55 protein-coding genes and 2 pseudogenes (2 of these 57 cut by a window edge) are annotated in these 55,287 nt (G+C 61.9%); 24 read left to right on the top strand and 33 right to left on the bottom strand.

Annotated elements, in window-relative coordinates:
- Positions 1-299, top strand: partial view of a M23 family metallopeptidase gene (locus ACO77H_RS27350; RefSeq protein ID WP_432754786.1) — the 3' portion only. Its footprint begins 382 nt before the window's first position; 299 of the gene's 681 nt are visible here — the last part of the coding sequence; its start codon lies off the left edge, out of view; the stop codon is at positions 297-299.
- 6 nt (positions 300-305) lie between these two features.
- Here the strand turns inward: ACO77H_RS27350 and ACO77H_RS27345 are convergent.
- The 4 genes and pseudogenes from ACO77H_RS27345 to phoB form a co-directional block, all read right to left on the bottom strand.
- Positions 306-392: pseudogene (locus ACO77H_RS27345) on the bottom strand (outer membrane lipoprotein carrier protein LolA); the annotation flags it as partial.
- A 24-nt stretch (positions 393-416) separates the two neighbouring features.
- Positions 417-1,757: a hemolysin family protein gene (locus ACO77H_RS27340; RefSeq protein ID WP_029289929.1), complete on the bottom strand. Its 1,341-nt coding sequence runs from the start codon at positions 1,755-1,757 to the stop codon at positions 417-419.
- A gap of 259 nt (positions 1,758-2,016) precedes the next feature.
- Positions 2,017-3,303 (bottom strand): phosphate regulon sensor histidine kinase PhoR, encoded by a 1,287-nt coding sequence (gene phoR / locus ACO77H_RS27335; protein WP_178121202.1) that lies wholly within the window; start codon positions 3,301-3,303, stop codon positions 2,017-2,019.
- A gap of 81 nt (positions 3,304-3,384) precedes the next feature.
- On the bottom strand, positions 3,385-4,074 hold the full coding sequence (phoB, locus tag ACO77H_RS27330) for a phosphate regulon transcriptional regulator PhoB (protein ID WP_003176964.1): 690 nt from the start codon (positions 4,072-4,074) through the stop codon (positions 3,385-3,387).
- A gap of 152 nt (positions 4,075-4,226) precedes the next feature.
- Here phoB and ACO77H_RS27325 point away from each other — a divergent pair, with 152 nt between their 5' ends.
- Positions 4,227-4,607, top strand: coding sequence for a COG4315 family predicted lipoprotein (locus ACO77H_RS27325; protein WP_169955427.1), 381 nt, complete (start codon positions 4,227-4,229; stop codon positions 4,605-4,607).
- A 102-nt stretch (positions 4,608-4,709) separates the two neighbouring features.
- On the opposite strand, the gene ubiA is transcribed toward ACO77H_RS27325, so the two are convergent.
- Positions 4,710-5,600, bottom strand: a complete 891-nt coding sequence (ubiA, locus tag ACO77H_RS27320) for a 4-hydroxybenzoate octaprenyltransferase (protein ID WP_169955426.1) — start codon at positions 5,598-5,600, stop codon at positions 4,710-4,712.
- Entirely contained in the window at positions 5,600-6,163 is a 564-nt protein-coding gene (locus tag ACO77H_RS27315) for a chorismate lyase (RefSeq protein WP_169955425.1), read from the bottom strand. The genes ubiA and ACO77H_RS27315 overlap by 1 nt, the downstream gene beginning before the upstream one ends.
- Before the next feature lie 196 nt (positions 6,164-6,359).
- On the opposite strand from ACO77H_RS27315, the gene ACO77H_RS27310 reads away from it, so the two are divergent.
- The 4 genes from ACO77H_RS27310 to ACO77H_RS27295 all read left to right on the top strand — a co-directional run bounded on the left by ACO77H_RS27310 (position 6,360) and on the right by ACO77H_RS27295 (position 8,844).
- Positions 6,360-6,527, top strand: a complete 168-nt coding sequence (locus ACO77H_RS27310) for a rubredoxin (RefSeq protein ID WP_003213373.1) — start codon at positions 6,360-6,362, stop codon at positions 6,525-6,527.
- A 38-nt stretch (positions 6,528-6,565) separates the two neighbouring features.
- The gene (locus tag ACO77H_RS27305; protein WP_169955424.1) at positions 6,566-7,714 is read left to right on the top strand and encodes an NAD(P)/FAD-dependent oxidoreductase; all 1,149 of its coding nucleotides are present in this window, start codon (positions 6,566-6,568) and stop codon (positions 7,712-7,714) included.
- A gap of 190 nt (positions 7,715-7,904) precedes the next feature.
- Entirely contained in the window at positions 7,905-8,180 is a 276-nt protein-coding gene (locus ACO77H_RS27300; protein ID WP_003213368.1) for an HU family DNA-binding protein, read from the top strand.
- Between the two features lie 286 nt (positions 8,181-8,466).
- On the top strand, positions 8,467-8,844 hold the full coding sequence (locus ACO77H_RS27295) for a hypothetical protein (protein WP_029289848.1): 378 nt from the start codon (positions 8,467-8,469) through the stop codon (positions 8,842-8,844).
- A gap of 122 nt (positions 8,845-8,966) precedes the next feature.
- Here ACO77H_RS27295 and ACO77H_RS27290 read toward each other — a convergent pair whose 3' ends face one another.
- From ACO77H_RS27290 to exbB, 6 genes are all read right to left on the bottom strand, one after another.
- Positions 8,967-10,367, bottom strand: coding sequence for an aminoacyl-tRNA deacylase and HDOD domain-containing protein (locus ACO77H_RS27290; protein WP_170057527.1), 1,401 nt, complete (start codon positions 10,365-10,367; stop codon positions 8,967-8,969).
- Positions 10,368-10,469: 102 nt separating this feature from the next.
- Positions 10,470-12,545 (bottom strand): ATP-dependent DNA helicase RecG, encoded by a 2,076-nt coding sequence (gene recG, locus ACO77H_RS27285; protein WP_057961010.1) that lies wholly within the window; start codon positions 12,543-12,545, stop codon positions 10,470-10,472.
- 7 nt (positions 12,546-12,552) lie between these two features.
- The gene (locus ACO77H_RS27280; protein ID WP_169955422.1) at positions 12,553-13,473 is read right to left on the bottom strand and encodes a hydrogen peroxide-inducible genes activator; all 921 of its coding nucleotides are present in this window, start codon (positions 13,471-13,473) and stop codon (positions 12,553-12,555) included.
- 236 nt (positions 13,474-13,709) lie between these two features.
- Positions 13,710-14,456, bottom strand: a complete 747-nt coding sequence (locus ACO77H_RS27275) for a TonB family protein (protein WP_169955421.1) — start codon at positions 14,454-14,456, stop codon at positions 13,710-13,712.
- Complete coding sequence (gene exbD / locus ACO77H_RS27270) at positions 14,453-14,878, bottom strand: TonB system transport protein ExbD (protein WP_029289838.1); 426 nt, start codon at positions 14,876-14,878, stop codon at positions 14,453-14,455. Before exbD ends, ACO77H_RS27275 begins: the two co-directional genes overlap by 4 nt.
- A 6-nt stretch (positions 14,879-14,884) precedes the next feature.
- Positions 14,885-15,898 carry a tonB-system energizer ExbB gene (gene exbB / locus ACO77H_RS27265; protein WP_169955420.1) on the bottom strand — a complete coding sequence of 338 codons (1,014 nt, stop codon included), beginning with the start codon at positions 15,896-15,898 and terminating at the stop codon, positions 14,885-14,887.
- A gap of 190 nt (positions 15,899-16,088) precedes the next feature.
- Between exbB and ACO77H_RS27260 the strand changes: the two genes are divergently transcribed.
- Complete coding sequence (locus tag ACO77H_RS27260; RefSeq protein WP_170042063.1) at positions 16,089-16,940, top strand: NAD-dependent epimerase/dehydratase family protein; 852 nt, start codon at positions 16,089-16,091, stop codon at positions 16,938-16,940.
- A gap of 101 nt (positions 16,941-17,041) precedes the next feature.
- On the opposite strand, the gene ACO77H_RS27255 is transcribed toward ACO77H_RS27260, so the two are convergent.
- From ACO77H_RS27255 to ACO77H_RS27225, 7 genes are all read right to left on the bottom strand, one after another.
- Positions 17,042-17,776, bottom strand: a complete 735-nt coding sequence (locus tag ACO77H_RS27255; protein ID WP_170042064.1) for a hypothetical protein — start codon at positions 17,774-17,776, stop codon at positions 17,042-17,044.
- Between the two features lie 66 nt (positions 17,777-17,842).
- A complete protein-coding gene (locus ACO77H_RS27250) occupies positions 17,843-18,586 on the bottom strand; it encodes a hypothetical protein (RefSeq protein ID WP_169955417.1) in 744 nt (247 codons plus the stop codon).
- Positions 18,587-18,641: 55 nt separating this feature from the next.
- On the bottom strand, positions 18,642-19,022 hold the full coding sequence (locus tag ACO77H_RS27245; protein ID WP_025130815.1) for a RidA family protein: 381 nt from the start codon (positions 19,020-19,022) through the stop codon (positions 18,642-18,644).
- Between the two features lie 37 nt (positions 19,023-19,059).
- The gene (gene spoT / locus ACO77H_RS27240) at positions 19,060-21,165 is read right to left on the bottom strand and encodes a bifunctional GTP diphosphokinase/guanosine-3',5'-bis pyrophosphate 3'-pyrophosphohydrolase (protein WP_032856810.1); all 2,106 of its coding nucleotides are present in this window, start codon (positions 21,163-21,165) and stop codon (positions 19,060-19,062) included.
- A 60-nt stretch (positions 21,166-21,225) separates the two neighbouring features.
- On the bottom strand, positions 21,226-21,489 hold the full coding sequence (gene rpoZ, locus ACO77H_RS27235) for a DNA-directed RNA polymerase subunit omega (protein WP_169955416.1): 264 nt from the start codon (positions 21,487-21,489) through the stop codon (positions 21,226-21,228).
- A gap of 167 nt (positions 21,490-21,656) precedes the next feature.
- Positions 21,657-22,277, bottom strand: coding sequence for a guanylate kinase (gmk, locus tag ACO77H_RS27230; RefSeq protein WP_169955415.1), 621 nt, complete (start codon positions 22,275-22,277; stop codon positions 21,657-21,659).
- A 10-nt stretch (positions 22,278-22,287) separates the two neighbouring features.
- Positions 22,288-23,151: a YicC/YloC family endoribonuclease gene (locus tag ACO77H_RS27225; RefSeq protein WP_169955414.1), complete on the bottom strand. Its 864-nt coding sequence runs from the start codon at positions 23,149-23,151 to the stop codon at positions 22,288-22,290.
- Positions 23,152-23,384: 233 nt separating this feature from the next.
- On the opposite strand from ACO77H_RS27225, the gene rph reads away from it, so the two are divergent.
- Positions 23,385-24,107 carry a ribonuclease PH gene (gene rph, locus ACO77H_RS27220; protein ID WP_057961002.1) on the top strand — a complete coding sequence of 241 codons (723 nt, stop codon included), beginning with the start codon at positions 23,385-23,387 and terminating at the stop codon, positions 24,105-24,107.
- Between the two features lie 23 nt (positions 24,108-24,130).
- Entirely contained in the window at positions 24,131-24,499 is a 369-nt protein-coding gene (locus ACO77H_RS27215) for a DUF4870 domain-containing protein (protein ID WP_169955413.1), read from the top strand.
- Positions 24,500-24,557: 58 nt separating this feature from the next.
- Here the strand turns inward: ACO77H_RS27215 and ACO77H_RS27210 are convergent, their stop codons facing one another.
- Entirely contained in the window at positions 24,558-25,337 is a 780-nt protein-coding gene (locus tag ACO77H_RS27210; RefSeq protein WP_029289816.1) for an exodeoxyribonuclease III, read from the bottom strand.
- An 82-nt stretch (positions 25,338-25,419) separates the two neighbouring features.
- Here ACO77H_RS27210 and pyrE point away from each other — a divergent pair, with 82 nt between their 5' ends.
- Entirely contained in the window at positions 25,420-26,064 is a 645-nt protein-coding gene (pyrE, locus tag ACO77H_RS27205) for an orotate phosphoribosyltransferase (protein ID WP_169955412.1), read from the top strand.
- A 196-nt stretch (positions 26,065-26,260) separates the two neighbouring features.
- Here the strand turns inward: pyrE and argB are convergent, their stop codons facing one another.
- From argB to coaBC, 4 genes and pseudogenes are all read right to left on the bottom strand, one after another.
- Entirely contained in the window at positions 26,261-27,166 is a 906-nt protein-coding gene (gene argB / locus ACO77H_RS27200; protein WP_076963434.1) for an acetylglutamate kinase, read from the bottom strand.
- Between the two features lie 21 nt (positions 27,167-27,187).
- Positions 27,188-28,594: pseudogene (locus ACO77H_RS27195) on the bottom strand (phosphomannomutase/phosphoglucomutase); the annotation flags it as partial.
- 148 nt (positions 28,595-28,742) lie between these two features.
- Positions 28,743-29,198 (bottom strand): dUTP diphosphatase, encoded by a 456-nt coding sequence (gene dut / locus ACO77H_RS27190; protein WP_432754785.1) that lies wholly within the window; start codon positions 29,196-29,198, stop codon positions 28,743-28,745.
- A gap of 5 nt (positions 29,199-29,203) precedes the next feature.
- Positions 29,204-30,412: a bifunctional phosphopantothenoylcysteine decarboxylase/phosphopantothenate--cysteine ligase CoaBC gene (gene coaBC / locus ACO77H_RS27185; RefSeq protein ID WP_029289805.1), complete on the bottom strand. Its 1,209-nt coding sequence runs from the start codon at positions 30,410-30,412 to the stop codon at positions 29,204-29,206.
- Positions 30,413-30,544: 132 nt separating this feature from the next.
- Here coaBC and radC point away from each other — a divergent pair, with 132 nt between their 5' ends.
- On the top strand, positions 30,545-31,219 hold the full coding sequence (radC, locus tag ACO77H_RS27180) for a RadC family protein (protein ID WP_169955409.1): 675 nt from the start codon (positions 30,545-30,547) through the stop codon (positions 31,217-31,219).
- 47 nt (positions 31,220-31,266) lie between these two features.
- On the opposite strand, the gene ACO77H_RS27175 is transcribed toward radC, so the two are convergent.
- Complete coding sequence (locus ACO77H_RS27175; RefSeq protein ID WP_432754784.1) at positions 31,267-32,859, bottom strand: ABC transporter substrate-binding protein; 1,593 nt, start codon at positions 32,857-32,859, stop codon at positions 31,267-31,269.
- A gap of 458 nt (positions 32,860-33,317) precedes the next feature.
- Here ACO77H_RS27175 and rpmB point away from each other — a divergent pair, with 458 nt between their 5' ends.
- Together rpmB and rpmG are read left to right on the top strand one after the other, a co-directional pair.
- The gene (gene rpmB / locus ACO77H_RS27170) at positions 33,318-33,551 is read left to right on the top strand and encodes a 50S ribosomal protein L28 (RefSeq protein ID WP_007920377.1); all 234 of its coding nucleotides are present in this window, start codon (positions 33,318-33,320) and stop codon (positions 33,549-33,551) included.
- 11 nt (positions 33,552-33,562) lie between these two features.
- Positions 33,563-33,718, top strand: a complete 156-nt coding sequence (gene rpmG, locus ACO77H_RS27165) for a 50S ribosomal protein L33 (protein WP_003176906.1) — start codon at positions 33,563-33,565, stop codon at positions 33,716-33,718.
- 80 nt (positions 33,719-33,798) lie between these two features.
- Here rpmG and ACO77H_RS27160 read toward each other — a convergent pair whose 3' ends face one another.
- Entirely contained in the window at positions 33,799-34,161 is a 363-nt protein-coding gene (locus tag ACO77H_RS27160; protein WP_169955407.1) for a cupin domain-containing protein, read from the bottom strand.
- A gap of 227 nt (positions 34,162-34,388) precedes the next feature.
- Between ACO77H_RS27160 and ACO77H_RS27155 the strand changes: the two genes are divergently transcribed.
- Both ACO77H_RS27155 and ACO77H_RS27150 read left to right on the top strand, forming a co-directional pair.
- Entirely contained in the window at positions 34,389-35,882 is a 1,494-nt protein-coding gene (locus ACO77H_RS27155) for an aldehyde dehydrogenase (protein ID WP_057440504.1), read from the top strand.
- A gap of 166 nt (positions 35,883-36,048) precedes the next feature.
- On the top strand, positions 36,049-37,191 hold the full coding sequence (locus tag ACO77H_RS27150) for an MFS transporter (protein WP_169955406.1): 1,143 nt from the start codon (positions 36,049-36,051) through the stop codon (positions 37,189-37,191).
- An 82-nt stretch (positions 37,192-37,273) separates the two neighbouring features.
- Here ACO77H_RS27150 and ACO77H_RS27145 read toward each other — a convergent pair whose 3' ends face one another.
- Together ACO77H_RS27145 and ACO77H_RS27140 are read right to left on the bottom strand one after the other, a co-directional pair.
- On the bottom strand, positions 37,274-38,839 hold the full coding sequence (locus ACO77H_RS27145) for a phospholipase D family protein (RefSeq protein ID WP_432754783.1): 1,566 nt from the start codon (positions 38,837-38,839) through the stop codon (positions 37,274-37,276).
- Between the two features lie 62 nt (positions 38,840-38,901).
- Positions 38,902-40,335, bottom strand: coding sequence for a PLP-dependent aminotransferase family protein (locus tag ACO77H_RS27140; protein ID WP_169955404.1), 1,434 nt, complete (start codon positions 40,333-40,335; stop codon positions 38,902-38,904).
- A 165-nt stretch (positions 40,336-40,500) separates the two neighbouring features.
- On the opposite strand from ACO77H_RS27140, the gene ACO77H_RS27135 reads away from it, so the two are divergent.
- A complete protein-coding gene (locus ACO77H_RS27135) occupies positions 40,501-40,734 on the top strand; it encodes a DUF1127 domain-containing protein (protein WP_432754782.1) in 234 nt (77 codons plus the stop codon).
- Position 40,735: 1 nt separating this feature from the next.
- Here ACO77H_RS27135 and ACO77H_RS27130 read toward each other — a convergent pair whose 3' ends face one another.
- Positions 40,736-42,028, bottom strand: coding sequence for an NAD(P)/FAD-dependent oxidoreductase (locus ACO77H_RS27130; protein WP_170057535.1), 1,293 nt, complete (start codon positions 42,026-42,028; stop codon positions 40,736-40,738).
- Between the two features lie 115 nt (positions 42,029-42,143).
- On the opposite strand from ACO77H_RS27130, the gene ACO77H_RS27125 reads away from it, so the two are divergent.
- Entirely contained in the window at positions 42,144-42,497 is a 354-nt protein-coding gene (locus ACO77H_RS27125; protein WP_169955401.1) for a YkgJ family cysteine cluster protein, read from the top strand.
- Positions 42,498-42,602: 105 nt separating this feature from the next.
- On the opposite strand, the gene ACO77H_RS27120 is transcribed toward ACO77H_RS27125, so the two are convergent.
- The gene (locus tag ACO77H_RS27120) at positions 42,603-43,091 is read right to left on the bottom strand and encodes an Lrp/AsnC ligand binding domain-containing protein (protein WP_003206849.1); all 489 of its coding nucleotides are present in this window, start codon (positions 43,089-43,091) and stop codon (positions 42,603-42,605) included.
- A 156-nt stretch (positions 43,092-43,247) separates the two neighbouring features.
- Here ACO77H_RS27120 and dadA point away from each other — a divergent pair, with 156 nt between their 5' ends.
- The 6 genes from dadA to ACO77H_RS27090 all read left to right on the top strand — a co-directional run bounded on the left by dadA (position 43,248) and on the right by ACO77H_RS27090 (position 49,341).
- Positions 43,248-44,549, top strand: a complete 1,302-nt coding sequence (gene dadA, locus ACO77H_RS27115; protein ID WP_029289774.1) for a D-amino acid dehydrogenase — start codon at positions 43,248-43,250, stop codon at positions 44,547-44,549.
- On the top strand, positions 44,521-44,874 hold the full coding sequence (locus ACO77H_RS27110) for a RidA family protein (RefSeq protein ID WP_032856829.1): 354 nt from the start codon (positions 44,521-44,523) through the stop codon (positions 44,872-44,874). The genes dadA and ACO77H_RS27110 overlap by 29 nt, the downstream gene beginning before the upstream one ends.
- A gap of 77 nt (positions 44,875-44,951) precedes the next feature.
- Positions 44,952-46,025, top strand: coding sequence for an alanine racemase (gene alr, locus ACO77H_RS27105; RefSeq protein WP_169955400.1), 1,074 nt, complete (start codon positions 44,952-44,954; stop codon positions 46,023-46,025).
- A gap of 116 nt (positions 46,026-46,141) precedes the next feature.
- Positions 46,142-46,690, top strand: coding sequence for a cupin domain-containing protein (locus ACO77H_RS27100; RefSeq protein WP_029289768.1), 549 nt, complete (start codon positions 46,142-46,144; stop codon positions 46,688-46,690).
- 181 nt (positions 46,691-46,871) lie between these two features.
- Complete coding sequence (locus tag ACO77H_RS27095) at positions 46,872-47,285, top strand: c-type cytochrome (RefSeq protein ID WP_169955452.1); 414 nt, start codon at positions 46,872-46,874, stop codon at positions 47,283-47,285.
- A 133-nt stretch (positions 47,286-47,418) separates the two neighbouring features.
- Entirely contained in the window at positions 47,419-49,341 is a 1,923-nt protein-coding gene (locus ACO77H_RS27090) for an acetyl-CoA hydrolase/transferase family protein (RefSeq protein ID WP_169955399.1), read from the top strand.
- A gap of 131 nt (positions 49,342-49,472) precedes the next feature.
- On the opposite strand, the gene ACO77H_RS27085 is transcribed toward ACO77H_RS27090, so the two are convergent.
- Positions 49,473-50,045, bottom strand: coding sequence for a xanthine phosphoribosyltransferase (locus ACO77H_RS27085; RefSeq protein ID WP_029289761.1), 573 nt, complete (start codon positions 50,043-50,045; stop codon positions 49,473-49,475).
- Positions 50,046-50,102: 57 nt separating this feature from the next.
- Entirely contained in the window at positions 50,103-52,112 is a 2,010-nt protein-coding gene (rep, locus tag ACO77H_RS27080; RefSeq protein ID WP_169955398.1) for a DNA helicase Rep, read from the bottom strand.
- Positions 52,113-52,380: 268 nt separating this feature from the next.
- Here rep and ACO77H_RS27075 point away from each other — a divergent pair, with 268 nt between their 5' ends.
- The gene (locus ACO77H_RS27075; RefSeq protein ID WP_170042074.1) at positions 52,381-54,054 is read left to right on the top strand and encodes a putative bifunctional diguanylate cyclase/phosphodiesterase; all 1,674 of its coding nucleotides are present in this window, start codon (positions 52,381-52,383) and stop codon (positions 54,052-54,054) included.
- Between the two features lie 129 nt (positions 54,055-54,183).
- Here the strand turns inward: ACO77H_RS27075 and ACO77H_RS27070 are convergent, their stop codons facing one another.
- Positions 54,184-55,287, bottom strand: partial view of a NorM family multidrug efflux MATE transporter gene (locus ACO77H_RS27070; protein WP_172313745.1) — the 3' portion only. It continues 264 nt past the right edge of the window; 1,104 of the gene's 1,368 nt are visible here — the last part of the coding sequence; its start codon lies beyond the right edge, outside the window; it ends in the stop codon at positions 54,184-54,186.

Here is a 55,287-nt window from a genome sequence, read left to right as displayed (position 1 = left end):
CCGAGAACAACCAATCCGGGCGCGGCAGTGACCCGTCGGGCAACTTCGTGCGGGTGTTGCATGATGACGGCACCCAGGGTGTGTATCTGCACCTCAAACGAGGGTCGGTCAGCGTCAGGGATGGGCAGCACGTGGGGGTGGGTAGCCCGCTGGGGCAGTCGGGCAATACCGGCAACAGCAGCGGGCCACACCTGCATTTTGTGGTGCAGCGCGATACGGGGGCGGGGTGGGTGTCGATTCCATATGAGTTCACGCAGCCGGTACAGGCCTTGCCCAACTTTGCGTCGGGCACGCGGTAAGGCTTTTGTAGGAGCGAGCTTGCTCGCGAAAAACCTGAGGGCGCTGCCGGGTGTCAGGATCCCAGCGTTATCGTTAACGTCCTTCGCGAGCAAGCTCGCTCCTACAGGGGGTGTGCCCTAGTCGAGCATCAGGACCTTGGCCAGCACGATTTTCGGGCCTTTCATCTTCTTGATGATGATCCGCAGGCCTTCCACTTCCAGCACTTCTTCCTCTTCCGGCACCCGGTTGAGGGTGTCGTAGATCAAGCCAGCGAGGGTTTCGGCCTCGATGTGGTCCAGGTCGATGCCCAGCAGGCGCTCGATCTTGAACAGCGGCGTGTCACCACGCACCAGCAGTTTGCCCGGCTGGTAGGCGAGGATGCCGCGCTCGGCCTTGCGGTGTTCGTCCTGGATATCGCCCACCAGCACTTCCAGCACGTCTTCCATGGTCAGGTAGCCGATGATGTTGCCGTCGGCTTCCTCTACCAGGGCAAAGTGCGCGCCGCCCTTGCGGAACTGTTCGAGCAATTGCGACAGCGGCATGTGCCGCGACACGCGCTCCAGCGGGCGGGTCAGCTCGGCCAGGTTGAACGACTCGGGAATATGATCCAGGGCCGCCAGTTCCAGCAGCAGATCCTTGATGTGCAGCAGGCCGACAAACTCACCACGCACCGGGTCGTACACCGGGTAGCGACTGAATTTGTGGCGGCGGAACAGCGCGAGGATTTCCTTGAGCGGCGCGTTGAAGTCCAGGGTCACCAGGTCTTCCCGCGAGTTGGCCCAGTCCACTACTTCCAGCTCGCCCATTTCCACGGCCGAGGCCAGCACGCGCATGCCTTGGTCGCTTGGGTCCTGGCCACGGCTGGAGTGCAGGATCAGCTTGAGTTCTTCGCGGCTGTAATGGTGCTCGTGATGGGGGCCGGGCTCGCCCTGGCCGGCGATGCGCAGGATCGCGTTGGCGCTGGCGTTGAGCAGGTAGATTGCCGGGTACATCGCCCAGTAGAACAGGTACAACGGCACCGCCGTCCACAGCGACAGCAGCTCGGGCTTGCGAATGGCCCAGGACTTGGGCGCCAGTTCACCGACCACGATGTGCAGGTAGGAAATCACGAAGAAGGCGGCAAAGAACGACACGCCCTTGATGACTTCAGGCGACTCGACGCCCATGGCCCCCAGCAACGGCTCCAGGATGTGCGCAAAAGCCGGCTCACCGACCCAGCCCAAGCCCAGGGAGGCGAGGGTGATACCCAACTGACAGGCCGACAGATACGCGTCGAGCTGGCTGTGTACGGTGCGCAGGATCTGCCCGCGCCAGCCGTTGGTGTGGGCGATGGCCTCGACCCGGGTGGAGCGCAGTTTGACCATGGCAAATTCCGCCGCAACGAAGAAACCGTTGAGCAGTACCAGGATCAGTGCAAAAAGAATCATGCCGAAATCGGCGAAGAGTGTCGCGAGGGTGATACCAGGGGAAGGGTCCATGATGGGGTTTTGCGGGTTCCGTGTATTCAAAAAGGGGTGATGGCTGTGCCTCAAGGGCGGGCACAAGTCAGGCAATGTAGCGGCTGAAGGGGCGCTTGCCTAGTGGCGGCTGCCGGGCGGATCCGTGAATGCCTGCTGCATTGGGCTCATGTGGGAGCTGGCTTGCCTGCGATGCAGGCGCCTAGGTCTTACAGATGCACCGAGGTGATGCTATCGCAGGCAAGCCAGCTCCCACAGGAGGGTGGGGGTTATTTTCAGATTAATCCTTCGTCGCGATTGCTTGCGAACGACTGACCTGCGTCGGCGCAAAGTGGCAGGTAAAGGTGCTGCCATGGCCCAGGACGCTGCTGATTTCCAGGCGGGCCCGATGGCGCAACAGCACGTGCTTGACGATCGCCAAGCCCAGCCCCGTACCGCCGGTGTTGGAGTTGCGGCTGGAGTCGACGCGGTAGAAACGCTCGGTCAGGCGTGGCAGGTGTTTACTGTCGATACCAATCCCCGAATCCTGCACGCTCAGGTGCGCCCCCTGCTGATCGGCCCACCAGCGGATGCGGATCGTGCCTTTGTCCTGGGTGTACTTCACAGCGTTGAACACCAGGTTGGAAAAAGCACTGCGCAATTCGCCCTCGCTGCCCTTGAGCAGCACCGACGGGTCGGCTTCCAGGGTAATGATCTGGCCGCGCTCGCCGGACAGGGCCTGGGCATCGTTTTTGATGGTCTGCAGCAGGCTCTGTACGGCCACGGGGTGGTTGTCCGAGGGGTAGTCGGTGGCTTCCAGCTTGGCCAGCAGCAGCAGGTCGTTGAGCAGGGTCTGCATGCGTGAGCCCTGTTGCTGCATCTGCTGCAAGGCACGGTTCCAGCGCGGGTTGACGCCTTCGACGTTGTCCAGCAGCGTCTCCAGGTAGCCACAGATCACCGTCAGCGGCGTACGCAATTCGTGGGAGACGTTGGCGACGAAATCCTTGCGCATCTGTTCCAACTGATGGATGCGGGTGACGTCGCGCACCAGCATCAAGTGTTCATTGTTGCCATAGCGCGTGAGGTACAGCTGGATGCGCACCCGGTCGTTGGTGGGCGACGGGATTTCCAGGGCTTCTTCGTAGTTATCCTGCTCGAAGTATTCCTTGAAGCGCGGATGGCGTACCAGGTTGGTCACCGGCTGGCCGCTGTCCTGGGGCGTCTTGAGGCCCAGCAGGGTCTCGGCGGCGCGGTTCCACCATTCCAGGTTGCCGTCGCTGTCGAGCATGATCACCGCGTCCTTGAGCGCGGCCGTCGACTCCTGGACCCGGTCGATCACCGCTTGCAGGCGGCCCCGCACCCGCTGGTCGCGGCGTTGCAGGTGATAGATGCTGTCGAACACCTCGCCCCACAGGCCGTAGCCGTCGGGTGGTGCTTCATCGGGTTTGTGCTGGCGCAGCCACTCGTGCAGGCGCAGCAATTGCTTGAGGGTCCAGCCCAGGTAGAGGCCCAGGCCGATGGCCAGGCTCCAGCCGTAGTAGCCGCTGATCAGGCCGACCAACAGGCAGCCGGTGACCAGCAGGAGCATGTGGCGGATCAGGGTGCCATGCCAGTTTTGGTTCACTTGAACATGCGTCCTTGTCGGCTGTTAAGTCTGGGAAGGGCTGGCTCAGCCTTTGGTGGAAAACCGATAGCCGGTACCGCGCACGGTTTGTACCAGATTCTCGTAGGCATCGCCCAAGGCTTTGCGCAGGCGGCGGATGTGCACGTCCACGGTGCGCTCCTCGACATACACATTGCCGCCCCACACCTGGTCCAGCAATTGCCCACGGGTATAGGCGCGTTCCTGGTGGGTCATGAAGAACTGCAACAGGCGGTATTCGGTGGGGCCCATTTCGGCAGGCTTGCCGTCGATGGTCACGCGGTGGCTGATCGGGTCCAGCAGCAGGCCGCCGACTTCAATCGGCGCCTCGCCATCGGTCGGGCCGGCGCGGCGCAGCACGGCCTTCAGACGTGCAACGAGTTCCCGTGGGGAAAACGGCTTGGTGATGTAGTCATCGGCGCCGACTTCCAGGCCCTGGATCTTGTTGTCCTCTTCGCCCTTGGCGGTGAGCATGATGATCGGGATATCCCCGGTCAGCTCATCGCGCTTGAGGCGCCGGGCCAGCTCGATGCCAGAGGTGCCGGGCAGCATCCAGTCCAGCAGGATCAGGTCCGGCTTGCGGTCGACGATAATGGCGTGGGCCTGCTGGGAGTTCTCTGCCTCCAGGCAGTCATAGCCGGCCATTTCCAACGCAACGGCGATCATTTCGCGAATGGGCGCTTCGTCGTCAACGATCAGAATGCTCCTGCCAACCATGCTAAGTCCTCTTGTCATTTAACTGTCTTGCGCCGCATTAGATAACGGAATTATTGCAGTCGTGTGACAGTATTTTACTGGCCTGCGCAATCGGCCTAGTCCTGAACTACGCTTTGAGTCCGAATCCTGACAACCGCGAAAGGAAGGTTCTGATGACTCAAGGTATTTTTTCTTGGAAAGCCCTGCTGGTCACGGCGGCGTTGACGCTGCCGACACTGGCTGTCGCGGCGGACCCGGCCATGACAAAAGACGGGATGTTGGTGGACCACAAGGGCATGGCGCTCTATACCTTTGCCAAGGATGCCGACGGCAAGTCCAATTGCAACGACAAGTGCGCCACCAACTGGCCGCCGTTGAAGGCCGAGTCCACCGATAAACCGATGGGCAAGTGGACCGTCATCACCCGTGACGACAACACCAGCCAATGGGCCTATGACGGCAAGCCGCTGTATACCTTCATCGCCGACAAGAAGGCCGGCGATGCGACCGGCGACGGCAAAATGGACGGCGCCTGGAAGGTCGCCAAGCCCTAATCTCCCCTGTAGGAGCCGGCTTGCCGGCGATGGCGGCCCTGAAATCACCGCAGGGCTGCTGGCCTCATCGCCGGCAAGCCGGCTCCTACAAGCTACAGGGCATTATCGGAAGGCGTAGTCGGCCACAATCCCGAGAAAAATCGCCAACCCTGCCCAATGGTTGTGCAAAAACGCCTTGAAGCACTTCAACCGGTCCCGATCCCGGGTGTACCAGAACTCCCAGGCAAAACACCCCGCCGCCGCCACCAGCCCCAGGTGGAACCAGCCGCCCAGTTCGAAGCGTGAGCCCGCCAGTAGCAGGCAAAGCAGCGCCAGCCCCTGCAAGGTAAGGATGATGATCCGGTCGGCATCGCCAAACAGGATCGCGGTGGATTTGACGCCGATTTTCAGATCGTCATCGCGGTCGGTCATGGCGTAGTAGGTGTCGTAGGCCACGGTCCACAGCAGGTTGGCGATATACAGCAGCCACGCAATGGCCGGCAGGCTGCCGGTCTCGGCGGTAAACGCCATGGGCATGCCCCAGGAAAACGCCGCGCCGAGCACCACTTGCGGGTAATAGGTGTAGCGCTTCATGAAGGGGTAGCTGACGGCCAGGGCCAGGCCGCCCAGGGACAGCCAGATGGTGGCGGCATTGGTCAGCAGCACCAGCAAAAAGCTGATGGCCATCAGCACCGCAAAGAACACCAGGGCCTCTTTGGAGCTGATCTTGCCGCTGGCCAACGGGCGTTGCGCGGTGCGCTTCACATGGCCGTCGACCTTGCGGTCAGCCCAGTCATTGATCACGCAGCCCGCCGCCCGGGTCAGGGTCACGCCCAACACAAAAATCACGATATTGCTCAACGATGGCGAGCCCTTGCCGGCAATCCACAGTGCCCACAGGGTGGGCCACAGTAGCAGATAGATGCCGATGGGCTTGTCCATCCGCGTCAGTTGCACAAAGTCCCAGGCCCGTGGGTTCAAGCGGTTCAGGGATTGGAGCAGGCGCTGGTACATCAGCAATCCTCCGCAGATTGCTGCACGGCTTGCCACAGGCTCGGCAGGAACACTTCCGCCACCAACACGCTCAACGCGCCGCGATCAAAGCGCGAGCGCCGCGCCCACAAGCCATTGGCCTGATCGGCCTGCGGCAGCCAGGCGCGTGGGTAGTGGCAGACCTCGATGGCCTGGCGGGTGAAGGCCTGGTCACAAAACAGCAACTCGCCCAGGGAGCGACTGCCCAACTCATCCATATGCAAGCCATCGCCCTGCAAGGCACTGCGCGCCGCCACGCTGCGGGCGAACACCCAGGCCTGGCCGTGACCGCGCAAATACACCTCGCGTACCCAGCCAATACTGGCCGCTGGCAGGTCGAGGGCGGCGCATTCGTCGTCTCGCAGGGGCTGCCAGCCTTCGTACAGCGGCGTAACACTGAAACCATCGTTGGACAGGTGCGTCAGGCGGCGGGTCAGCGAGCCTTCATCGAACAGCCAGTCAAGGGCAGGGGGGGCGGGCAGAGGGCGCAGAAGGCTCTGGTTCAGCCATTGGCAGGCATCGGGAACGGCAATCGAATGCGGCACGGGGAGTCATTATTGGCAGTTAATGAGGCGCCGAGCTTACCATGGCAGCCTGGATTGTTGCCGGCGTGTGCCGGGACATTGGGTCGAACATGCTTGCATCTGGGCGCCCCGATCAGTACAAAACGCCCTGAGCCGCACGGCAATGCTGGATCTATCGACCGTCGGCCAGTAAGCCTGGACCCTGAGGAAGCAAGTAATGAAGAAGTGGCAATGTGTAGTCTGTGGCCTGATCTATGACGAGAAGGACGGTTGGCCGGATGACGGGATCGCCCCAGGTACCCTGTGGCAGGACGTCCCGGAAGACTGGCTGTGCCCGGACTGCGGCGTCGGCAAAATGGATTTTGAAATGATCGAAATCGGTTGATTCGCTGAATTTAAGAAACGCACTACAAGGAGAATGGAATGAGCGCACCTGTCGTGATCATCGGTACAGGCTTGGCCGGTTACAACCTGGCTCGGGAGTTTCGCAAGCTCGACAGCGAAACCCCGCTGTTGCTGATCACCGCGGATGATGGGCGTTCCTACTCCAAGCCCATGCTCTCCACCGGTTTTGGCAAAAACAAGGATGCCGATGGCCTGAGCATGGCGACCCCTGGCGCCATGGCCGAGCAACTCAAGGCCGAGGTGCGCACCCATACCCGAATCAGTGGGATCGACCCTGGGCATAAGCGCCTGTGGATCGGCGAGGAGGCGGTGGCCTACCGCGACCTGATCCTGGCCTGGGGCGCCCAGACTGTGCAGGTGCCCGTCGAGGGCGATGCCGCTGAATTGATTTTCCCGATCAACGACCTGGAAGACTACGCGCGCTTTCGCCACGCCGCTGTCGGCAAGCGCCGGGTGTTGCTATTGGGTGCGGGCCTGATCGGCTGTGAATTTGCCAACGACCTGATCCTGGGTGGCTACACCATCGACCTGGTGGCACCGTGCGAGCAAGTCATGCCGACCCTGCTGCACCCGGCGGCGGCTGCAGCGGTGCAGGCCGGGTTGGAAGGCCTGGGCGCACGCTTCCACCTGGGCCCGGTGCTTAACCGCCTGCAACGCACGGCTGACGGCCTGGAGGCCCACCTGTCCGATGGCACGGTGATTGATTGCGACCTTGTGGTTTCCGCCATCGGCCTGCGCCCCCGGGTGGACCTGGCGGCTGCGGCCGGCCTGCAAATCAGCCGTGGGATCATGGTCGACCGCCACCTCAAGACCTCCCACGCCAATATCTACGCCCTGGGCGACTGCGCCGAGGTCGATGGCCTGAATCTGTTGTACGTCATGCCCCTGATGAGCTGCGCCCGCGCCCTGGCCCAGACCCTGGCGGGCAACGCCACGGCGGTCAACTACGGGCCGATGCCGGTCACGGTGAAAACCCCGGCGTGCCCACTGGTGGTCTCACCACCGCCACGGGGCACTGAAGGCGTGTGGAGTGTCGAAGGGCAGGGCGGCGACATCAAGGCCTTGTGCCGCGATGCCAGCGGTCGCCTGCTGGGCTATGCGCTTACCGGTACGGCAGTCATGGAAAAACTGGCCCTGAATAAGGAACTTCCGCCTCTGCTGGCGTAAATGCTGGTCGTTCTGTCGGAATAAGCACCTTTTTCCCCCTAGAAAGGTCGCCGCGAGACTGGCGCAGGCACCAATGGCATGCCATCCTCACTCCCGTCTGCCGCAGAGTAGAGCCTGCGGCGCCTTGGCGCTGCTCCAGCAGAGAGCAGCACGGACATAACAACAAAAAACCGTCAAAGAGGCTTCACCTATGCGTAAACCAGAACTCGCAGCCGCCATTGCAGAAAAAGCAGACCTGACCAAAGAACAGGCCAACCGCGTCCTCAACGCCGTTCTTGAAGAAATCACTGGCGCCTTGCACCGCAAGGACAGCGTCACCCTGGTTGGTTTCGGCACCTTCCTGCAGCGCCACCGTGGCGCCCGCACCGGCAAAAACCCGCAAACCGGCGAGCCGGTGAAAATCAAGGCGAGCAACACCGTAGCGTTCAAACCGGGCAAGTCGCTTAAAGACAGCGTCAACCCGTAAGCGCGGCACCGCCTCGAAGGGAGGTGTGGAGGTATGAAAAATGGGCACGCCGACTGGGTCGGGTGCCCATTTTTGTTGGGGCGCGTTCTTGGGCCACGACGGTTGTGTGGGTGACGCTTGGAGTGACCGACTGGGCACCGATGCCTTGCCCTGAGGTTTAAGCCAAGTTGTTGCTATAAGCGGTAAACGCCAGCCGATCTCCGGCTAACGCGGGAGATCGGTGGCGTTCCGCGCGCAAATCGTTAAACTGCTGCGGCCACCCAATAATTACACTGAGGCCGTGTGCATGAAATTTCGTTTTCTCCTGTGGGTGCTGGGCCTGATGATGGCCAAAGCCAGCCGCAACAACCCCGCGTTCCAGCAGCAGTTGGGTGACAAAGACCTGGCATTCCAGCTGCAGACCCTCGACGGCAAGGTCGCCCGCCACTTCATCGTCAAAGACCAGCGCATCACCAGTCGCTCGGGTGTACACCCGGAGCCTGCGTTCGCCATCGCCTTCAAAGACGCCGCCTATGGCTTCGCCACGATGCAGGCGAAGAACAAGCAACTGGCGTTCATGACGGGGATTCAGGACAAGTCGATCCAGATCAAGGGCAACCCGGCCCTGGTGATGTGGTTCCAGGGCTTGACCAAGTATTTGAAGCCGAAGAAAAAGAAGGCCTGAAAGACCGAGTTGCATTCATCGCAGGCAAGCCAGCTCCCACATTTTGAGTGCATTCCAACGTTGGAACTCGGTCAAATGTGGGAGCTGGCTTGCCTGCGATAGCGGTACAACAGGCACCAGCTTTACCCCTGGCTGAACTGCGACGCCAGTTCGCGCAACAACACCTCAGCATCGAGCACCTTGCTCACCACGTCCTCGGCCTTGTCGCGGCTCAGACCCAGGCGCTCCAGCAGCTCGTCCGGAATCTCGGCCTCAGGCCCGGAGCCAATCCCCCGCCCGCGCAGCAAACGCACCGCCAGGCATACCAGGTTCGGGTATTCGGCGTATTGGCCGTCGTAGCTCGGGTCGTGCTGGAAGCGCAGGGCCGTGGACAGCTCTTGCGGCATATCCCAGTAACGCATCAGCCAGGCGCCGATCTGTTCGCGGCTGATGCCCAGCAAGTGCTGCTCGATATAGCTGTGGCACAGGTGCGGGTTGACCTCCAGGTGCCGGCAGATCAGCGAGAAGTGCGGTGGGAAGACGTGGGCCAGTAACAGGTAACCAAAGTTGTGCAGCAGGCCCGCCAGGTAGGTCAGGCCGGCTTCCGGACGCTGGGCGCGGGGCATGGCGCGGGTCAGGCCTTCGATCACCGCAGCGGTGTAGATCGACTGGTGCCAGTAGGGCGTGGCCTGTTGCGGATGGTCCTTGGGCAGGCTCAGGGTCTTGCCCAGCGCCAGGCCCAGGGCCAGGTTGATCACCAGGTCGAAGCCCAGCACGCGCACAATCGCATCCTCTACCGAGCGGATCTTGCCCGGCGAGGCGTAGTACGGCGATGCCGCCCAGCTCACCACTTGCGCGGCCAGGGCCGGGTCGGTCTCGACCACGCCGGTGATGTCGTCGATGGTCGCGTTCGGGTCAACCCGCAGCTTGATGATCTTCTGCGCGGTGTCGGCCAGCGGCGGAATCTCGATGGTGGCTTCCAGCCTTTGCTGGATGCGGCGGGCGGTAAACGCCTGCATGGCCTGGGAGATTTCGTCGCGGTCATCGTTAGGGCGATCGAAGTTGGGCCGGATGCTGCTCAAGGGCTCGCCGAAGTTGGCGGCGCTGGCTTTGCTCAGCATGCGCTTGAAGTCATCGCTGGCGATTTCCAGCAGCACCGTGGCTTCGCCCGAGTGCACCAGCAGGGTCGGCTCGCGCAGCAGGCGTTCTTCATACAGGCATGGCGAGCTGGTCAACGGCGGCAGGCCGGGCAGCAGGCTCAGGCTGTGTTTGCCGAGCATGCGCTCCAGGCGCTCCGGTGCGACGGCGGTGAGGTTGCGCCCGGTCAGCTCGGTAAGGCGATTGAGATCCAGCAACTGGCTCTGGGGGAACAGCACCATCAGGGCGCCCACCGCGTCATCGAGCAGTACCGCTTGAACCTTTCGGGCCGGGTTAAGGCCTGGGTGTTCGGTGACTTCCGTGTAGCTGATGGCGAGTTTCGCGAGCAGGTCCCGAATGACCGATGGGGCAGTCGGCGGGGCTGTGGCGTGGGCAACTTCTGACATGGCCGGATCCAATTTCCTACATTTGCTTGGAGTATAACCAGCTTGGTTCGGCGGGGGGGTGTCTAACTGCGGTTTGTGATGGTGTCGGCTATCGGCGGTCTGTCAGACCTGGCCGTATTGCTGGCCGTGGCGCAGCCAGCGATCCAGCAGCGGGCTGACGTGGTGCGGCCAGCGTTCCAGCAGGGCCTGGGCGGCGTCGCGCACGGCGGGCAGCAGGTCGGCGTCGCGCATCAGGTCGGCCACTTTAAATTGCAGCAGGCCGGTCTGGCGGGTGCCGAGCATTTCGCCGGGGCCGCGCAGTTCCAGGTCTTTTTCGGCGATCACGAAGCCGTCGTTGGTCTCGCGCATGATCCCCAGGCGCTGGCGGCCAATCTGCGACAGCGGCGGATGGTAGAGCAGCACACAGTGGCTGGCGGCACTGCCCCGGCCGACACGACCGCGCAGCTGGTGCAGTTGCGCCAGGCCCAGGCGCTCGGGGTTTTCGATGATCATCAGGCTGGCGTTGGGCACATCCACGCCGACTTCGATGACTGTGGTGGCGACCAGCAATTGCAGGTTGCCGGCCTTGAACTCGGCCATCACTGCGGCTTTTTCCGCAGGCTTCATGCGCCCGTGGATCAGCCCGACCTTGAGCTCGCCCAGGGCGCTGGTGAGGTCTTCGTAGGTGGTTTCGGCCGCCTGGCAGGTCAGTTCTTCGGACTCTTCGATCAGCGTGCATACCCAATACGCCTGGCGCCCCTCGGCGCAGGCGCCGCGCACGCGCTCGATGACTTCGACGCGGCGGGTGTCGGTGACCAATACGGTGTTGACCGGGGTGCGGCCGGGCGGCAGCTCGTCGAGGATCGAGGTGTCGAGGTCGGCGTAGGCACTCATGGCCAACGTGCGTGGGATCGGGGTGGCCGTCATGATCAACTGGTGCGGGTTCATCCGCCCGCCCACGCCCTTTTCGCGCAGGGCCAGGCGTTGCTGCACGCCAAAGCGGTGCTGTTCGTCGATGATCACCAGGGCCAGGTTCTTGAATTTCACTTCGTCCTGGAACAGCGCGTGGGTACCCACCACCATCGGTGCGCCGGCGGCGATCTGTTCCAGGGCGGCCGTGCGGTTCTTGCCCTTGAGCTTGCCCGCCAACCACGCCACTTCCAGGCCCAGGGGTTCGAGCCAGCGCTTGAAGGTGATGAAGTGCTGCTCGGCGAGGATCTCGGTCGGTGCCATCAACGCCACCTGGTAGCCGGCCTCCAGGGCCTGCAGCGCGGCCAGGGCCGCGACCACGGTCTTGCCAGCACCGACATCGCCCTGGATCAGGCGCAGCATTGGTTCTTTCTGACTCAGGTCGTAGGCAATTTCGTTGCCTACCCGCTGCTGCGCGCCGGTCGGCGCAAAGCCGAGGTTGGCCAGGTATTGCGCGGGCAGGCGCGTGGCTTTGGGCATCGCTGGCGCACGCAGGGAGCGCATGCTTTCGCGCAGGCGCTGCTGGGACAGTTGGTGGGTCAGCAACTCTTCAAAGGCCAGGCGATGCTGGGCCCAGTGATGACCCAGGGCCAGCTCATCGACATCGGCATCGGCCGGTGGATGGTGCAGATAGCGAATCGCATCCGCCAGGGGCGCCAACTGGTAGTCACGGGCCAGCTCCTGCGGGAGCCAATCGGGCAGGCTTTGCGGGCCGAGCAGGGTCAGGGTCTGCATGCACAGCTGGCGCAGGCGCTGTTGCGTCAGGCCCTCGGTGAGCGGGTAGATGGGAGTGAGGGTGGTGTCTACCGGCGGCGGTTCGTCGCCGGTAATGGCGCGGTATTCCGGATGGTAGATTTCCAGGCCCGAGGCGCCCGGGCGCGCTTCACCGTAGCAACGCACGCGAGTGCCGCGCTTGAGGCCTTCCTTTTGCGCGTTGCTGAAATGGTAGAAGCGCAGGCTCAGGCCACCGGTGCCGTCCTGCAGGCGCACCACCAGGCTGCGGCGCTTGCCCATCACTACATCGGCACCGCTGACGGTGCCTTCGACCACCGCGTCCTGCCCGGGGCGCAGATGGCCGATGGGCACTACGCGGGTGCGGTCCTGATAGCGCAGGGGCAGGTGAAAGAGCACGTCCTGGAGGTTTTCCAGGCCGACCTTGGCCAGCTTCTCGGCCATGGCTTCACCGACACCCTTGAGTGCCGTCACCGACACCTGCGACAACTCAGTCATACAAGGCTTAGCTCGCAGCGGGCGGCTTGGCCACCGAGCACAGGCGGATCGAGTCGGCGAGGATATCAATCGCTTTCGGGCGCGGGAAACTGGCACGCCAGGCAATCGCCACGGTGCGGAACGGCACGGGCGGGGTGAGCGGACGCACTTCGATCACGCCGGCTGCATAGTGATGGCTGTCCACGGCCGACAGCGGCAGGATCGAGATGCCCAGGCCAGACGCCACCATATGGCGGATGGTCTCCAGGGAGCTGGATTCCACCGTGGTGTGCTTGGCGCCGTCGTTGCCCTTGGTCAGGGTCGGGCAGGCTTCCAGCACCTGGTCGCGGAAGCAATGGCCTTCACCGAGCAGCAGCAGGCTCTTGTCGTTGAGCAGGCCGGCGTCGATCGTGTCTTTTTGCGTCCACGGGTGGGAGGCGGGCATCAGCACGTAGAACGGCTCGTCATAGAGTGGCAACGTCAGCACGTCGGCTTCGTTGAACGGCAGGGCGATGATGATCGCGTCCAACTCACCGTTGCGCAGTTTGTCGCGCAGTACGTGGGTGAAGTTTTCCTCGATATACAGCGGCATCTGCGGCGCAACGCGATGCAGTTGCGGGATCAGGTGTGGGAACAGGTACGGGCCGACGGTGTAGATCGCGCCGACTTTCAGCGGGGCAGTCAGTTGGTTCTTGCCGGCCTGGGCCAGTTCACGAATGCTCTGGGCCTGCTCCAGTACCTTCTGGGCCTGGGCCACAATGCCTTCGCCTACCGGAGTGAGGCGCACGGCGCTCTTGCTGCGCTCGAAAATCAGCACACCGAGTTCGTCTTCAAGCTTCTTCACACCCACCGACAGCGTCGGCTGGCTGACATGGCAACGTTCGGCGGCATGGCCGAAGTGTTGCTCTTGGGCGAGGGTCACGATGTAGCGTAATTCTGTAAGAGTCATAGCGGGCGTCCATGAGGTTGCGGGCCAAGCATACCGGCTGCAATCGATAGGCGCACGTTATCAGAACTAGATTGGGGATTGAGCGGTTTGTGCGGGGGATTTTGCTTAATGGCGTTGGCGGCTTTGTGTGGGGGTGGGCTTGTTCGCGATGGCGGTGTGTCAGTCATTGTGGATGTTGACTGTTACACCGTCATCGCGGGCAAGCCTGCTCCCACACAAGCCCGCTCCCACAGGGGTTAGCGGCGACGCTTCTCGATGTTGTAGACAAACGGCGCAACGATTTCGATGCTGCCGTTTTTCAACATGTCGGCCGGTGGCTTGGGCAGCGGCTGGGCACGACGGATCATCTCCAGAGTGGCGCGGTCCAGGTCGGCGTTGCCGGAACGGCCCACCAATTCATAAGACAGCACCTTGCCTTCAGCATCCACCACGAACCGCAAGCGGTTCAAGCCTTCCTTGCCACGGGCCTGGGCGCCTGGCGGGTACTTCTTGTATTTCGCCAGGTGACCGAGCAGCGTGCTTTCCCAGGTGGCCTTGGCCGCGACTTGCGCTGGCGAAGGGCCGGGTTGCGGTTGGGCCGACTTTTCCGAAGGCGCGTTGTTCTGAGGGCTTTCGCTCGGCGGGTCCTCGGAAGGTTTCTCCTTGGGCTGCTCGACCTTTTTCTCAGGCTTGGGCGGCTGCGGCTTGGGCTTTGGCTTGACCGGCTTGGGCACGGAAATCGTCGGCTTGGGTGCCTCGGCCAGTTTCGGCAAGGGCAACTCTTCCACCGGCGCCGGCGGTTGCGGCGGCGTCACCACCTTCGGCGGGGCCGGAGGCGGTGGTGCCGGCATCGGCGCCAGGTCGATGACCATGGCCGCCGGTGGCAACTGCACCATATGGGGTGCCGACCATTGGTACGCGAGGATGATCGCGACGGCGTGGACGCCCAGCACGACGGCGAGGCTGGTGCCATAACGCGTCAGTTTGTGGCGCGTCGTGATCATTTTTTGGCTGCCGTCTCAAGTCCGACCAGACCGACCTTGAGGTAGCCGGCCGCCCGCAGGGCATCCATCACGCTCATCAGGTCGCCGTAGTCCACGCCTTTGTCGGCTTGGAAGAAGATCGTCGTGTCTTTCTTGCCCTGGGTCCGCGCGTCGAGCACCGCACCCAGGGTTTCGGATTTGACTTCTTCTTCGCCCAGGAACAGGCGCTGGTCAGCCTTGACGCTGAGGAACACCGGTTTCTCCGGCCGCGGCGCGGGTTTCGCGCTGGAGGCGGGGAGGTCGACCTTGATGTCCACCGTGGCCAAGGGTGCTGCCACCATGAAGATGATCAGCAGCACCAGCATCACGTCGATAAACGGCGTGACGTTGATTTCGTGGTTCTCGACGAGCTCGTCGTCGCCTTGATTCAAATGCAGGCCCATGGCCGATTACCCCACTTTCACCATGTGCGGTTGCGAGCTGCGCTCGGTAGGCAGGTGATCGAGGTCACGGCTGACCAGCAACAGGACTTCTGCCGAAGCATCCGACACCTGGGCCTTGTAGCCGGCGATCGAGCGTGCGAAGACGTTGTAGATCACCACCGCCGGAATCGCGGCGACCAGGCCCAGGGCGGTTGCCAGCAGGGCTTCGGCGATGCCTGGGGCAACGACGGCGAGGTTGGTGGTCTGGGTCTTGGCGATGCCGATGAAGCTGTTCATGATGCCCCACACGGTACCGAACAGACCGACGAACGGTGCGGTAGAACCGATGGTTGCCAGCACGCCGGTGCCGTTGCTCATGTTGCGACCGCAGGCCGCTACCAGGCGCTCCAGGCGGAAGCTCACGCGTTCCTTGATGCCTTCTTTTTCGCGGGTGTTGGCCGACAGGCGCATTTCTTCCAGTGCGTCGTGCACCAAGAGATGCGCCAGGGTGCCCTTGATGGCCGCGCTTTCGCTGGCTTCTTTAAGGGTGGTGGCTTTTTTCAGGTTGACGATTTCAGTGCGCAGGCGGCGTTTGGCGCCCAGCAGTTCGAAGCCTTTGGCGATCCAGATGGTCCAAGTGATGATCGAGGCGATAGCCAGGCCGACCATCACGATCTTCACGATGATGTCGGCGTTCTGGTACATGCCCCACGGCGACAGGTCGTGGGCCATGCCCAGGGTGTTGTCTTCTTCCAGAACTACGCCGGTTTCATCTTGCGGGGTAACACCGTCAGCTGCGACCGGGTCGGTGGCCGCAGGTGCGGCAGCCGGCGCGCCGGGAGCTGCGGCGTTTTGCTCAGGTGCTGGGGCTGCAGCCGGGGCTGGTGCAGCGGCGGCAGGCGGGGTGGCCGGTGCCGTGGCATCGGCGAACGCGGCGGTCGGAGCCAGCAGGACGCTGAGCAGCAACGCAGTTATCGCGCGCCAGGCGCGGGACGGGCTGTGAGGCTTGGTTGGCGAAGCGGGGAGGTTATTGCGTGTCATGCTGGCCGGACCTGAGAGGAAAAAATAAGGGATTGCCCTGCCAGGCCGCAAAAGGGCCGAGGACAAATGGGCCGTTATTATTGCAAGTAATTCTTGTTAACAGAAGTAATACAGTAACTTTATTTGTGCTTTTTCTGGCCGCTGGTCACCTGCGAGGGCTAATCTAGACCTTTGAGAACGGAGTTTTGTGATGTCTGCGCCTTCTGTGGTGATTGCCGGTTGTGGTGATGTAGGTAGTCGGCTGGCGAGTCAATTGCTGGTCGCGGGATGGGAGGTGCATGGCCTGCGACGCAATGTCTCGCGCCTGCCGGAAGGGGTGATTGGCATTGCCGGCGACCTGTTCAAAAAGGACTGCCCCGACACCTGGCCGATTGGTGGCGTGGACTACCTGGTGTACTGCGCGGCCGCAACCGACCACGATGAAGCGGGCTATCGCAAAGCCTATGTCGAAGGTTTGCAGCATGTGCTGGAGTGGCTCGATGACTATGGTCAGCAGCCCAAGCACCTGCTGTTTGTGTCCAGTAGCAGCGTCTACGGCCAGCAAAACGGTGAATGGGTCGATGAAACCTCGCCCACCCATGCCGTTGGGTACTCCGGGCAGGTGATGCTGGAAGCCGAGCAAGTGGCATTGGACAGCGGTATCCCGGCCACGACTGTACGCTTGACCGGTATCTATGGTCCTGGTCGCGAGTGGTTGTTGAGCCAGGTGCGCCAAGGCTATCGCGTGGCGGTTGAGCCACCTTTATATGGCAACCGCATCCACGTCGATGATGCGGCAGGGCTGCTGGCCTTTTTGCTGCTGCATGTGGAGCAGGGCGGTACGTTGGACAAGGTCTACATCGGTGTCGACAACGCGCCTGCGCCGCTGGCCGAAGTCGTGGATTGGCTGCGCGAGTACCTTGGGGTCACCGAGTGGGCCGAAGACGCCAGCGTGCGGCGTGCGGGCAGCAAGCAGTGCAGCAATGCGCGAGCCAAGGCGCTGGGCTGGACGCCAACCTATCCAAGCTACCGCGAAGGCTACGCCGCTATCCTCAAGGGCTGACCTCTCCTGTGGGAGCCGGGCTTGCCTGCGATGCAGGCAGCTCGGTGTGTCAGTGAAACAGAGGTGATGCTATTGCAGGCAAGCCAGCTCCCACAGTGGTCTTACTGTTTTTCCAGCAGCCACTGGCGCTGCCCAGGGCTCAACTGAGGAATTTCGTCTGGCCTGGAATGATTGATCGCCTGGAAAATTTCCAGCGTGTTGCCGTTGCGCACGAAAATCCAACTATCCCCCGCGTCGCCTTTGCCCAGGTACAGGGTGTCATTGCCGGCGCCTTGAGTGGCGCAGTCCCCGCCCAGGCACAATTCGTATCGGTCATTCTTTCCCAGGCCCGACAGGTTGCCATGCGCATTGAACACTACGGTGCCGCCGGCGCCTTCGCCCTCAAGGATTTTCCACGGGCCACCCATGTAAGCTGAGTTCAGTGCCTGCCGGAATGTACTCCCCCATTGCGCACCCTCCGTGGTCGATGGGTGGGCACGCTGGAACACCTGGCCGGGCAGATCCTTGCGAGGCAGTTGGAGCAGTTGCTGATCCTTTAATTGCAGTTCGTCACGGCCATAGCCGTTGTGATCGACGGTCCATGCGCCAGGTGCTTTTGGCAGGAGTTGGCCTTCATCTACCTCAAAGGCACTGCTGGCATGAGCTTGGCCGGTGCGGGTGTCGACATTCCACTCCAGGTTCCTGCCGTTGGCTTGCAGGCTGTTGAGCAGCGGCCGGCCCTGGGCGGCGGCATCGATGGCGGCCTGGTTGATCCAGATCCCGCTGATGTCGACGGGTTGCGATACGTGGGTGCAGCCGCCCAGCAAGGCCAGGCCAATGAGGAGTGGTTTGAACATGGCGTAGTCCGAGGCAAAGGATTGCAGGCTAAAGAAAAAGGAGCCCGTAGGCTCCTTTGTTTCGTATCACTGTTTTTCCAACAGCCACTGGCGCGGCCCGGGGGTGAACGAAGGCACTTCGTCGGCCTGGGATGTATTGATCGCCTGGAAAATCTCCAGTTGCTTGTCGTTGCGACTGAAGATCCACGGGTTGCCCTGGCCGCCTTGTTGCAGCCAGATGCTGTCGTAGCCACCACTCATGGAGGCGCAATCGCCTGCCAGGCACAGTGAATACTGGTCGGCACCCGGCAGGCCGGTAACCTGGCCGTTGGCCTGGAACTGTACGGTCTCGCCCAGGCCGCTGCCGCTGGTGATTTTCCAACTGCCGCCCATGTAGGCCGCGTACAGCGCCCGTTCGAAGTTGGCACCCAACGGTGCGCCTTCAGGGGCAGGGTCCTTGGGGCGATCAAAGAGCTGTTCGGGCTCGTTGTCGTTGGCCACTTGCAGCAGCTGTTTGCCCTTGCGCTTGAGTTCGGTGGTCGAGCTGCCGTAGAAATCAACGTTCCAGGTGCCGGACTTTTCGCCGGCCAGGGTGCCTTCAGGGCGTTCAAAGCCGTTGAAGTAGCGCGCCTGGTTGGCCCGGGTGTTGACCTCCCATTCGAGGTTCGGGCCGTAGGCTTGCAGGGCTTCACGCAAAGGGCCGCCCTTGGACGCCGCATCGATGGCAACCTGGTTGATCCAGGTACCGCTCACATCCCGGGTGGCAGGACTGCTGGCGCAGCCGCCAAGAAGAAGGGCCAGCAGCGTGGAGGCAACGAGCGCTTTGCGCATTACGAAATCCTTTTAAAACGAAGTCGGCGCAACCCCGTGGGTTGCGCCGAATGTATTACTCGATGACCAGAATCGCGTCCATCTCAACCTGGGAACCCTTGGGCAGGGCGGCAACGCCAATGGCGGCGCGGGCTGGGTAGGGTTGTTCGAAGTACTTGCCCATGATCTCGTTGACCTTGGCGAAGTGGCTGAGGTCGGTGAGGAAGATGTTCAGCTTGACGATGTCCTTGAACGAACCGCCTGCTGCTTCAGCTACCGACTTGAGGTTCTCGAAGACTTGTACGGTCTGGGCTTCAAAGCCTTCAACCAGTTCCATGGTCTTTGGGTCCAGTGGGATCTGGCCGGACATGTAGACGGTGTTGCCCGCCTTGATCGCCTGGGAATAAGTACCGATGGCAGCAGGTGCCTTGTCGCTGGTGATAACAGTCTTGGTCATGAATGACTCCTTGTAATGTCCGGGCTATAGGGGGGTGTTATGCGCGCATGCGAGTGATGCGGATAACCCCGGTCAGGGCACGCAGTTTCTTGATCACACGGGCCAAGTGCACGCGGTCGTGCACGCTGACCACCAGTTGGACCACGCTGATGCGACCATCGCGTTCGTCCATGCTGATTTTTTCGATATTGCCGTCGGCCGCGTTGACACTGCTGGCCAGCAGGGCGATCAGGCCGCGCTGGTGCTCCAGCTCCACCCGCAGCTCGACGTTGAATTCGCCGGTCACATCCTTGGCCCATGACAGCTGGATGCATTTTTCCGGGTTGTGGCGGATTTCGCTGATATTGCGGCAGTTGTCCAGGTGCACCACCATGCCTTTGCCGGCGGACAGGTGCCCGACAATCGGGTCGCCCGGGATTGGCGTACAGCATTTGGCGTAGCTCAGCACCAGGCCTTCGGTGCCACGAATGGCCAGCGGGCCTTCGGGGCTCGGCAGTTGCTCGCCTTCGCCCAGCAGGCGACGGGCGACGACGTAGGCCATGCGGTTGCCCAGGCCGATATCTTCGAGCAGGTCTTCGATGGTTTCCTGGCGGTACTCGTGGAGGATCGCCTGCACGCGCTCGGCGGGAATCTTCTCCAGGGAGCTGTCGAAACCGTTGAGCACCTTGTTCAGCAGGCGTTCGCCCAGGCTGATGGACTCGGAGCGACGTTGCAGCTTCAGCGCGTGGCGGATATGGGTGCGAGCCTTGCCGGTGACCACGAAGTTGAGCCACGCCGGATTCGGCCGGGCCCCCGGCGCGCTGACGATTTCCACGGTGGAACCGCTTTGCAGCGGTTCCGACAGTGGGGCCAGGCGACGGTTGATCCGGCAGGCAATGCAGCTGTTACCGACGTCGGTGTGAACCGCGTAGGCAAAGTCGACCGCCGTGGAGCCCTTGGGCAGCTCCATGATCCGGCCTTTGGGCGTGAACACGTAGACCTCGTCCGGGAACAGGTCGATCTTCACGCTTTCGATAAATTCCAGGGAGTTGCCGGCACGCTGCTGCATTTCCAGCACGCCCTTGACCCACTGGCGGGCGCGGGCATGGGTGCCTTTGGGCTGCTCGTCGCCGCTGGACTTGTACAGCCAATGGGCGGCGATGCCGTTGTTGGCCATCTCTTCCATTTCCCGGGTGCGGATCTGGATCTCGATCGGCACCCCATGCATACCGAACAGCGTGGTATGCAGCGACTGATAGCCGTTGGCCTTGGGGATCGCGATGTAGTCCTTGAAGCGGCCTGGCAGGGGTTTGTACAAATTATGTACAGCGCCCAGCACGCGGTAGCAGGTATCGACCTTGTCGACGATGATCCGGAACGCATACACGTCCATGATCTCGTTGAAGGCCCGGCGCTTGCCGCGCATCTTCTTGTAGATGCCGTAGATATGCTTCTGCCGCCCGCTGACTTCGCCTTCAATCTCGTCGATTGCCAGGCAATGGCTCAGGGACTCTTCGATCTTGTTGACGATTTCCTTGCGATTGCCCCGGGCGCGCTTGACCGCCTGGTAGATACGCGCTGAACGCATCGGGTGCATCGCCTTGAAACCAAGGTCTTCGAATTCGATACGAATGGCATGCATGCCCAGCCGGTTGGCGATGGGCGCGTAGATTTCCAGGGTTTCCTTGGCAATGCGCCGGCGTTTCTCGCCGGACAGCACTTCCAGCGTGCGCATGTTGTGCAGCCGGTCGGCCAGTTTGACCAGGATCACCCGGATATCCCGGGCCATGGCCATGGCCATTTTCTGGAAGTTTTCCGCCTGGGCCTCGGCCTTGGTTTCGAAGTTCATCTGGGTCAGCTTGCTGACCCCGTCGACCAGGTCGGCCACGGTTTCGCCAAATTGCGCGCTGAGCGCTTCCTTGGCAATGCCGGTGTCTTCGATCACGTCATGCAGCATCGCGGCCATCAGGCTTTGATGGTCCATGTGCATGTCGGCAAGAATATTGGCCACCGCAAGAGGATGGGTGACATATGCCTCGCCGCTGCGGCGGCGTTGGCCGTCGTGGGCTTGTTCGGCGTAGAAATACGCTCGGCGGACCAGGTTGACCTGGTCGGTACCGAGGTAGGTCGATAAGCGATCGGCGAGGGCGTCTATGCTCGGCAAGGTATTAACTCCTGCCGAAGGCTTTGACCCCGCGCCGTGCTACGTCGACCAGGCATAGGCTTAGACGGCCTCGTTGGACTCGTCCTCGAACGCTGCAAACAGCGGTTCGTCTTCAACGATCTCGGCGTTGGCGATGAACTCGTAGCTCATCACGCCGGCAGCGATTTCGCGCAGGGCCATCACGGTTGGCTTGTCATTTTCCCAATTGAGCAACGGCTCTTTGCCGCCAGTGGCCAATTGACGGGCACGCTTGGTAGAGAGCATGACCAGCTCAAAGCGGTTATCCACGTGTTCTAGGCAGTCTTCAACGGTTACGCGGGCCATGGTATTCCTCGGAGCGAATGCAAGATGCGCGCTGCCCGGTTGGGCGAGCGGACTCAACAGTTTAAAAAATCACCAGCGTTTAGGGAAGCGCTGATTTTCCGCAGGCCCCGGCAAACACGCTACAAGCGCCAATGTAAGGCCCTTGCAGCGGTTTTGGGAAGAGCCATTCAACCGAGCAGTTCGGCCAACAATTTGCCAAAACGCTGTTGCTGGCGTTTTTGCTGGAGCTGATTGGCACGGAAAATCGCCTTCAGGTCGTCCAGGGCGTGGGCAAAATCGTCGTTGATGATCAGGTAGTCGTAGTCCACATAGTGGCTCATTTCACTGACGGCTTCGCGCATGCGCCCAGCGATGATCTCGTCACTGTCCTGGCCGCGATTGGTCAGGCGCTGGTGCAAGGCTTCCAGGGACGGCGGCAGGATAAAGATCGAGCGCGCCTTGGGCATCAATTGGCGCACCTGTTCGGCGCCCTGCCAGTCGATTTCCAGGATCAGGTCATGGCCTTCGTCGAGGGTCTGCTGCAAATGGCTCTGGGACGTGCCATAGAGGTTGCCGAACACTTCGGCACGCTCCAGGAAGTCACCGTGTTCGATCATCTTCACGAACTCGCTGCGCTCGACGAAGTGATAGTTCACGCCGTTCACCTCACCCGGACGCATGGCGCGGGTGGTATGGGAGACCGATACGCGGATCTCCGGGTTGGCGTCGGTCAGGGCCTTGACCAGGCTGCTTTTGCCCGCGCCCGAGGGCGCGGAAATAATGTAGAGGGTGCCGGTGCTGTGGGTCATGGGAGTTGCCTTACTCAATATTCTGTACTTGTTCGCGCATTTGCTCGATCAACACTTTGAGGTTGACCGCCGCCTGGGTGCTGCGCGGGTCGAAGGCTTTAGAGCCCAGTGTATTGGCTTCGCGGTTGAGTTCCTGCATCAGGAAGTCCAGGCGCCGACCAGCGGCACCGGCCGACTTGAGCACGCGGCGCACTTCCAGGATGTGGGTGCTCAGGCGGTCGAGTTCTTCGGCGACGTCGCTTTTTTGCGCGAGCAGGACCATTTCCTGCTCCAGGCGCACCGGGTCGAGGTCGGCCTTCATGTCGGCGAAGCGGTCGAGGACCTTCTGGCGCTGGGTGGCCAGCATTTGCGGCACCAATTCGCGCAGGGTCACCACGTCGGCTTCGATAGCGGTCAGGCGCTCGCTGATCAGGCGCGCCAGTTCGGCGCCTTCGCGCTCGCGCCCGGCCTTGAGCTCCTTCAGGCCTTGGTTGAACAGGGCCAGGGCCTCGGCATTCAGCGCCTGCGGGTCAGTGGCGTCGGCCACCAGTACGCCGGGCCAGGCCAGGACTTCCAGCGGGTTCAGGGCTGCCGGCTGCTTGATCAGGCTGGCGATGGTCTCGGCGGCGGCGACCAGTTGCGCGGCGCGTTCGCGGTCAACCTGCAACGGCTTGCCGGTGGTTTCCTCGGTAAAGCGCAGGGTGCATTCCAGCTTGCCACGGGAGATGCCGGCGCGCAGGGCTTCGCGCACGGCGCCTTCAAGGTCGCGAAAGGATTCGGGCAGGCGCAGGTGCGGCTCCAGGTAGCGGCTGTTGACCGAGCGCAGTTCCCAGCTCAGGGTGCCCTGGGCGCCGGCTTTTTCGACGCGGGCGAAGGCGGTCATGCTGTGCACCATGGAGGTACCTCGCGATACAGTCCCGCAAACGGGCGGGCTGGTAGGTAGATTGAAGCCGACTGGCTGCGAAGGCGCAGGATTGTAGCGCAACGGGGCGAGCGCCCCCAAATGCTGGCTGTGACAAAGGGTGGCAGGGCTTGTCCATTCGTTACCGAATTTATTAGCAGTGCCGAGAAGCGGCCTGCGGCTCTATAATGCTCGGCAGTTTTTCGTCCTTAGTACAGGTATCCCCTATGAAACGTCCAAGTGGTCGCGCTGCCGATCAGCTCCGCTCGATCCGCATCACCCGCAACTACACCAAACACGCCGAGGGATCTGTACTGGTCGAGTTTGGCGATACCAAGGTCATCTGCACCGTCAGCGTCGAGAACGGCGTGCCGCGTTTTCTCAAGGGCCAGGGCCAGGGTTGGTTGACTGCAGAGTACGGCATGTTGCCGCGCGCCACCGGCGAGCGTAACCAGCGTGAAGCCAGTCGTGGCAAGCAGGGTGGTCGTACCCTGGAAATCCAGCGCCTGATCGGCCGCTCCCTGCGCGCTGCGCTGGACATGTCCAAACTGGGCGACGTGACCCTATATGTCGACTGCGACGTGATCCAGGCCGACGGCGGCACCCGCACCGCGTCCATCACTGGCGCCATGGTCGCCCTGGTCGATGCGCTGAAAGTGATCAAGAAACGCGGTGGCCTGAAAGGTGGCGACCCGCTCAAGCAGATGATTGCCGCTGTGTCGGTGGGCATGTACCAGGGCGAGCCGGTACTGGACCTGGATTACCTGGAGGACTCGGCTGCCGAGACCGACCTGAACGTGGTCATGACCAGCACCGGTGGCTTCATCGAGGTGCAGGGCACCGCCGAAGGTGCGCCATTCCAACCGGCCGACCTGAACGCCATGCTGGCCTTGGCCCAGAAAGGCATGAGCGAAATCTTCGAACTGCAGAACGCCGCACTGGCTGACTGAAACCAGCCTCAAGGAGCAACGCCATGAGTGACAACCAGCTTCCCGTGTCGGCCCAGAACAAAGAAGTGCGTCAGTGGGCGATGCTCTGTCACTTCGCGGCGTTCCTCGGCCTGGTGTTCCCCTTTGGCAGTGTGTTGGGGCCGTTGATCCTGTGGCAGGTGAAGAAGGACATGGACCCGCTGATCGATGACCAGGGCAAGGAAGCGCTGAACTTCCAGCTGACCGTGGCCATCGCCTGGCTGGTCTGCTTTGTCCTGGGGTTCGTGGTGATCGGCTTCCTGTTGATGGTGGTGCTGGTAATTGCCGCGCTGGTGTTGACCATCATCGGCGGGGTCAAGGCGAACAAAGGCATTGCCTACCGTTACCCGCTCACCTGGCGATTGATCAAATAATCATCGCCCACAAAAAAACCGACAGCGATGTCGGTTTTTTTGTGCCTGGATATTGACCTCAGATGGTCAAGGTCCAGTCGTAGTCCACGATCAACGGCGCATGTTGCGAGAAGCGCGGTTGACGCGGCAGACGTGCGCTGCGCACAAACCGGCGCAGGCCGGGGGTCAGCAACTGGTAGTCGAAACGCCAGCCCAGGTTAAGCATCTCGGCCTGTTCGTTGTCCGGCCACCAGCTGTACTGGTCGCCTTCGCGGCTGACTTCACGCAGGGCATCTACATAACCCATGTTGCCGACAATCTCGTCCATCCAGGCCCGTTCCGGCGCCAGGAAACCCGGGGATTGCTGGCTGTCGCGCCAGTTCTTGATATCCAGCTTCTGTTGCGCCACGTACAACGAGCCACAATAAATGTACTCGCGACGTTTGCGTCGCTGTTTATCCAGATAACGGGCGAAATCGTCCATTAGCTTGAACTTCTGGTTCAAGTCTTCATCGCCGTTCATCCCCGAAGGGAGCAGCAAGGTAGCAATACTGACTTTGTCGAAATCGGCTTGCAGGTAGCGCCCGTAGCGATCGGCTGTCTCGAAGCCGAGGCCGCTGATGACCGCCTTGGGTTGCAACCGTGAATACAGAGCCACGCCACCTTGGGCAGGGACTTCGGCATCACAGGCATAAAGGAAGTAGCCATCCAGTTGGAAGGCTGGGTCGTCCAGTTCAAAGGCGGAGGCGCGGGTGTCCTGCAGGCAGATGACGTCGGCATTCTGGGCTTGCAGCCAACTGAGCAAACCACGCTCGACTGCAGCCTGAATACCATTAACGTTCACACTGATGATCCGCATAAATGGCCCCAAAAATCGCGTGCGTGTATGATACACGCCGTCTACCTATTTAGCTAAATCCGTGGTATCTGAGGCTTTTTTCATGCAGGCGTATCAACGCGATTTCATTCGTTTTGCCATCGATCGCGGGGTTTTGCGCTTCGGTGAGTTCACCCTCAAGTCCGGGCGCACCAGCCCATATTTCTTCAATGCTGGCCTGTTCAACTCGGGTTCTGCCCTGGCGCAACTGGGGCGTTTCTACGCCGCCGCTATTGTTGAAAGCGGTATTTCCTTCGACGTGCTGTTTGGCCCTGCCTACAAAGGCATTCCGTTGGCCGCCGCGACCGCAGTGGCCCTGGCCGAACATCACGATCGGGATCTGCCATGGTGTTTCAATCGCAAGGAAGCCAAGGCCCACGGCGAAGGCGGCAGCCTGGTCGGCGCACCGCTGGCCGGTGATGTGCTGATCATCGACGATGTGATCACCGCCGGCACCGCGATTCGTGAAGTGATGCAGATCATTGCATCCCAGGACGGCGCCAAGGCCGCCGGCGTGCTGATCGCACTGAACCGCCAGGAGCGCGGCAACGGTGAGTTGTCGGCGATCCAGGAAGTAGAGCGTGATTTTGGCATTCCAGTGGTCAGCATCGTGTCGCTGAACCAGGTATTGCAGTTCCTCGAAGACGACCCGCAGCTCAAGCAGCACCTGCCGGCAGTGCGTGCGTACCGCGAGCAGTTTGGCGTCTGACCCCTTGTAGCTGATGAGCTTGTGTAGGAGCGAGCTTGCTCGCGATGGCGATCTGTCAGTCAACATCAGTGTTGAATGGACTACCGCTATCGCGGGCAAGCCCGCTCCTACAGGGGATCTCCATAATGCTGCAGGTCGATGCACATAAAAAAGCCCCCGTTCAACCAGGTTGAACGGGGGCTTTTTGTTTCAGTGTTTACGGCCGCTTGCGATTGCTGATCAGCGTGCCCATGCCCGTATCAGTGAAGATCTCCAGCAGCACCGCATTGGGCACCCGGCCGTCGATGATCAGCGAGCTGCCGACACCACCTTGCACTGCTTCCAGTGCGCAGCGGATCTTCGGCAGCATGCCGCCGTAGATAGTGCCGTCGGCGATCAGGTCGTCGACTTGCTGGGTGGTCAGGCCGGTCAGGACCTTGCCTTCCTTGTCCATCAGGCCGGCGATGTTGGTCAGCAGCATCAGCTTCTCGGCCTTCAGGGCCTCGGCCACCTTGCCGGCTACCAGGTCAGCGTTGATGTTGTAGGACTCGCCATTGGCCCCCACGCCAATCGGCGCGATCACCGGGATGAAGTCGCCCTTGACCAGCAGGTTGAGCAAATCGGTGTTGATGCCGATCACTTCGCCCACCTGGCCGATGTCGATGATTTCCGGCTGGGTCATCTCCGGGGTCTTGCGGGTCACGGTGAGTTTCTTCGCGCGGATCAACTCGGCGTCCTTGCCGGTCAGGCCAATGGCGCTGCCGCCGTGACGGTTGATCAGGTTGACGATGTCTTTGTTCACCTGGCCGCCCAGGACCATCTCCACCACATCCATGGTCTGTGCATCAGTGACACGCATGCCGTCGATGAAATGACTCTCGATGGACAGGCGCTTGAGCAGGTCGCCGATCTGCGGGCCGCCGCCGTGTACCACCACCGGGTTGATCCCGACGGCTTTCATCAACACGATGTCGCGGGCAAAGCCGGTTTTCAGCTCGTCGCTTTCCATGGCATTGCCGCCGTACTTGATCACCAGCGTCTTGCCGACGTAGCGTCGAATGTAAGGCAGCGCTTCGGAAAGGACCTTGGCGGTATTGGCGGCGGCGTCGCGTTCGAGGGTCATTCAGGGCTCCGGGGCAAATAATCAGAACGGTAGTTGGAGATCAGGGGCAACACGTTTCAACTGGGCGTGGAACACGTCCTTGATGCGCTGCAACTCGGCCTCGGTATCCGCCTCGAAACGCAGGACCAGCACCGGAGTGGTGTTGGACGCGCGAACCAGGCCCCAGCCTTCGGCATAATCGACTCGCACACCATCAATGGTGGTCAGGTTGGCGCCTTCACCCCATTGCGCATCGTGCAATGCGTCAATGATGCTGAATTTGCTCTCTTCGGTCACATGGATATTGATTTCCGGCGTAGAAATATCGTTCGGGAAGGTCTCGAACAAGTCTTCAGCGCTGGATTTCTCCTTGCTGAGGATCTCCAGCAGGCGGGCGGCGCTGTAGATGCCGTCGTCAAAACCGAACCAGCGTTCCTTGAAGAACACGTGGCCGCTCATTTCGCCGGCCAGCAGGGCACCGGTTTCTTTCATTTTCTTTTTGATCAACGAATGACCGGTCTTCCACATCAGTGGGCGGCCGCCATATTCCTTGATCAACGGCGTCAGGCGCCGGGTGCACTTGACGTCGAAGATGATCTCGGCGCCTGGGTTGCGTGCAACCACGTCGCGGGCGAACAGCATCAGCAGGCGGTCGGGGAACACGATGCTGCCGGTGTTGGTCACCACGCCCACGCGGTCGCCGTCGCCATCGAAGGCCAGGCCGACATCGGCCCCCACTTCTGCGACCTTGGCGATCAGGTCCACCAGGTTTTCAGGCTTGCCCGGGTCCGGGTGATGGTTGGGGAAGTTGCCGTCGACATCGCAGAACAGCGGGATCACTTCGCAGTTCAGGGCTTCGAGCAGTTGCGGGGCGATCACGCCGGCTGCGCCGTTGCCGCAGTCCACCACGACTTTCAGGCGGCGCTGGAGCTTGACGTCCCGGGTGATTTCGTCCGAATAGCGCTGGAGGATATCGACTTGGGTGATGCTGCCCTGGCCGCTGGTCAGGTCATTGGTCTTGAGGCGAGTGTGCAGGGCCTGGATCTGCTCGTTGGCCAGGGTGTCGCCGGCAATCACGATCTTGAAACCGTTGTAGTCCGATGGGTTGTGGCTGCCGGTGAGCATCACGCCGGATTTGCCGGCCAGCACGTTGGCGGCGTAGTACAGCGCCGGCGTTGGCACCAGGCCTACGTCACTGACATGGCAGCCGCTGTCGGCCAGGCCCTGGATCAGGCGCTCCACCAACTCGGGGCCGGACAGGCGACCGTCACGCCCCACCGAGACGTTGGGCTCGCCCTGGGCCAGGCTTTGGGAGCCGATGGCGCGGCCGATCCAGTAGGCGGTTTCGGCGGTCAGGGTTTTCGGGACGACGCCACGGATGTCGTAGGCGCGGAAAATGCTGTCGGGAAACGTCGGTGCGACTGGGGCTGCGTTGCTCATCACTGGGGAAACTCCATCGATACGGGGCGGACAGGCCTGAGTGCGGCGACCGGCAGGCTCAAACTGAAGGGTAAGACGGCGTTTTAGCCCTAGAGTTCGTAGTGCGAAAGTGCCACTGGGGCATACCGGACGCTGCGCCCGGCATGCCTGAGCGTAGTCAGTGGCTGCCGGAATGCCCGAAACCGCCTGCGCCGCGCTGGGTTTCGTCGAACTCGGTCACCAGCTCGAAATGCGCCTGCACCACCGGTACCAGCACCAGTTGGGCGATACGCTCGCCGACGGCGATGTTGAAGGCGGTCTGGCCACGGTTCCAGCACGAGACCATCAGTTCACCTTGGTAGTCGGAGTCGATCAGGCCCACCAGGTTACCCAGCACGATCCCGTGTTTGTGGCCAAGGCCCGAGCGCGGCAGGATCAACGCAGCCAGGCCAGGGTCGCCGACGTAGATCGACAGGCCGGTAGGGATCAGCAGGGTCTGGCCCGGCTCAAGGACGGTGTCTTGCTTGAGCATGGCGCGCAGGTCCAGGCCGGCGGAGCCGGGTGTGGCGTAGGCCGGCAGTGGGAAGTCGGTGCTGATGCGGGGGTCGAGGATCTTGGCTTGCAAAGCGTGCATGGAAATTAAACCTGGTTCAGCCGTTGGGCGATAAAAGAGATCAGTTGGCGGGCAATCTTGCCCTTGCTGGTCTGGGCGAAAAGGGTGGCGTGCAGCTCGCGGTCAATCACGCTGCAGGCGTTTTCCTCGCTGTTGAAGCCGATGCTGGGGTTGGCAACATCATTGGCAACGATCAGGTCGAGGTTTTTGTCTTTCAGTTTGCGTGCGGCGTAGTCCAGCAGGTTTTCGGTCTCGGCGGCGAAACCGACGCTGAACGGACGATCGGCGCGGGTGGCAATGGTGGCCAGAATGTCCGGGTTGCGGACCATTTGCAGGAGCAGGCCATCGCCGCTTGTAGGGTCTTTCTTGAGTTTTTGCGGCGCAACCACTTCCGGGCGGTAGTCTGCGACCGCTGCCGAAGCGATAAACACATCACAGGGAATCGCCGCCTCACAGGCCGCGAGCATGTCGCGGGCGCTGACGACGTCGATGCGGGTGACCCGGTCCGGGGTTGGCAGATGCACCGGGCCGGTGATCAGGGTCACGCGCGCGCCTGCCTCAACCGCCGCCTCAGCCAGGGCAAAGCCCATTTTCCCTGAGCTATGGTTGGTGATGTAGCGCACCGGGTCGATGTTTTCCTGGGTCGGGCCGGCGGTAATCAGCACGTGCTTGCCGGTCAGGGCCAGGTGCTGGAAACACTCGGCGGCGCACAGCGCCAGGTCCGTGGCTTCGAGCATGCGGCCCAGGCCGACGTCACCACAGGCCTGGCTGCCGGAGGCCGGGCCAAAAACCTTGAGGCCACGGCTTTGCAGCAATTGGGTGTTGGCCTGGGTGGCCGGGTCGCGCCACATGGCCTGGTTCATCGCCGGGGCGATGGCGACGGTGGCGTCGGTGGCCAGTACCAGCGTGGTCAGCAGGTCGTCGGCAATACCTTGGGCGAGGCGCGCGATGAGGTCGGCGGTGGCGGGTGCGATCAGCACCAGGTCGGCCCATTTGGCCAGTTCGATATGGCCCATGGCGGCTTCGGCAGCCGGGTCCAGCAGGTCCAGGTGTACCGGGTGGCCGGACAGTGCCTGCATGGTCAGTGGGGTAATGAACTCACTGCCGCCACGGGTCATGACCACGCGCACTTCGGCGCCCTGGTCCAGGAGCCTGCGAACCAACTCTGCGCTCTTGTAGGCGGCAATGCCGCCGCCGACGCCGAGAACGATGCGTTTCCGATACAGACGCTGCATTGGTTTGCCTTTCCAGTTCAGTGATGGCGTTGCGATCCCCCCTCCCCAGGGTGAAATCGCGCGCAAAAAAGAGCGGCTAAGATAACACAGCGTCCGCCATGCAACAGCGGCGCACATGCACACGGAGGTGCCATGAGTATTCGCAATTGGCCTGCGGCGGAGCGTCCGCGGGAGAAGCTTTTGGAGTTGGGTGCGCAGAGCCTCTCGGATGCCGAGTTGCTGGCGATTTTCCTGCGTACCGGTGTCTCGGGTAAAAGCGCGGTGGACCTGGCGCGCCACCTGTTGGGGCAGTTTGGCAGCCTGCGTACGCTGCTGGAGGCGCGCCAGGCCGTATTCATCCAGCACCTGGGCCTGGGGCCGGCCAAGTTCGCCCAGTTGCAGGCGGTACTGGAAATGGGTCGGCGCCATCTGGCCGAGCATGTGCGTAATGAGTCAGTACTGGAAAGCCCGGTCGCCGTGCGTGATTACCTCAAGGCCCTGCTGCGCCACCAGCCCCACGAGATATTTGGCTGCCTGTTTCTCGACTCCCGGCATCGGGTGCTGGGTTTCGAGGCGCTGTTCCAGGGCACCATCGACAACGCCACGGTCTACCCGCGACAAGTGGTCAAGCGCGCCCTGGACTACAACGCGGCGGCCTTGATCCTGTGCCACAACCATCCCTCCGGGAATGCCGAGCCGAGCGTTGCTGATCGAAAATTGACCAAAGTGCTGCAAAAGGCCCTGGATCTGGTGGACGTGCGGGTACTGGACCACATCATTGTCGGCGACGGTGACCCGCTGTCGATGGCTGAATATGGCTGGCTGTAACGCAACCTCTTGTAGGAGCCGGCTTGCCGGCTCCTACAAAGGCCGGGTCAGGGTTTTACGCTGACCTTGGAGAAGTCCTGGCGCCCAAACGGGCTGACCTGATACCCCTCGATACTCTTGCGTGTCAGGGCAAAGGCCGTCGGGTGGGCCAGTGGCAACCACAGTGCCTGCTGCTGGATCTGCGCCTGCGCCTGTTGGTACAGCTTGCTGCGCACGCCTTGCTCGTTGGTGGTCTTGCCGGCACTGATCAGCTTGTCTAGCGCGGGGTCGCAGTAGCGAGCGAAGTTGGTGCCGGATTTGACCGCTGCGCAGGAAAACTGCGGGGTCAGGAAGTTATCCGGGTCGCCGTTGTCGCCGGCCCAGCCCATAAACAGCAGGTCGTGCTCGCCCGCCTTGGCGCGGCGGATCAGTTCGCCCCATTCGATCACGCGGATCTCGGCCTGGATGCCGACCTTGGCCAGGTCCGCCTGCAACAACTGGGCGCCCAGGCTTGGGTTGGGGTTGAGCAGGCTGCCCGAGGGCCGGGTCCAGATGGTGGTCTTGAAGCCGTCACTCAAGCCGGCACGGGCCAGCAGGGCCTTGGCCTTGGCGATGTCCTGTGGATAACCCGGCAATTCCTTGGCAAAACCCCAGGTGTTGGGCGGGTAGGGGCCGGTGGCGGCTTCGGCGGTGCCTTCAAACACGGCCTTGAGGTAGCTGGCCTTGTCGAAGGCCAGGTTGATCGCCTGGCGCACTTCTGGCTTGTCCAGCGGAGGGTGCTGGCTGTTGATGGCCACAAAGGCGGTCATGAAGGCTGCGGTCTTTTCCACCTTGAGCGCCGCATCCTTTTGCGCCTCGCCGATATCCAGGGGCTTGGGTGACAAGGCGATCTGGCACTCATCCCGGCGCAGTTTCTGCAGGCGCACGTTGGCGTCCGGGGTGATCGCAAAGATCAAGTTATCCACAGCCGGTTTGCCGGCAAAGTAATCCGGGTTGGCCTTGTAGCGAATGGCCGCATCTTTCTGGAAACGCCCGAAAACGAAGGGCCCGGTGCCGATGGGTTGGCTATTGAGCTTCTCCGGGGTGCCGGCCTTGAGCAGCTTGTCGGCGTATTCGGCCGGGTAGATCGAGGCAAAGCCCATGCTCAGCGCGGCGAGGAACGTGGAGTCGGCGTGATTCAGGGTAAAACGCACGGTCAGCGGGTCGAGGGCGTCGATCTTCTTGATCAGCGCCGGCAGTTGTAGCGACTGGGCGTGAGGGAAGCCGCTCTGGGCAATCTGGTGCCAGGGGTTGGCCGGGTCGAGCATGCGCTCGAAGCTGAAGCGTACGTCTTCGGCGGTGAGGCTGCGGCTTGGGCTGAAATACGCGGTACGGTGAAATTTCACGTCCGGGTGCAATTTAAAGGTGTAGGTCAGGCCGTCTGGCGAGACTTCCCAGCTGTCGGCCAGGCTCGGCACCAGCTTGCCGCTTGCGGCGTCGAAGTCCACCAGGCGGTTCATCAACACATCCGCCGAGGCGTTGGTGGTGGTCAGGGAGTTGTACTGCACCACATCGAACCCTTCGGGGCTGGCCTCGGTGCAGACGCTCAACGTGGAGGCCGCCTGGGCCAGCGGGGCGAGAAAGAGCGGGGCGAGCAGGAGTGGCAGGGCAGCGAGGCGCATGGTCGGTTTCCTTTGCAGATCGGAGGCCCATCTGCGAGTGCAGTCTGGAAAAGGCCTACCGTAGTGGCCTGATTCACAAATGACTAGCCCATTTTTGCCTGTGCATTTGCAGCAAATACTGTTTTGATGGCGCCTCAGGTCATTTTGCCCGGGGCCTTGGCCTACAAGCAGCGGCGATAAATCATTTGGTGCGACGAGCGGTTCGCCAGCACGGCGGCCCACCCTGGCAGCGCTTGAGAGCTGTTCGGGCGAGATTTACAGCGGGAAAAACACACCGGCTGTTGTTGCACTGGGGTCTTTCTGGTATAAAGCAGCGCTCTTTTCTAGGGGCCCGGTTCCTTCACTGTAGGTGTAGCCGGTAAGACCCTTAAAGAAACGCGGCGCCTGGCGCCAAATGACTGAGAGATTAAGCGGCCAACCCATGCCGGGTTGGGCATGTGGTTTTAGAGGGCTGAGGCATGTCGAGAGTCTGTCAAGTTACCGGTAAGGGTCCGGTGACTGGGAATAACATTTCCCACGCAAACAACAAAACCCGTCGTCGTTTCCTGCCAAACCTGCAGCATCACCGCTTCTGGGTTGAAGAAGAGAAACGTTTTGTCCGTCTGCGCGTATCTGCCAAAGGCATGCGTATCATCGACAAGCGTGGCATCACTGTCGTGCTCGCTGAACTGCGCCGCGACGGCAAAATCTAAGGAGCTAAATCATGCGTGAATTGATTCGAATGATCTCTAGCGCCGGTACTGGTCACTTCTACACTACCGACAAGAACAAGCGTACTACCCCGGACAAGCTCGAAAAGAAAATGTTCGACCCGCGCGTTCGCAAGCACGTGATCTACAAAGAAGGCAAAATCAAGTAATTGGTTTTCTTTCTTGTGAAAAAAACCCGTATCTCACGATGCGGGTTTTTTTTGCCTTTTGAAAAGTCGCGCTCGACCGATCAGGCCTTTTCTTCGAACACCACGTAGATCTTGCGGCACGGCTCCAGCACTTCCCACGTGCCACTGAACCCGGCCGGGATCACGAAGCGGTCACCGGCGCGCAAGGTCTTGGCGTTGCCCTCGGCATCGCGCAGCACCGAAACCCCCTGCACGATCTCGCAGTACTCGTGTTCGGTGTAGTTCACCTTCCATTGCCCGACTTCACCTTCCCAGACCCCGGCGTTCATCTGGCCGCACGGGCTGTTGTAGTGGTTGTAGAGCGTCTGCTCGGGGTCGCCCTTGAGGATTTTTTCTGTGGCGGGGCGGTAGCGTTCGGCGGCGGTGTTCGCCTGGCTGAAATCGACGACATCCTGAATGTTCATGCACGTATCCCGTCTAGGCCTGGGGTTGGAGAGCCAAAGTCTATGTTTATTAAAATGAACATCGCAAGGGCGTTTGCCGCGGTTATGTCAAATATATTGAAACATCCCTTGCGGCTGGTTTAGGGTGGCGGGTGCCTCGGACCGAATAGCTGGCTGGCCGGGCAAGCATTTGGAAGGGAGCGGTTATAACGCCGGGCCCTTATATTTAATAAGAGGAGGACACTCGCATGACCACCCTGACCCGTGCCGACTGGGAACAACGCGCCAAGGACCTGAAGATCGAAGGCCGCGCCTACATCAATGGCGAATACACCGCCGCGGTTTCCGGCGACACGTTCGAATGCCTCAGCCCGGTCGATGGCCGCCTGCTGACCACGGTTGCCAGCTGTGACGTCGCCGACGCCCAGCGCGCCGTGGAAAACGCCCGCGCCACTTTCAACTCCGGTGCCTGGTCACGCCTGGCCCCGGCCAAGCGTAAAGCCACCATGATCCGTTTCGCCGCGCTGCTCAAGGCCAATGCCGAAGAGCTGGCCCTGCTCGAAACCCTGGACATGGGCAAGCCCATCGGCGACTCCCTGGGCATCGACATCCCTGGCGCGGCGCAAGCCCTGAGCTGGAGCGGCGAGGCCATCGACAAGATTTACGATGAAGTGGCCGCCACCCCCCATGACCAACTGGGCCTGGTGACCCGCGAGCCCGTCGGCGTAGTGGCGGCCATCGTGCCGTGGAACTTCCCGCTGATGATGGCCTGCTGGAAGCTGGGGCCGGCTCTGTCCACCGGTAACTCGGTCGTGCTCAAGCCCTCGGAAAAATCCCCGCTGACTGCCATCCGCATCGCCGCCCTGGCCGTTGAAGCCGGTATCCCCAAAGGCGTGCTCAACGTGCTGCCGGGTTATGGCCACACTGTCGGCAAGGCCCTGGCGCTGCATATGGACGTCGACACTTTGGTGTTCACCGGTTCGACCAAGATCGCCAAGCAACTGATGATCTACTCCGGCGAATCGAACATGAAACGCGTCTGGCTGGAAGCCGGCGGCAAGAGCCCGAACATCGTGTTTGCCGATGCCCCGGACCTGCAAGCCGCCGCCGAATCCGCTGCGGGCGCCATCGCCTTCAACCAGGGCGAAGTCTGCACGGCCGGCTCGCGCCTGCTGGTGGAGCGTTCGATCAAGGACAAATTCCTGCCAATGGTGATCGAGGCCCTCAAGGGCTGGAAGCCGGGCAACCCGCTGGACCCGGCGACTAATGTCGGTGCGCTGGTGGATACCCAACAGATGAACACCGTGCTGTCGTACATCGAGGCCGGGCACGCCGATGGCGCCAAGCTGGTGGCCGGTGGCAAGCGCACCCTGCAGGAGACCGGTGGTACTTATGTCGAGCCGACGATTTTCGACGGCGTGACCAACGCCATGAAAATTGCCCAGGAAGAGATCTTTGGCCCGGTGCTGTCGGTGCTGACTTTCGACAGTGCTGAAGAAGCGGTGGCGATTGCCAACGACACGCCGTATGGCCTGGCCGCTGCAGTCTGGACTTCGGATATCTCCAAGGCTCACCTGACCGCCAAGGCCCTGCGCGCCGGTAGCGTGTGGGTCAACCAGTACGATGGCGGCGACATGACTGCGCCGTTTGGTGGGTTCAAGCAGTCGGGCAACGGTCGCGACAAGTCGCTGCACGCGTTCGACAAGTACACCGAGCTGAAGGCGACCTGGATCAAGCTGTAAGTCCGGACTCCGGGCCCAAGCTGCAGTAGACCCAAATGTGGGAGCGGGCTTGCCCGCGATAGCGGTATATCAGTCACTCATGAGTTGGCTGGTACTCCCTCATCGCGGGCCAGCCCGCTCCCACAGTATTTTGCGTGATCTGGAAATAACCCACAGGAGCGTGGCAATGCGTTGGGCGACTTACTTCGCCGTCCTGGCGTCGGTACTCAGCGTCGGCCTCGCCCTGGGCGTGAGCATGCCGTTGGTGTCCCTGCGCCTGGAAAGCTGGGGCTATGGCAACTTTGCCATCGGCATCATGGCGGCCATGCCGGCATTCGGTGTGTTGTTGGGCGCCAAGGTGTCCAGTCGCCTGGCCTCCTGGTTGGGCACGGCGAACCTGATGCGCCTGTGCCTGTGGGCCGGGGCGATTTCCATCGGTTTACTGGCGGTACTGCCCAGCTATCCGGTGTGGCTGGTGCTGCGGTTGATGATCGGGGTGATCCTGACCATCGTGTTTATCCTCGGCGAGAGCTGGATCAACCAGTTGGTGGTGGAGCAGTGGCGTGGCCGGCTGGTGGCGCTGTATGGCTGTACCTACGCCTTGAGCCAGCTGTCGGGGCCGTTGTTGCTCGGTGTGCTGGGCACCGAGCATGACTATGGTTTCTGGGTTGGTGTCGGCCTGTTGATCGTTGCGCCGGTCCTGCTCCTGGGGCGCAGCGGGGCGCCGACGGCAGAAGCCTTCAGCGTGACCTTTGGCGACTTGTGGGGTTTTTGCCGTGGCTTGCCGGCGATTGCCTGGGCGGTGGCGCTGTTTGCCGCGTTCGAAGCGATGATTCTGACGCTATTACCGGTGTATTGCCTGCAACAGGGCTTTACCGCCGAGGTGGCGCTGGCGATGGTCAGCACCGTGGTCGTCGGCGATGCCCTGCTGCAATTGCCGATTGGCGCCCTGGCCGATTACCTGCCAAGGCGCACCCTGTTTCTGGGCTGCGCGGTGCTGTTGCTGCTGTCGAGCCTGGCGATTGCGCCGTTGCTCGATACCTGGCTGATCTGGCCGATCTGGGTGCTGTTCGGTGCCAGCGCCGGGGGCTTGTTTACCTTGTCGTTAATCCTGATCGGCGAACGCTACCGTGATGATGCGCTGGTGCGGGCCAATGCCCATATCGCGCAGTTGTGGGGCATTGGTTGCCTGATCGGCCCACTGGTAGCGGGGGCTGGCAGCCAGTGGATCAGCGGGCATGCGTTGCCGTTGTTGATGGCGGCGGGGGCCTTGGGGCTGGTGATTCTGTTGTTGCGCCAAGGAGCGTTTGGCGTTGAGCAGCCAGCCTAGGTAAACCTGTAGGAGCCGGCTTGCCGGCGATAGCAACTTACCTGACCCGCCGCTATCGCCGGCAAGTCGGCTCTTACAGGGGTTAGAGCATGCGCTCCAGGCCCACGGTGGTAGCGAACCAGGCATTGAACCGGCGCCACCAGCTACCCGGCTCACGGGTCAGGGTGTGCAACTGGCCGTTATCTTCCGTCACCCAGACCACCTGGCCCTGCTGCAGTTTCGCCTCATAGCTCAAGGCGGGCGCCATCCCTTGCAGGGCCAGGTTGCGCACGTGTTCGGCCAGCTCAGGACTGTCCACCAGCACCCCGACCTCGGTGTTCCACAGCACCGAGCGCGGATCGAAATTGAATGAGCCGATAAACGACTTCTGCCGATCAAAGATCATCGCCTTGCTGTGCAAGCTGGAGTCCGAGCCATGCAGCGCGCGGCTACCCAGCAAGTGCGGGCCACTGCCGCCGCCGTCGCCCGGTTGGCGGCGCAGTTCGTACAACTTCACCCCGTGTTCCAGCAGCGCCTTGCGATAGGGCGCATAGCCGCCATGCACCGCCGGCACGTCGGTGGCTTCCAGGGCGTTGGTCAGCAGGCGTACGTCCACACCCGCGTCTGCGCGCCCGGTGAGGTACACCAGGCCCGGCTGACCGGGGACGAAGTAGGCCGAAATCATCATCAGTTCACTGTGCACGCCTTCCAGTTCTGGCCCCAGTTGAGTGGTGAGCAGCAGTTGCGGGTCGGGATCGGCCTTGGCCAGGACCTTGCTCGGTGCATCCCACAGTGCCTGGTTCCAGGCCCAGATCAGCTCTCGGCGCCAGATGTCCATGCGAGGCTGGGTCTGGTAGGTGCGCAGACGGTTGTACAGGGCATGGTTTTGCTGGCGCGACTCGGCCAGGGACTTCTCCAGGAGCCCGCGCGCGGTGGCCAGGTCGCGGGAGGAGGGGGCGCTGGAGATGAAGTCGGCGATGGGTTTGCTCAGTGCACTGTTCCAGTACTGGTCAAAGCTGTGGCCCAGTTGCTCGGCCACAGGCCCCACGCTGAGCATGTCGATATCGGTGAAGTTCAGGTTGGGCTCGGCATCGAAATACTCATCCCCCAGGTTGCGCCCGCCGACTATCGCCACGCTGTTGTCCGCCAGCCACAGCTTGTTGTGCATGCGCCGGTGTTGCAGCGACAGGTTGAACAGCCGGCCCATGGCCCGTGTCACGCCGGTGCTGCGCCCCAGGTGCAAGGGGTTGAACAGGCGAATCTGGATCTGCGGGTGCGCGGCCAGGGTGGCGATGATCTGGTCCAGGCCGTCGCTGGTGGTGTCGTCCAGGAGGATGCGCACCCGCACGCCCCGGTCGGCCGCGGTGAGCAACTCGTCCACCAGCATGCGCGTGCTGATGCCGTCATGGACGATGTAGTACTGCAGGTCGAGGCTGGTCTGGGCATTGCGGATCAGTTCGGCGCGGGCCATGAACGCTTCACTGCTGTTGGGCAGCAGGCGGAACCCGGAGCGGCCCTGATAGGGCGCGGCCTGCGCCTGGATCGAGCGGCCGAAGGCGGACTGCGTGGCCGGCAGCGCTTCGCTGGGTACGCGGGGTACGTTGAGGGTGGCGCAACCGCCCAGGCCCAGGAACCCCAGCAAAAGAAGCGCTAACAGCCGTTGGCTCATCAAGGAGGCAGGTTCCGAATCAGGGCGGTGGTGGGCATATGACGGTGATTGCTGGCAAAAGGTCAGTCCACCCGCTGTTCGGCTTCGGCGAGCATCTTGATCGCCGTGGCCCCGACCTTGCGCACCGCCTCTTCAATCTGGGGTGTTGGCTTGGCAGCGTAGTTCATCCGCAGGCAGTTCCGGTATTTGCCCGAGGCAGAAAAGATGCTGCCCACGGCAATCTGTACGCCTTGCTCGACCAGGGCGCGGTTGAGCCTGAGGGTGTCGAAGCCCTCGGGCAGTTCCACCCACAGCATAAAGCTGCCCTGGGGCCGGCTGGCGCGGGTGCCGGCGGGGAAATAGCGGCTGACCCAATCGAGCATCAGGTCGCGATTGCGCTGGTATTGGCTGCGCATCCGCCGTAAATGCGGCTCGAAGTGCCCGTTCTTGAGGAACTCGGCAATGGCGATCTGCGGTTGGGTGGCGGTGGAGCCGGTGCTGATGTACTTCATGTGCAGCACCCGCTCCAGATAGCGGCCAGGGGCTACCCAGCCGATCCGCAGGCCGGGGGCCAGGGTTTTGGAGAAGGAACTGCAGAGTAGGACGCGGCCATCTTCGTCGAAGGATTTGATGGTGCGTGGTCGCGGGTAGCTGTAGGCCAGTTCGCCATACACATCGTCTTCGATGATTGCCACGTCAAAGCGCTGGGCCAGGGTCAGCAGCGCCCGTTTGCGGGCCTCGGGCATGATGTAGCCCAGGGGGTTGTTGCAGTTGGGGGTCAACTGGATGACTTTGATCGGCCATTGTTCCAGGGCCAGTTCCAGGGCTTCGAGGCTGATGCCGGTGAGCGGGTCGGTGGGGATTTCCAGGGCTTTCATGCCCAGGCCCTTGAGGGTCTGCATGGCGCCATGAAAGCTTGGCGAGTCGACGGCGACGATATCGCCAGGCTCGCAAATCGCACGGATGCTGGAGGACAGCGCCTCATGGCAGCCGGTGGTGATCACGATGTCCTGGGCGTCGAGCTGGCAGCCGGAATCCAATGACAGACGGGCGATTTGCTCGCGCAGCTCCATACAGCCGTAGATGTTGTCGTAGTACAGGCCTGGCAGGTCCTGGCGCCGGCTGACCCGGGCCAGGCTGCGCAGCAGCGGCTTGATGGTCGGCGACAGTACATCCGGCATGCCTCGGCCCATCTGTATGACATCTTTGCGCGGCACCGCGCGGACCAGTTCCAGCACCTGGTCCCACTGGGAAATCTCCACCGGGCGCTGGGCCGGCCGACCTACGGCGGGCAACGCCGGCAGCTCGCGCCCGACAGGCACGAAGTAGCCGGATTTTGGCTTGGGTGTCGCCAGGCCGTTGTCTTCCAGCAGCCGGTAAGCCTGTTGGACGGTGCTCAGGCTGACGCCATGTTCTACGCTCAGGGCGCGCACCGAGGGCAGGCGGTCGCCGGGGCGATAGAAGCCCTGTTCGATGCGCGTGCCCAGCAGTTCGGCGAGGTTGACGTAAAGTGTCATGGCGGTTGCTCCCGAGGACCAGTACAGATGCCTGGAAAATACAGGATTCAGCGTGTGCTGTGGAGTATCTGTATGGATTTAATATAAGTTGGTTGAATCTGTAATGGTTTTGCTGCGGCGCTCATTCTAGTCACTCATGGCAACAGGCAAATGAGGGGCAAGACAATGAGTGGCTTGAGCGACGTGCGGCTGGCATTACACAGTCAGGAACTGGAAGCAGGGCAGGAACGTGCGCTGGCCGGGCTGGCGCCTGGCAATCCGAGCCGCTGGGAACTGTTCTGGCGCCGGCGCCACACGCGCAAGGCCTTGCTGGAGTTGAGCCGGGAGCAACTGCGCGACATCGGCCTGAGTGCCGAGCAGGCGCGCCGGGAAGGCTTGAAACCGTTCTGGCGCGGCTGAGTCAGAGCAGTTCTTTCAAGCGGTGCCAGAGCATGCCCAGGGCCAGCAGCGGTGAGCGCAAGTGCTTGCCGCCAGGGAAGGTGATGTGTGGCACCTGGGCAAACAGATCGAAGCGCCCACTGTGCTGGCCGCTGATGGCTTCGGCCAACAGTTTGCCGGCCAGGTGGGTGGCGTTCAGGCCATGGCCGGCGTAGGCCTGGGCAAAGTACACATTGGGCTGGTCGGCCAGCCGGCCAATCTGCGGCAGGCGGTTGGCGCCGATGCCGATCATGCCGCCCCATTGATAGTCGATCTTCGCCTCGGCCAATTGCGGGAAGACCTTGAGCATCTTCGGCCGCATATAGGCGCCGATGTCCTGGGGATCGCGTCCGGAGTAGTGGCAAGCACCGCCGAACAGCAGGCGCCGGTCGGCCGACAAGCGGAAGTAGTCCACCGTGACCCGCTGATCACACACCGCCATATTTTGCGGCAGTAACTCGGCGGCCTGGGTTGGGCTCAAGGGTTGGGTGGCAATGATGTAGCTGCCAGCGGGCAGCACCTTGCCGCTCAGGTGCGGGTTGAGGCCATTGAGATAGGCATTGCAGCCCAGCACCAGGGTCTTGGCGCGCACGCTGCCCTGGGCGGTGTGGACTTTGACTTCAGGGCCGTAGTCGATGCGCAGGGCTTCGGACTGCTCGAACAGCCTGACCCCCAGTTGCTGCGCGGCGGCGGCTTCGCCGAGGGCCAGGTTCAGCGGGTGCAGGTGGCCGGAGCCCATGTCGATCATGCCGCCCACGTAACGGTCGGAGCCGATCACGCTGCGCATCTCCCCGGCTTGCAGCAGGCGCAGTTCATGGCGATAACCAAGCCCGTGCAGTTCTTCGGCGTCGGCGGCCAGGCCTTGCAGGTCGCGGGGCTTGTTGGCCAGGTCGCAGTAGCCCCAGGCCAGGTCGCAATCGATCTGAAAGCGCTCGACCCGCTGGCGCACGATTTCCACGGCTTCCAGGCCCATCAGCTTCATCTGCCGCACACCTTCGGTGCCGACTACATTGGCAAACTGATCCAGGCCATGACCGACGCCACGAATCAACTGCCCGCCGTTGCGCCCGCTGGCGCCCCAGGCGATCTTGCGCGCCTCCAGCAGCACCACGCTAAAGCCGCGCTCGGCCAGCTCCAGCGCGGTGTTCAGCCCGGAAAACCCGCCGCCCACCACGCACACATCGGCGACGACTTCGCCTGCCAGCACCGGATAATCGGGCTGCGGCAGGCTGCTGGCGGCGTAGTAGGAAGCGGTGTGCCGGGCGCTGGCGGTCATGGGGAGCATCCGTGTTTGGAAAATTTGACGCAGGATACAGCGGTCGGGTGAAGCTGTCTCACTCGGGGCTTTTAGGGCAAAATCCACGCCTATTCGCCGTTCGGTATGGGTTTCGATGAGTTGCAACAGCCAGAAAGTCAACGCGCTGCGCCGGCAGATTCCCTCGTTCGAGTGTGTGCCGGGTTGCCATGATTGCTGTGGGCCGGTGACTACATCCACCGAGGAAATGTCGCGCCTGCCGCGCAAGACGGCGGCCGAGCAGGAAGCGGCCATGGATGAGCTCAATTGCGTACACCTGGGCCCCGACGGCTGCACGGTGTACGACGAACGCCCGCTGATCTGCCGGCTGTTTGGCACTACCCCCAGCCTGCCATGCCCCAACAACCGTGGCCCGGTGGAGTTGATTCACCCGCGGGTGGAGAAGCAGATCCACGAGTATATGGCGACCACCCGGCAGGTCCTGGTCTGACTGCTCCCCTTGTAGGAGCCGGCTTGCCGGCGATGGCGTCATTCAATTGAATGCATGACTCCAGGGCCTCATCGCCGGCAAGCCGGCTCCTACACGGTAGGGGCGTCAATCCGGGATCGGCAGGTTCAGGCTCTCCTTCACCTCTTCCATCACGATATAGCTCTTGGATTCGCGCACATGGGGCAGCTTGAGCAGGATGTCGCCCAGCAGTTTGCGGTACGAAGCCATCTCGGAGATCCGCGCCTTCACCAGATAGTCGAAATCCCCTGAGACCAGGTGACACTCCAGCACATGGGGCAGTTTCAGCACGGCACGTCGGAATTCTTCGAAGGTATCGCCGGATTTGTAGTCGAGGCTGATCTCGACAAACACCAGCAGGCTACCCTTCAAGTGCTGCGGATTGAGGCGGGCGTTGTAGCCCATGATGATCCCCTCGCGCTCCAGGCGCCGGACCCGTTCGGTGCAAGGCGTGGTCGACAGCCCGACCTTCTCCCCCAGCTCGGTAAACGAAATCCGCCCGTCGGCCTGCAGGATGCGCAGGATGTTGCGGTCGATCTTGTCCAGCTCCCGCTTGGTCTGGGTATTGGTCCGCATAGGGGATGCTCCTCCGTGAAAAGGGTTTTTGCCGAGAATTGTCGCCAAATATAGGCACTTATATAGTGAAATGCACTGGCCATTGCTTTTTATACTGCCCACATCTTTGTGCTGAACAACAAACGTCAGCGGTCAAGCCGTGATGAGGATATAAAAATGCGCGTTTTGGTCTTGGGTAGCGGTGTCATTGGTGTGGCCAGTGCCTACTATTTGGCGCGTGCCGGTTTTGAGGTGGTCGTGGTCGACCGTCAGCCGGCCGTTGCAATGGAGACCAGCTTCGCCAACGCCGGCCAGGTCTCGCCCGGTTATGCGTCGCCATGGGCCGCGCCGGGCGTGCCGCTCAAGGCCATCAAGTGGTTGCTGCAGCGCCATGCGCCGCTGGCGATCAAGGCCACCGCCGATATCGACCAATACCTGTGGATGGCGCAGATGCTGCGCAACTGCACGGCCAACCGTTATGCGGTGAACAAAGAGCGCATGGTGCGCCTGTCCGAGTACAGCCGCGACTGCCTCGACGAACTGCGCGCCGAAACCGGCATTGCCTACGAAGGCCGTAGCCTGGGGACTACGCAATTGTTCCGCACCCAGGCGCAACTCGATGGCGCAGCCAAGGATATCGCCGTGCTGAAAGAGTCCGGGGTTCCGTTCGAGCTGCTTGACCGCGCCGGCATTGCCCGCGTCGAGCCGGCCCTGGCCAGTGTCACGGATATCCTGGCCGGTGCCCTGCGCCTGCCCAATGACCAGACCGGCGACTGCCAGATGTTCACCACCCGCCTGGCCGATATGTGCAAGCAGTTGGGTGTGGAGTTCCGCTTTGAACAGGACATTCAGCGCCTGGACCACGCCGGCGACCGCATCAACGGTGTGTGGATCGACGGCAAGCTGGAAACCGCCGACCGCTACGTGCTGGCCCTGGGCAGTTACTCGCCGCAGTTGCTCAAGCCGCTGGGGATCAAGGCGCCGGTGTATCCGCTCAAGGGTTACTCCCTGACCGTGCCGATCACCAACCCGGCGATGGCCCCGACCTCGACCATTCTCGACGAGACCTACAAGGTCGCGATCACCCGTTTCGACAACCGCATCCGGGTCGGTGGCATGGCTGAAATAGCCGGTTTTGACCTGTCGCTGAACCCGCGCCGGCGCGAAACCCTGGAGATGATCGTCAACGACCTTTATCCTCAGGGCGGTGATTTGAGCGAAGCCACCTTCTGGACCGGCCTGCGTCCGACTACCCCGGACGGTACGCCGATCGTCGGCGCCACGCCCTTCAAGAACCTGTTCTTGAATACCGGCCACGGCACCCTCGGCTGGACCATGGCCTGTGGCTCTGGTCGCCTGCTGGCGGACCTGATGGCCAAGAAAACCCCGCAGATCAGTGCCGCAGGCCTTGATATTTCCCGTTACGGCAACCCTCAGGAGTCCACAAAACATGTCAATCCAGCGCCAGCTCACCAATGAGCGCATGAGCCAGATCGTTGTCCACAGCGGTACCGTGTATCTGGCAGGACAAGTCGGCGACGACATGAGTGCCGGGATTGAACAGCAGACCCGAGAAACCCTGGCCAATATCGAGCGATTGCTGGATCTGGCCGGTACCGACAAAACCAAGTTGCTGTCGGTGACGATCTATCTCAAAGACATCGACGCCGACTTTGCCGGCATGAACGCGGTATGGGACAAGTGGCTGCCAAAAGGCGTGGCCCCGGCCCGTGCCACGGTCGAGTCGAAGCTGTGTGAGCCAGAAATCCTGGTGGAGCTGTCTGTCGTGGCTGCTCTGCCATAAACGATCCCTCTTCCGGTGCCGGCGCTATTGGCCGGTACCGGTTTTTTCTTCCCACCGCCGCCTAGAAGCCTGCCGCCATGCGTCCTGCCCGTGCCCTGATCGACCTACAAGCCCTGCGCCATAACTACCAATTGGCCCGCGAACTGACCGGGGCCAAGGCCCTCGCCGTGATCAAGGCCGATGCCTATGGCCATGGTGCCGTGCGTGTGGCCCAGGCCCTGGAAGACCAGGCCGACGGTTTTGCCGTGGCCTGCATCGAGGAAGCGCTGGAGCTGCGCGCCGCTGCAATTGGTGGGCCGGTGTTGTTGCTCGAAGGATTCTTCGAGGCCGACGAGCTGCCGCTGATCATCGAGCATGACTTGTGGTGCGTGGTGCATTCGCTGTGGCAACTGGAGGCGATTGAACAGGCGCGCCTGAGCAAGCCGCTGACGGTGTGGTTGAAGCTGGATTCGGGCATGCACCGGGTTGGGCTGCATCCCAAGGACTATCACGATGCGTACCAGCGCCTGCTGGCCAGCGGCAAAGTCGCAAAGATTGTGCTGATGAGCCACTTCGCCCGTGCCGATGAGCTGGACTGCGCCAGCAGCGATGAGCAGGTCGCGGTATTCGAGGCGGCGCGCCAGGGCCTGGCGGCCCAGGTCAGCCTGCGCAATTCGCCGTCGGTGATGGGCTGGCCGAGCGTTTCCAGTGATTGGGTACGACCGGGCATCATGCTTTACGGTGCGACGCCCTTTGGCGAAGACCAGGCAGTTGCCGCGCGTTTGCAGCCGGTGATGACCCTGGAGTCGAAAGTCATCTGCGTGCGCGAGCTGCCAGCGGGTGAGCCTGTGGGTTATGGCGCGCGGTTCGTGACGCCTAAGCCGATGCGTATCGGCGTGGTTGCCATGGGCTATGCCGACGGTTATCCACGGCACGCGCCGACCGGCACGCCGGTGCTGGTCGCCGGCCAGCGCAGCCAGTTGCTGGGGCGGGTATCGATGGACATGCTGTGCATCGACCTGACCGACGTGCCCCAGGCCGGCCTGGGCTCGACCGTGGAGTTGTGGGGCAAAAACATCCTCGCCAGCGATGTGGCGAGCGCCGCCGATACCATTCCCTACCAGATTTTTTGCAACCTGCGCCGCGTGCCACGGCTCTATTCCGGCACATAGCCGCAGGCCGCCGATCACGTCCACCAGGATTCAGACCAAAGTGTTGTAAATACTGAACGCTGTCGCCATGATAACGCTCAATTACAACAAAGCCTGAATCCTAGGAGGCTCCTGCATTGGACGTCGGCGAACGACTGCAATCCATCCGTAAACTGAAAGGTCTTTCCCAGCGTGAACTCGCCAAGCGTGCGGGCGTCACCAACAGCACCATTTCGATGATCGAGAAAAACAGTGTCAGCCCCTCCATCAGCTCCTTGCGCAAGGTGCTGGGCGGCATTCCCATGTCCATGGTCGAGTTCTTTTCCGAGGAGATCCTCCAGGAAAAACCGACGCAGATCGTCTATAAAGCCAATGAGCTGATCGACATCTCCGATGGCGCGGTCACGATGAAACTGGTGGGCCGGGCGCATCCCAGCCGGGCGATTGCGTTTCTCAACGAAATCTACCCGCCAGGCGCCGATACCGGCGAGGAAATGCTGACCCATGACGGTGAGGAAACCGGGATCTTGTTGGAAGGTCGTCTGGAGTTGGTCGTGGGCGTCGAAACTTTTGTGCTCGAAGCCGGCGATAGCTACTACTTTGAAAGCACCAAGCCGCACCGTTTTCGCAATCCGTTCGATGTGCCGGCGCGACTAATCAGCGCAGCCACGCCCGCGAACTTTTAACAGAAGAGGCGCCCTGCCTACCTTGCAGAGGTGCCCATCGTTGTATTTCGCCCTACTGAATCTCCCCTTGGATAATAGGGTTGTTTCAGTGAGGCGGCCTAACCGTTATACTTTCGCCGCCTGCGAAACCGTGGCCGCAGGCGTGAATAGCCACCATGAGGGTGAACGCGTGAACCTAATTATGAAAATGCTGGCCGTACCAGCAACCGTACTGGCCCTTTGGGCTGCCAGCGCTCAAGCTGCGACCAATGATGATATTGCCAAGCGCCTGGCGCCTGTCGGACAGGTGTGTGTCCAGGGGCAAGAGTGCAAGGGGATGGAAGTCGCTGTGACAGCAGGCGGCGGCGGTGCGAAAACGCCGGACGAAGTCATTGCCAAACACTGTAATGCTTGCCACGGCACGGGCCTGTTGGGTGCACCGAAAATCGGTGACACCGCAGCCTGGAAAGAACGCGCCGACCACCAGGGCGGCCTCGACGGCATCCTGGCCAAAGCCATCACCGGGATCAACGCCATGCCGCCTAAAGGCACCTGCTCCGATTGCTCGGATGACGACCTCAAGGCTGCGATCGAGAAGATGTCTGGTTTGAAATAAACCGATCTTCGCCAAAAAGCCGCTGACCAGCGGCTTTTTTGTGGGCGCAATTTGGCGGCCAAGGCTGTTCATTGCAGCAAAGACCCGGCAAGCTCGGTCCAACCCCTAATCACGGAATGTTCAGGAGGGTCGGATGGTGCAGTTGTGTTCAATCGAACAAGCGGTCGATGACGTACTGGAGCGCTTGCCTGCGCATATCCACATGGGGATGCCGCTGGGCCTGGGCAAGCCGAATCTGTTTGCCAACGCCTTGTACCGGCGCATTGCCAAGCTGCCCGAGCGGGCGCTGACCATCTACACGGCCCTCAGCCTGGGCCGCCCACCGTTGGGCGATGGCTTGCAGAAGCGTTTCCTGGAGCCGTTTATCGAGCGGGTGTTTGGCGATTATCCCGAGCTGGACTTCCTCGCCGCCCTGCGCAAGGACAGCCTGCCGGCCAATATCCACGTGCAGCAGTTCTTTATGCAGCCCGGCAGCCTGCTGCATAGCGCCTCGGCCCAACAGGACTATGTCAGCAGCAACTACAGCCATGCCGCCCGCGATATCAACGCCGCCGGCCTGAACCTGGTCGCGCAGTTGGTGGCCAGCAGCAGCGAACACCCGGATCGCCTGAGCCTGAGCTGCAACCCCGATATCACCCTCGACCTGTTGCCGATGATCGCCAAGCGCCGTGCGGCCGGGGAGACCATCCTGGTGGTCGGCCAGGTGCATGAAGATTTGCCCTACATGCCCGGTGATGCCGAGCTGGGCATGGATCAGTTCGACTTCCTGATCGACGAAAAAGACCGCACCACGCTGTTCTCCACGCCGAACATGCCCGTGGGTTTGCAGGACCACTTCATCGGTTTGCACGCCAGCACCCTGGTGCGCGACGGCGGTACGTTGCAGATCGGCATCGGTTCGATGGGCGACGCCCTGACCGCTGCGCTGCTGGCGCGCCAGGCCGATAACGAAGGCTACCGGCAGTTGCTCACAGACCTTGATGTGTACCAGTGGGCACCGCTGATCAGCCGTGAGGGCGGGGTCGAGCCGTTTGCCCGGGGCCTTTACGGCTGCAGCGAAATGTTCGTCAACGGCCTGCTGGTGCTGGCCGACGCCGGGATTGTGCGGCGCAGGGTGTACCCGGATGTGGCGACTCAGCAGCAGGCTAACGCTGGCCTGCTGGACGATGCGGCGCAGCCGGATGGCGTTTCGATCCACGGTGGTTTCTTCCTCGGGCCACGCAGTTTTTACCAGCGCTTGCAGGAAATGACTCACGCCAAGCGCCTTGAATTCAACATGACCCGCATCAGCTACATCAACGAGCTGTACGGGCAGGAAGAGCTCAAGCGCTTGCAGCGCCTGGATGCGCGGTTTATCAACAGCGCGATCATGGTCACGTTGCTGGGCGCCGGTGTTGCCGACCAACTGGAAGACGGCCGCGTGCTCAGCGGGGTGGGCGGGCAATACAACTTTGTCGCCCAGGGCCATGCGCTGGAGGGCGCGCGCTCGATCCTGATCCTGCGCAGCTGGCGCGAGTCGGGTGGCGATGTCAGCTCCAATATTGTCTGGGAGTACGGCCACTGCACGATTCCCCGGCACCTGCGCGACATTGTGATCACCGAATACGGCATCGCCGACCTGCGCGGCCAGACGGACGCCAAGGTGATCGAGGCGCTGCTCAATATCACCGACTCGCGATTCCAGGCCGACCTGATCGAGCAGGCGCAAAAAGCCGGCAAGTTGCCCAAGGACTTCCAGCTCGACCCGCGCTTTGCCGACAACACGCCCGAGCGCTTGGAGGCCGTGCAGGCGCGGCATCCAAGGCTGTTCCCGGAGTACCCGCTGGGCAGTGACTTCACTGACGAAGAGCGCGATTTGTTGCGCGCGTTGAACTGGCTCAAGAGCAAATTCAAGCTGACGGAGATTCTGGAACTGGGCAAGGCGGCGCTGGATGCACCGGAGCCTGAGGCGTTTGCCGAGCACCTGCTGCGCATGCGCCTGGAAAAGCCGGAGGGGTTTAAAGAGGATTTGTATCAGCGTCTATTGCTTGCTGGCCTACAGGCCACCGCACGCTGACAGGTAACACAAGGCAAATGTGGGAGCTGGCTTGCCTGCGATGAGGGCCTGACAGTCGACATCTCTGTCGCCTGACACTGCGCTATCGCAGGCAAGCCAGCTCCCACATTTTTAACTGTGCTCGCTCACCTTCAGTCGATGAAGGTCACGACACCGCCAGCCAGGGACTTGACCCGCGCCAGCGACTCAACCCGGTAACCCTGGGCATCCAGCTCGGCACGCCCGCCCTGGAACGACTTCTCGATCACGATCCCCAGGCCTGCCACGGTGGCGCCAGCCTGCTTGATGATCGAAATCAGTGCCTGGGACGCCTTGCCGTTGGCCAGGAAGTCATCGATCACCAGCACGCGGTCGCTGCTGGTCAGGTGGCGCGGGGAAATTGCCACAGTGCTTTCGACTTTCTTGGTGAAGGAATACACCGTCGCCGACAGCAGGTTTTCCGTCAGGGTCAGGGACTGCTGCTTACGGGCGAAGATCACCGGCACGCCCAGGTTCAGGCCGGTCATGATCGCCGGCGCGATGCCAGAGGCTTCGATAGTGACGATCTTGGTGATCCCCGAGTCCTTGAACAGCGCGGCGAATTCGTCGCCGATCAGCTTCATCAGCGCCGGGTCGATCTGATGGTTCAGAAAGGCGTCGACCTTGAGTACCTGGTCGGAAAGCACGATGCCTTCTTCGCGAATTTTCTTGTGCAGTGCTTCCACAAAAGCTTCCTCTGGTGGCGCAAGGGGCGCCGAAAGTAGATTAAAAAGTAGTCGATTCTAGCGCTTTAGCATCGCGCGTATATCCGCCAGGGCGGTGTTGCCGCGTACCGCCTTGACTTCAGTTGGGGTGTCGTCGTTGCCTTCCCAGGCCAGATCGTCCGGTGGCAGCTCATCGAGGAACCGGCTCGGGGCGCAGTCGATGATCTCGCCGTACTGCTTGCGCTTGGCCGCAAAGGTGAAGGCCAGGGTCTGACGCGCGCGGGTAATACCCACGTAGGCCAGGCGCCGTTCTTCTTCGATGGTGTCGGCTTCGATGCTGGAACGGTGTGGGAGGATTTCCTCTTCCATGCCCATGATGAACACGTAGGGGAATTCCAGGCCCTTGGACGCATGCAAGGTCATCATCTGCACACCTTCGGCGCCATCCTCTTCTTCCTGCTGGCGCTCGAGCATGTCGCGCAGCACCAGCTTGCCGATGGCGTCCTCGACGGTCATTTCACCGTCTTCGTCTTTTTCCAGGGTGTTCTTCAACGCCTCGATCAGGAACCAGACGTTGCCCATGCGGTAGTCCGCCGCCTTGTCGCTGGAACTGTTGGTGCGCAGCCAGTTTTCATAGTCGATATCCATGACCATGCTGCGCAGGGCGCTGATCGGGTCTTCGCCGGCGCATTGCTCGCGCACCTTGTCCATAAAGCGCTTGAAGCGCGACAGGCGATCGGTGAAGCGCGTGTCCAGGTGCTCGCCCAGGCCGATTTCATCGGTGGCGGCGTACATCGAGATCTTGCGTTCGGTGGCGTAGTTACCGAGCTTTTCCAGGGTGGTGGAGCCGATTTCCCGGCGTGGCACGTTGATCACGCGCAGGAAGGCGTTGTCGTCGTCCGGGTTCACGATCAGCCGGAAGTAGGCCATCAGATCCTTTACCTCCTGGCGTCCGAAAAAGCTGTTGCCGCCTGACAATCGATAAGGAATCTGGTGGTGCTGCAACTTCAGCTCGATCAGCTTGGCCTGGTAGTTGCCGCGATACAGGATGGCGAAGTCGCTGTAGGGGCGGTCGGTGCGCAGGTGCAAGGTCAGCAGTTCGACGGCCACGCGCTCGGCTTCGGCGTCTTCGTTGCGACAGCGGATCACGCGGATCTCGTCGCCGTGGCCCATCTCGCTCCACAGTTGTTTTTCAAACTCGTGGGGGTTGTTGGAGATCAGCACGTTGGCGCAACGCAGGATGCGACTGGTGGAGCGGTAGTTCTGCTCCAGCATCACCACTTTCAGGGACGGGTAGTCGTCCTTGAGCAGCATCAGGTTTTCCGGGCGCGCTCCGCGCCAGGCGTAGATCGACTGGTCATCGTCGCCGACCACGGTGAACTGGTTGCGCGTGCCGATCAGCAGCTTCACCAGCAGGTATTGGCTGGCGTTGGTGTCCTGGTATTCGTCCACCAGCAGGTAGCGCACCTTGTTCTGCCACTTTTCCAGGATGTCCTTGTGTTCCTGGAACAGTTTCACCGGCAGCAGGATCAGGTCGTCGAAGTCCACCGCGTTGAACGCCTTGAGCGTGCGCTGGTAGTGGGTATAGACAATGGCGGCGGTCTGTTCCTTGGGGTTGCGCGCGTTTTCCAGGGCTTCGGCGGGCAGGATCAGGTCGTTTTTCCACGAGCCGATCATGTTCTTGATCTCGTCTACGCCGTCGTCGCCGGCATATTCCTTCTGCATGATGTCGGTCATCAGGGACTTGACGTCGGTCTCGTCGAAGATCGAGAAGCCCGGCTTGTAGCCCAGCCGCACATGCTCCTTGCGGATGATGTTCAGCCCCAGGTTGTGGAAGGTACACACGGTGAGGCCACGGCCTTCGCCACCCTTGAGCAGGGTGCCGACGCGCTCTTTCATTTCCCGCGCCGCCTTGTTGGTAAAGGTCATGGCGACGATGTACTGGGCACGGATGCCACAGTTCTGGATCAAGTGCGCGATCTTGCGGGTGATCACGCTGGTCTTGCCGGAGCCAGCACCGGCGAGCACCAATAGAGGGCCGCCGACGTAGTTCACGGCTTCTTGCTGCCGGGGATTGAGTCGGGACATACAGGGTTTTGGGAGTCTTTGAGCGAAAAGGGCGGGCATTTTAACAGGCTGGCAAGATTCTGCCGCCTCTGAACGACAGTGTGACGTACCACTCGATCTAAATTTGCCGGTTTTGTTACTTTGCCGCAGGATGTGCGGGGTTTTTGGGTCTATTGTTCGATCTAGAGCCGCACAGCACGTATTTGATAACCAATATCATTGGTCATTATCAGGCTGCACGTCATAATGCCCGCCGCCAACGAAATTTTGCAAAGTCTAGGGAGCTAGCTTGTCTACGCCTGTCGAACCCTTGCGTTTGCTGCTACTGGCCGATGAGCCTGCGTGGGCAGCGTTGTTGCGCGAGTGCCTGACGCCGATGGGCGATGGGGCTGTGCTGATCAGTGCGCCAAACTGGGAGTCGGTGAGCAGCCTGTTCGACGACGACCGCACGGCTGTATTGCTGACCACCCCCAGCCTGCAACCCGGCCCTGGCCGCTGTAGCCTGCCCACCGTGTTGCTGCTGGAGCAGGAACCGCTGGTTGCGCCATTGGGCGCCAGCGACTGGTTGATCCGTGGTGCGTTTGACGTGGATACGCTGCGCCGCTGCCTGCGCCACGTGCGCGAGCGCGGCGTGCTGGAAAATACCCTGCAACGCCTGGCCGAACAGGATCCGCTGACCGGCATCGCCAACCGTCAGGGCTTCCAGACCTTGCTGGCCGCGCGCCTTGCCGAAAACGACGGGCGTGGCCTGGCCCTCGGCCACCTGGACCTGGACAACTTCCGCCACGCCAACGATGCCCTCGGTCACCAGGCGGGCGACCGGCTGATCCTGCAAGTGGTCTCGCGGCTCAAGAGCCAACTGGAAGTCGGCGACCAACTGGCACGCCTGGGCAGTGACGAATTCGCCTTGCTGATCGACACCCGCCGTGCGCCGCAGCGCGCCGAGTGGATGGCCGAGCGCATCACCGAGGCCATGGCGGAACCTTATTGGGTCGATGGCGAGAGCCTGCTGATCGGTTGCAGCCTGGGTGTGGCCCATGCCCGCGCCAAGGCCGGCGCCGACCCGTTGATGTGGCACGCGCATATCGCCATGCAGCAGGCCAAGAGCACCCAGGGCTGCACCTTTCATATCTTTAATGAACGCATCAACCGCAACGCCCGCAGCCTCGCCGACCTGGAAAGCGAACTGCGCCGGGCGCTGCGCCGTGACGAATTGGAACTGCATTACCAGCCGCGTCTGGACCTGGACGATGGGCATATCGTCGGCCTCGAAGCCCTGGTGCGCTGGCGCCATGGTGAGCGCGGGTTGTTGCCGCCTAGCGAGTTCGTGCCGCTGGCCGAGCAGAGCGGCCTGATCGTGCCGTTGGGCTACTGGGTGATTTCCCGAGCCCTGCGCGATATGCAGGACCTGCGCGAACGCGGCCTGCCGCCGCTGCACATGGCGGTCAACCTGTCGTTCCGTCAGTTCCAGGACAGCCAGTTGCTGTCGACCTTGAGCCGCTTGATTGCCGAGCGCGGGGTGGAGGCGCAGTGGTTGGAGTTCGAGCTGACCGAAACCGCCGTGATGCGCCGCAGCGACCTGGTCAAGCAGACCATGGATGCCCTGGGCCGCCTGGGGGTGCGTTTCTCCCTGGATGACTTTGGCACTGGTTTCTCGTCCTTCGTACACCTCAACAGCCTGCCGATTGCCTTGCTCAAGATCGACAAGAGCTTTGTCGGCGGCATGGAAGAACGCGAGGAAAACCGCAAGCTGGTGCATGCCATGATCAACCTGGCCCACAACCTCAACCTGGAAGTGGTGGCCGAAGGCGTGGAAACCCCCGAGCAACTGGCGTTGTTGCGCTTGTTTGGGTGCGACCAGGCCCAGGGTTACCTGATCAGCAAGCCGTTGCCGCTGGCGGAATTGGTGGAATACCTGACGTTTGGCAGCAGCCAGCAGGCGTTGTTGGGTGAAGTGATCTAGGCCGGTGCGGTCAAACCAATCATTGTAGGAGCTGGCTTGCCAGCGATAGCAGTCTGTCGGTCAACGATACTGTGACTGATACATCGCCATCGCTGGCAAGCCAGCTCCTACAGTGAACGCGTACCTTCTTCAGTTTGTCTGGGCAATCATCCGCCTCATCTTTCTTTCAAACGCCCACGTCAGGGTAATCGCCGCGCAGGCCAGCCCCAGCGCCAACCCCCACCACACCCCGGTCGGCCCCCACCCCAGGGTAAACGCCATCAGCCAGGCCGCCGGTGCGCCAATCAACCAGTAACAGCCCAGGCCGACGAGGAAGGTCGTCTTGGCATCCTTCAGCCCGCGGATGCAGCCCATGGCGATAGTCTGCACACCGTCGAACAACTCGAACCACGCCGCCACGGCCAACAGGCTCACCGCCAGGCTGATCACCTGGGCGAAGGCCGGGTCGTCATGGTCGAGGAACAGGCCGATCAGCGGGTCTGAAAACAGCCAGAACACCATGGCAAACCCCAGCATCACCGTCGCGCCGAAGGCGATACCCACACGCCCGGCGAGCCGTGCGCCGAGCAGGTGCCCGCCGCCGTAATGCAAGCCGATGCGCATGGTGACCGCATAGGACATGCCCGCCGGGACCATGAACGCCACCGAGACGATTTGCAGGGCAATCTGGTGGGCCGCCAACTGCGTACTGCCCATGGTGCCCATGCACAGCGCCGCGAAGGCGAACAAGCCGACTTCCACTGCATAGGTGCCGCCAATCGGCAGGCCCAGGCGCCACAGCTCGCGCAAGTAATGCAGGTTGGGCTGCAACAGGCCCTTGCCCAATGGGTAGGCGGCGTAGGCGCGGTTGTATTTGATGTACCACAACAGCGCCAGGGCCATGCAGTTGGCGACAATCGCCGTGACCAGGCCGATGCCCATCAGGCCCAGTTTGGGCAGGCCGAACATGCCTTCGATCAATGCATGGTTGAGCAGGTAGTTGATCACCGTGCCGCACAGGCTGATCACCATCACCGGGGTGGCTTTGCCGATGGCGCTGGTGAAGCCGCGCAGGGCCATGAATGTCAGGTAGCCGGGCAGGGCAAACGGCAGGATCATCAGGAACTGGCCGGCCGACTGCACGTTGGTCTCGGTCTGGCCGAACATCAGCAGCACCGGCTTGAGGTTCCACAGCAGCAGGCCCGCCACCAAGGCCATCAGCCAGGCCAGCCACAGGCCGGCCTGGGTCAGGCG

Source organism: Pseudomonas sp. WMBT8, from assembly GCF_050916005.1.
GTDB lineage: Bacteria > Pseudomonadota > Gammaproteobacteria > Pseudomonadales > Pseudomonadaceae > Aquipseudomonas.
Note: the sequence above shows the minus strand (reverse complement) of the source record. Positions and strands in the feature narration are given on the sequence as shown.

Bases quoted from the DNA above. Each gene is read 5' to 3' on its own strand.
- ACO77H_RS27255 (WP_170042064.1), bottom strand. From the start codon at position 17,776: ATGTTCAAACCACTCCTCATTGGCCTGGCCTTGCTGGGCGGCTGCACC.
- alr (WP_169955400.1), top strand. From the start codon at position 44,952: ATGCGTCCTGCCCGTGCCCTGATCGACCTACAAGCCCTGCGCCATAAC.
- phoB (WP_003176964.1), bottom strand. From the start codon at position 4,074: ATGGTTGGCAGGAGCATTCTGATCGTTGACGACGAAGCGCCCATTCGC.
- rpmG (WP_003176906.1), top strand. From the start codon at position 33,563: ATGCGTGAATTGATTCGAATGATCTCTAGCGCCGGTACTGGTCACTTC.
- ACO77H_RS27210 (WP_029289816.1), bottom strand. From the start codon at position 25,337: ATGCGGATCATCAGTGTGAACGTTAATGGTATTCAGGCTGCAGTCGAG.
- pyrE (WP_169955412.1), top strand. From the start codon at position 25,420: ATGCAGGCGTATCAACGCGATTTCATTCGTTTTGCCATCGATCGCGGG.
- ubiA (WP_169955426.1), bottom strand. From the start codon at position 5,600: ATGTACCAGCGCCTGCTCCAATCCCTGAACCGCTTGAACCCACGGGCC.
- ACO77H_RS27215 (WP_169955413.1), top strand. From the start codon at position 24,131: ATGAGTGACAACCAGCTTCCCGTGTCGGCCCAGAACAAAGAAGTGCGT.
- rep (WP_169955398.1), bottom strand. From the start codon at position 52,112: ATGTCCCGACTCAATCCCCGGCAGCAAGAAGCCGTGAACTACGTCGGC.
- ACO77H_RS27295 (WP_029289848.1), top strand. From the start codon at position 8,467: ATGAAATTTCGTTTTCTCCTGTGGGTGCTGGGCCTGATGATGGCCAAA.
- dadA (WP_029289774.1), top strand. From the start codon at position 43,248: ATGCGCGTTTTGGTCTTGGGTAGCGGTGTCATTGGTGTGGCCAGTGCC.
- ACO77H_RS27155 (WP_057440504.1), top strand. From the start codon at position 34,389: ATGACCACCCTGACCCGTGCCGACTGGGAACAACGCGCCAAGGACCTG.
- ACO77H_RS27310 (WP_003213373.1), top strand. From the start codon at position 6,360: ATGAAGAAGTGGCAATGTGTAGTCTGTGGCCTGATCTATGACGAGAAG.
- ACO77H_RS27300 (WP_003213368.1), top strand. From the start codon at position 7,905: ATGCGTAAACCAGAACTCGCAGCCGCCATTGCAGAAAAAGCAGACCTG.
- ACO77H_RS27250 (WP_169955417.1), bottom strand. From the start codon at position 18,586: ATGCGCAAAGCGCTCGTTGCCTCCACGCTGCTGGCCCTTCTTCTTGGC.
- ACO77H_RS27130 (WP_170057535.1), bottom strand. From the start codon at position 42,028: ATGACCGCCAGCGCCCGGCACACCGCTTCCTACTACGCCGCCAGCAGC.
- dut (WP_432754785.1), bottom strand. From the start codon at position 29,198: ATGCACGCTTTGCAAGCCAAGATCCTCGACCCCCGCATCAGCACCGAC.
- argB (WP_076963434.1), bottom strand. From the start codon at position 27,166: ATGACCCTCGAACGCGACGCCGCCGCCAATACCGCCAAGGTCCTTTCC.
- ACO77H_RS27150 (WP_169955406.1), top strand. From the start codon at position 36,049: ATGCGTTGGGCGACTTACTTCGCCGTCCTGGCGTCGGTACTCAGCGTC.
- phoR (WP_178121202.1), bottom strand. From the start codon at position 3,303: ATGCTCCTGCTGGTCACCGGCTGCCTGTTGGTCGGCCTGATCAGCGGC.
- ACO77H_RS27160 (WP_169955407.1), bottom strand. From the start codon at position 34,161: ATGAACATTCAGGATGTCGTCGATTTCAGCCAGGCGAACACCGCCGCC.
- rpmB (WP_007920377.1), top strand. From the start codon at position 33,318: ATGTCGAGAGTCTGTCAAGTTACCGGTAAGGGTCCGGTGACTGGGAAT.
- ACO77H_RS27290 (WP_170057527.1), bottom strand. From the start codon at position 10,367: ATGTCAGAAGTTGCCCACGCCACAGCCCCGCCGACTGCCCCATCGGTC.
- recG (WP_057961010.1), bottom strand. From the start codon at position 12,545: ATGACTGAGTTGTCGCAGGTGTCGGTGACGGCACTCAAGGGTGTCGGT.
- ACO77H_RS27325 (WP_169955427.1), top strand. From the start codon at position 4,227: ATGACTCAAGGTATTTTTTCTTGGAAAGCCCTGCTGGTCACGGCGGCG.
- ACO77H_RS27145 (WP_432754783.1), bottom strand. From the start codon at position 38,839: ATGAGCCAACGGCTGTTAGCGCTTCTTTTGCTGGGGTTCCTGGGCCTG.
- rph (WP_057961002.1), top strand. From the start codon at position 23,385: ATGAAACGTCCAAGTGGTCGCGCTGCCGATCAGCTCCGCTCGATCCGC.
- ACO77H_RS27135 (WP_432754782.1), top strand. From the start codon at position 40,501: ATGAGTGGCTTGAGCGACGTGCGGCTGGCATTACACAGTCAGGAACTG.
- ACO77H_RS27175 (WP_432754784.1), bottom strand. From the start codon at position 32,859: ATGCGCCTCGCTGCCCTGCCACTCCTGCTCGCCCCGCTCTTTCTCGCC.
- radC (WP_169955409.1), top strand. From the start codon at position 30,545: ATGAGTATTCGCAATTGGCCTGCGGCGGAGCGTCCGCGGGAGAAGCTT.
- ACO77H_RS27245 (WP_025130815.1), bottom strand. From the start codon at position 19,022: ATGACCAAGACTGTTATCACCAGCGACAAGGCACCTGCTGCCATCGGT.
- ACO77H_RS27225 (WP_169955414.1), bottom strand. From the start codon at position 23,151: ATGGTGCACAGCATGACCGCCTTCGCCCGCGTCGAAAAAGCCGGCGCC.
- ACO77H_RS27090 (WP_169955399.1), top strand. From the start codon at position 47,419: ATGGTGCAGTTGTGTTCAATCGAACAAGCGGTCGATGACGTACTGGAG.
- ACO77H_RS27110 (WP_032856829.1), top strand. From the start codon at position 44,521: ATGTCAATCCAGCGCCAGCTCACCAATGAGCGCATGAGCCAGATCGTT.
- ACO77H_RS27340 (WP_029289929.1), bottom strand. From the start codon at position 1,757: ATGGACCCTTCCCCTGGTATCACCCTCGCGACACTCTTCGCCGATTTC.
- ACO77H_RS27140 (WP_169955404.1), bottom strand. From the start codon at position 40,335: ATGACACTTTACGTCAACCTCGCCGAACTGCTGGGCACGCGCATCGAA.
- ACO77H_RS27260 (WP_170042063.1), top strand. From the start codon at position 16,089: ATGTCTGCGCCTTCTGTGGTGATTGCCGGTTGTGGTGATGTAGGTAGT.
- exbB (WP_169955420.1), bottom strand. From the start codon at position 15,898: ATGACACGCAATAACCTCCCCGCTTCGCCAACCAAGCCTCACAGCCCG.
- ACO77H_RS27120 (WP_003206849.1), bottom strand. From the start codon at position 43,091: ATGCGGACCAATACCCAGACCAAGCGGGAGCTGGACAAGATCGACCGC.
- ACO77H_RS27125 (WP_169955401.1), top strand. From the start codon at position 42,144: ATGAGTTGCAACAGCCAGAAAGTCAACGCGCTGCGCCGGCAGATTCCC.
- ACO77H_RS27095 (WP_169955452.1), top strand. From the start codon at position 46,872: ATGAAAATGCTGGCCGTACCAGCAACCGTACTGGCCCTTTGGGCTGCC.
- ACO77H_RS27305 (WP_169955424.1), top strand. From the start codon at position 6,566: ATGAGCGCACCTGTCGTGATCATCGGTACAGGCTTGGCCGGTTACAAC.
- coaBC (WP_029289805.1), bottom strand. From the start codon at position 30,412: ATGCAGCGTCTGTATCGGAAACGCATCGTTCTCGGCGTCGGCGGCGGC.
- exbD (WP_029289838.1), bottom strand. From the start codon at position 14,878: ATGGGCCTGCATTTGAATCAAGGCGACGACGAGCTCGTCGAGAACCAC.
- gmk (WP_169955415.1), bottom strand. From the start codon at position 22,277: ATGACCCACAGCACCGGCACCCTCTACATTATTTCCGCGCCCTCGGGC.
- rpoZ (WP_169955416.1), bottom strand. From the start codon at position 21,489: ATGGCCCGCGTAACCGTTGAAGACTGCCTAGAACACGTGGATAACCGC.
- ACO77H_RS27275 (WP_169955421.1), bottom strand. From the start codon at position 14,456: ATGATCACGACGCGCCACAAACTGACGCGTTATGGCACCAGCCTCGCC.
- ACO77H_RS27280 (WP_169955422.1), bottom strand. From the start codon at position 13,473: ATGACTCTTACAGAATTACGCTACATCGTGACCCTCGCCCAAGAGCAA.